This window comes from Streptomyces sp. RP5T, assembly GCF_003933965.1.
Taxonomy (GTDB): Bacteria; Actinomycetota; Actinomycetes; order Streptomycetales; family Streptomycetaceae; genus Streptomyces.
This window is the reverse complement of the sequence record NZ_RSAJ01000009.1, coordinates 1-44,979: the sequence shown is the minus strand read 5'-3', so window position 1 is coordinate 44,979 and position 44,979 is coordinate 1. Positions and strand designations below refer to the sequence as shown.

Annotated in this window: 38 protein-coding genes and 3 pseudogenes; 17 read left to right on the top strand and 24 right to left on the bottom strand. The window is 72.0% G+C overall.

All coding sequences use genetic code 11. From position 1 onward, the window contains the following. Positions 1–76: 76 nt before the first annotated feature. Complete coding sequence (locus tag EHS43_RS02035) at positions 77–733, bottom strand: M15 family metallopeptidase (protein WP_125188809.1); 657 nt, start codon at positions 731–733, stop codon at positions 77–79. A gap of 127 nt (positions 734–860) precedes the next feature. Here EHS43_RS02035 and EHS43_RS02030 point away from each other — a divergent pair, with 127 nt between their 5' ends. Next, entirely contained in the window at positions 861–1,889 is a 1,029-nt protein-coding gene (locus EHS43_RS02030) for an SDR family oxidoreductase (protein WP_125188808.1), read from the top strand. A 27-nt stretch (positions 1,890–1,916) separates the two neighbouring features. Here EHS43_RS02030 and EHS43_RS02025 read toward each other — a convergent pair whose 3' ends face one another. The 4 genes and pseudogenes from EHS43_RS02025 to EHS43_RS02010 all read right to left on the bottom strand — a co-directional run. After that, the gene (locus EHS43_RS02025) at positions 1,917–2,159 is read right to left on the bottom strand and encodes a hypothetical protein (protein ID WP_125188807.1); all 243 of its coding nucleotides are present in this window, start codon (positions 2,157–2,159) and stop codon (positions 1,917–1,919) included. A gap of 61 nt (positions 2,160–2,220) precedes the next feature. Further along, positions 2,221–3,501, bottom strand: coding sequence for an ROK family protein (locus tag EHS43_RS02020; protein WP_125188806.1), 1,281 nt, complete (start codon positions 3,499–3,501; stop codon positions 2,221–2,223). 6 nt (positions 3,502–3,507) lie between these two features. Next, positions 3,508–4,497, bottom strand: coding sequence for a phosphotransferase family protein (locus EHS43_RS02015; protein ID WP_125188805.1), 990 nt, complete (start codon positions 4,495–4,497; stop codon positions 3,508–3,510). 19 nt (positions 4,498–4,516) lie between these two features. Beyond that, positions 4,517–5,012: pseudogene (locus tag EHS43_RS02010) on the bottom strand (reductase); the annotation flags it as partial. On the opposite strand from EHS43_RS02010, the pseudogene EHS43_RS47340 reads away from it, so the two are divergent. Continuing rightward, positions 4,996–5,226 (top strand): annotated as a pseudogene (locus EHS43_RS47340) (diguanylate cyclase); the annotation flags it as partial. The pseudogenes EHS43_RS02010 and EHS43_RS47340 overlap by 17 nt on opposite strands. On the opposite strand, the gene EHS43_RS02000 reads toward EHS43_RS47340, so the two are convergent. Next, a complete protein-coding gene (locus EHS43_RS02000; protein ID WP_125188804.1) occupies positions 5,187–6,086 on the bottom strand; it encodes a DUF3626 domain-containing protein in 900 nt (299 codons plus the stop codon). The pseudogene EHS43_RS47340 and the gene EHS43_RS02000 overlap by 40 nt on opposite strands. 278 nt (positions 6,087–6,364) lie before the next feature. Here EHS43_RS02000 and EHS43_RS01995 point away from each other — a divergent pair, with 278 nt between their 5' ends. The 3 genes from EHS43_RS01995 to EHS43_RS01985 all read left to right on the top strand — a co-directional run bounded on the left by EHS43_RS01995 (position 6,365) and on the right by EHS43_RS01985 (position 10,052). Then, a complete protein-coding gene (locus EHS43_RS01995) occupies positions 6,365–7,648 on the top strand; it encodes an aromatic acid exporter family protein (RefSeq protein WP_125188803.1) in 1,284 nt (427 codons plus the stop codon). 52 nt (positions 7,649–7,700) lie between these two features. Continuing rightward, entirely contained in the window at positions 7,701–8,726 is a 1,026-nt protein-coding gene (locus EHS43_RS01990) for a hypothetical protein (protein WP_125188802.1), read from the top strand. Positions 8,727–8,819: 93 nt separating this feature from the next. After that, positions 8,820–10,052, top strand: a complete 1,233-nt coding sequence (locus tag EHS43_RS01985) for a lactonase family protein (protein WP_125188801.1) — start codon at positions 8,820–8,822, stop codon at positions 10,050–10,052. Here EHS43_RS01985 and EHS43_RS01980 read toward each other — a convergent pair. Next, positions 10,020–10,751 carry a DUF2470 domain-containing protein gene (locus EHS43_RS01980; RefSeq protein ID WP_125188800.1) on the bottom strand — a complete coding sequence of 244 codons (732 nt, stop codon included), beginning with the start codon at positions 10,749–10,751 and terminating at the stop codon, positions 10,020–10,022. The two genes, EHS43_RS01985 and EHS43_RS01980, sit on opposite strands and share 33 nt — an antisense overlap. Positions 10,752–10,840: 89 nt before the next feature. After that, positions 10,841–11,449 carry a TetR/AcrR family transcriptional regulator gene (locus EHS43_RS01975; RefSeq protein WP_125188799.1) on the bottom strand — a complete coding sequence of 203 codons (609 nt, stop codon included), beginning with the start codon at positions 11,447–11,449 and terminating at the stop codon, positions 10,841–10,843. Between the two features lie 107 nt (positions 11,450–11,556). Here EHS43_RS01975 and EHS43_RS01970 point away from each other — a divergent pair. Further along, positions 11,557–13,072 (top strand): annotated as a pseudogene (locus tag EHS43_RS01970) (cytochrome P450). Here the strand turns inward: EHS43_RS01970 and EHS43_RS01965 are convergent. The 10 genes from EHS43_RS01965 to EHS43_RS01920 all read right to left on the bottom strand — a co-directional run bounded on the left by EHS43_RS01965 (position 13,040) and on the right by EHS43_RS01920 (position 23,633). After that, positions 13,040–13,861: a pentapeptide repeat-containing protein gene (locus EHS43_RS01965; RefSeq protein WP_125188798.1), complete on the bottom strand. Its 822-nt coding sequence runs from the start codon at positions 13,859–13,861 to the stop codon at positions 13,040–13,042. The pseudogene EHS43_RS01970 and the gene EHS43_RS01965 sit on opposite strands and share 33 nt — an antisense overlap. Before the next feature lie 41 nt (positions 13,862–13,902). Next, the gene (locus tag EHS43_RS01960; protein ID WP_125188797.1) at positions 13,903–14,505 is read right to left on the bottom strand and encodes an FxLYD domain-containing protein; all 603 of its coding nucleotides are present in this window, start codon (positions 14,503–14,505) and stop codon (positions 13,903–13,905) included. A gap of 121 nt (positions 14,506–14,626) precedes the next feature. After that, positions 14,627–15,928, bottom strand: a complete 1,302-nt coding sequence (locus EHS43_RS01955; RefSeq protein ID WP_125188796.1) for an alpha/beta fold hydrolase — start codon at positions 15,926–15,928, stop codon at positions 14,627–14,629. 103 nt (positions 15,929–16,031) lie between these two features. Then, positions 16,032–17,057: a LacI family DNA-binding transcriptional regulator gene (locus tag EHS43_RS01950; RefSeq protein ID WP_125188795.1), complete on the bottom strand. Its 1,026-nt coding sequence runs from the start codon at positions 17,055–17,057 to the stop codon at positions 16,032–16,034. A gap of 78 nt (positions 17,058–17,135) precedes the next feature. Next, the gene (locus EHS43_RS01945; RefSeq protein ID WP_125188794.1) at positions 17,136–18,560 is read right to left on the bottom strand and encodes a BNR repeat-containing protein; all 1,425 of its coding nucleotides are present in this window, start codon (positions 18,558–18,560) and stop codon (positions 17,136–17,138) included. Positions 18,561–18,602: 42 nt separating this feature from the next. Then, entirely contained in the window at positions 18,603–18,923 is a 321-nt protein-coding gene (locus tag EHS43_RS01940) for an L-rhamnose mutarotase (RefSeq protein ID WP_125188793.1), read from the bottom strand. A gap of 17 nt (positions 18,924–18,940) precedes the next feature. Next, positions 18,941–20,020, bottom strand: coding sequence for a rhamnose ABC transporter substrate-binding protein (gene rhaS, locus EHS43_RS01935; protein ID WP_125188792.1), 1,080 nt, complete (start codon positions 20,018–20,020; stop codon positions 18,941–18,943). 55 nt (positions 20,021–20,075) lie between these two features. After that, the gene (locus EHS43_RS01930; RefSeq protein ID WP_125188791.1) at positions 20,076–21,086 is read right to left on the bottom strand and encodes an ABC transporter permease; all 1,011 of its coding nucleotides are present in this window, start codon (positions 21,084–21,086) and stop codon (positions 20,076–20,078) included. Further along, the gene (locus tag EHS43_RS01925; protein ID WP_125188790.1) at positions 21,079–22,119 is read right to left on the bottom strand and encodes an ABC transporter permease; all 1,041 of its coding nucleotides are present in this window, start codon (positions 22,117–22,119) and stop codon (positions 21,079–21,081) included. Before EHS43_RS01925 ends, EHS43_RS01930 begins: the two co-directional genes overlap by 8 nt. After that, a complete protein-coding gene (locus tag EHS43_RS01920; RefSeq protein ID WP_125188789.1) occupies positions 22,116–23,633 on the bottom strand; it encodes a sugar ABC transporter ATP-binding protein in 1,518 nt (505 codons plus the stop codon). Before EHS43_RS01920 ends, EHS43_RS01925 begins: the two co-directional genes overlap by 4 nt. Before the next feature lie 274 nt (positions 23,634–23,907). Here EHS43_RS01920 and rhaI point away from each other — a divergent pair, with 274 nt between their 5' ends. The 6 genes from rhaI to EHS43_RS01890 all read left to right on the top strand — a co-directional run bounded on the left by rhaI (position 23,908) and on the right by EHS43_RS01890 (position 31,627). Then, the gene (rhaI, locus tag EHS43_RS01915) at positions 23,908–25,068 is read left to right on the top strand and encodes an L-rhamnose isomerase (protein WP_125188788.1); all 1,161 of its coding nucleotides are present in this window, start codon (positions 23,908–23,910) and stop codon (positions 25,066–25,068) included. A gap of 114 nt (positions 25,069–25,182) precedes the next feature. Next, positions 25,183–27,222: a bifunctional aldolase/short-chain dehydrogenase gene (locus EHS43_RS01910; protein ID WP_125188787.1), complete on the top strand. Its 2,040-nt coding sequence runs from the start codon at positions 25,183–25,185 to the stop codon at positions 27,220–27,222. Continuing rightward, positions 27,219–28,670: a rhamnulokinase family protein gene (locus EHS43_RS01905; protein WP_125188786.1), complete on the top strand. Its 1,452-nt coding sequence runs from the start codon at positions 27,219–27,221 to the stop codon at positions 28,668–28,670. Before EHS43_RS01910 ends, EHS43_RS01905 begins: the two co-directional genes overlap by 4 nt. 73 nt (positions 28,671–28,743) lie before the next feature. Next, on the top strand, positions 28,744–29,499 hold the full coding sequence (locus EHS43_RS01900) for a (Fe-S)-binding protein (RefSeq protein ID WP_053848277.1): 756 nt from the start codon (positions 28,744–28,746) through the stop codon (positions 29,497–29,499). Next, complete coding sequence (locus EHS43_RS01895) at positions 29,496–30,974, top strand: LutB/LldF family L-lactate oxidation iron-sulfur protein (RefSeq protein WP_125188785.1); 1,479 nt, start codon at positions 29,496–29,498, stop codon at positions 30,972–30,974. Before EHS43_RS01900 ends, EHS43_RS01895 begins: the two co-directional genes overlap by 4 nt. Next, positions 30,971–31,627 (top strand): LUD domain-containing protein, encoded by a 657-nt coding sequence (locus EHS43_RS01890; RefSeq protein ID WP_125188784.1) that lies wholly within the window; start codon positions 30,971–30,973, stop codon positions 31,625–31,627. Before EHS43_RS01895 ends, EHS43_RS01890 begins: the two co-directional genes overlap by 4 nt. Here EHS43_RS01890 and EHS43_RS01885 read toward each other — a convergent pair. The 3 genes from EHS43_RS01885 to EHS43_RS01875 form a co-directional block, all read right to left on the bottom strand. Beyond that, positions 31,600–34,569, bottom strand: a complete 2,970-nt coding sequence (locus EHS43_RS01885) for an alpha-L-rhamnosidase (RefSeq protein WP_125188783.1) — start codon at positions 34,567–34,569, stop codon at positions 31,600–31,602. The genes EHS43_RS01890 and EHS43_RS01885 overlap by 28 nt on opposite strands. Before the next feature lie 141 nt (positions 34,570–34,710). Further along, positions 34,711–35,304 carry a hypothetical protein gene (locus tag EHS43_RS01880; protein ID WP_125188782.1) on the bottom strand — a complete coding sequence of 198 codons (594 nt, stop codon included), beginning with the start codon at positions 35,302–35,304 and terminating at the stop codon, positions 34,711–34,713. Positions 35,305–35,352: 48 nt separating this feature from the next. Beyond that, positions 35,353–35,997 carry a hypothetical protein gene (locus tag EHS43_RS01875; protein WP_125188781.1) on the bottom strand — a complete coding sequence of 215 codons (645 nt, stop codon included), beginning with the start codon at positions 35,995–35,997 and terminating at the stop codon, positions 35,353–35,355. A gap of 389 nt (positions 35,998–36,386) precedes the next feature. Here EHS43_RS01875 and EHS43_RS01870 point away from each other — a divergent pair, with 389 nt between their 5' ends. The 3 genes from EHS43_RS01870 to EHS43_RS01860 all read left to right on the top strand — a co-directional run bounded on the left by EHS43_RS01870 (position 36,387) and on the right by EHS43_RS01860 (position 39,700). Beyond that, on the top strand, positions 36,387–37,244 hold the full coding sequence (locus EHS43_RS01870) for a MoxR family ATPase (protein ID WP_125188811.1): 858 nt from the start codon (positions 36,387–36,389) through the stop codon (positions 37,242–37,244). Further along, positions 37,241–38,587, top strand: a complete 1,347-nt coding sequence (locus EHS43_RS01865; protein ID WP_125188780.1) for a VWA domain-containing protein — start codon at positions 37,241–37,243, stop codon at positions 38,585–38,587. Before EHS43_RS01870 ends, EHS43_RS01865 begins: the two co-directional genes overlap by 4 nt. Positions 38,588–38,725: 138 nt before the next feature. Continuing rightward, entirely contained in the window at positions 38,726–39,700 is a 975-nt protein-coding gene (locus EHS43_RS01860; protein ID WP_125188779.1) for an NAD(P)-dependent alcohol dehydrogenase, read from the top strand. A 37-nt stretch (positions 39,701–39,737) separates the two neighbouring features. Here the strand turns inward: EHS43_RS01860 and EHS43_RS01855 are convergent, their stop codons facing one another. From EHS43_RS01855 to EHS43_RS01845, 3 genes are all read right to left on the bottom strand, one after another. Beyond that, a complete protein-coding gene (locus EHS43_RS01855) occupies positions 39,738–40,097 on the bottom strand; it encodes a cupin domain-containing protein (RefSeq protein ID WP_125188778.1) in 360 nt (119 codons plus the stop codon). Between the two features lie 150 nt (positions 40,098–40,247). Further along, complete coding sequence (locus EHS43_RS01850) at positions 40,248–41,234, bottom strand: threo-3-hydroxy-L-aspartate ammonia-lyase (protein ID WP_125188777.1); 987 nt, start codon at positions 41,232–41,234, stop codon at positions 40,248–40,250. Next, positions 41,231–41,884: a transcriptional regulator gene (locus EHS43_RS01845; protein WP_125188810.1), complete on the bottom strand. Its 654-nt coding sequence runs from the start codon at positions 41,882–41,884 to the stop codon at positions 41,231–41,233. The genes EHS43_RS01850 and EHS43_RS01845 overlap by 4 nt, the downstream gene beginning before the upstream one ends. Before the next feature lie 136 nt (positions 41,885–42,020). Here EHS43_RS01845 and EHS43_RS01840 point away from each other — a divergent pair, with 136 nt between their 5' ends. Next, positions 42,021–43,187: a sugar MFS transporter gene (locus EHS43_RS01840; RefSeq protein ID WP_125188776.1), complete on the top strand. Its 1,167-nt coding sequence runs from the start codon at positions 42,021–42,023 to the stop codon at positions 43,185–43,187. Between the two features lie 29 nt (positions 43,188–43,216). Continuing rightward, positions 43,217–44,974, top strand: a complete 1,758-nt coding sequence (locus EHS43_RS01835; protein WP_125188775.1) for a beta-galactosidase — start codon at positions 43,217–43,219, stop codon at positions 44,972–44,974. Positions 44,975–44,979: the final 5 nt, after the last annotated feature.

Here is a 44,979-nt window from a genome sequence, read left to right as displayed (position 1 = left end):
CCACCCAGCTCCCCGGCGGCACCGCAACGCGTCTCCGTGCCGTCGGCGGCGGGTGTGGTCCCGGGCGGTGTAGTCGCTACGGAGCCGTGAGTTCCGTAGGGCCGTACAGCGCGGCGGGCGCGTCCGTGTGGAGTGCCCAGTAGCGGTCGCCGTAGGACCAGTGCCACCACTCGGTCGGGTAGTTGACCAGGCCCGCGGCGGTCAGGGCCTCGCCCAGCAGGGCGCGGTTGGCCCTGGCCCGGTCCGTGATGTTGGCGGCGCCCGTGTAGCAGGCGCCCTCGCTCTCCTCCGGGTTGGCGTTCATCGCGGTGCCCAGATCGAGTTCGCGGCCGTCGGCGTCCGCGAGGGTGAGGTCGACGGCCGCGCCGGCGCTGTGCGGGGCTATCGCGGGCGGTGAGACATAGCGGCTGGCCGCGGTGTGCACGCGGTCCGCGGACCAGTCGGGGTGGGCGGCGCCCAGCTCGCCGGCGTACTGCTCGAAGTACTGCCGCTGGAGCGCGGGCGGCCGGTATCCCTCCACGAAGAGCAGACGCAGTCCGTCGGGCAGCAGGGCCTGCGCCCGGATGAGCCGGTCCAGGACACCCCGGCGCAGATGGACCTCGGCGCCCAGGGAGTCCGCGTGCTTGCGGTCGTCGACGAGGAGGTGCCCGCGGACGTCCACGAGCGGTTCCCCGTTCTCCCGGACGGGAACGGCGGCGACACGGACGTCGGACATCAGGATGATCTCACTCATGGGGTGATCATCCCGTGGCCGCGGACCGGCCCGTGCACCGGACCGCACACCGGACGGCGCACCGCGTGCATCCCCGCCGGCCGGGTACTCGGGCGCTCCCCGCCCCAGAGGCCCGAAGGAGCCGAAGGTGAGCACTTCAACCGGCAGCAGGATCGTGGTCACGGGCGCCACCGGCAACGTGGGAACCAGCGTGGTGCGCCTTCTCTCGGAGGATCCGGAGGTCGGCTCCGTACGGGGCCTGGCCCGGCGGATCCCGGACTGGCAGCCCGCCGGGACGGAGTGGTCCGCGGTCGACCTGTCGTCGCAGCGGACCGACCTCACCGAGGAGTTCGCGGGCGCCGACGCGGTCATCCATCTCGCGTGGGCGTTCCAGCCGACGCACGACCCGGCGGTGACCTGGCGCACCAACGTCCTCGGCTCGATCCGGGTGTTCGAGGCGGTGGCGGCGGCCAAGGTGCCGACGCTGGTCCACGCCTCGTCCGTGGGCGCCTACTCCCCCGGCCCCAAGGAACAGGCGGTCGACGAGTCCTGGCCGACCCACGGCTGGCCGGACGCCGCGTACTGCCGGGAGAAGGCGTATCTGGAGCGCGCCCTGGACACCTTCGAGCGCGACCACCCCGGCGTCCGGGTCGTACGGATGCGCCCGGCGTTCCTGTTCAAGCGGGAGTCGGCGAGCGAGCAGCGCCGTATCTTCGGCGGCCGGTTCCTGCCGGGCCAGCTCGCCCGCCCCGACCTGCTGCCCTTCCTGCCCGACATTCCCGGCCTGCGTGTCCAGGCCCTGCACACCGACGACGCCGCCAGGGCGTACGCGCTGGCGGTGCGCTCCGAGGTACGGGGTGCGTTCAATCTGGCGGCCGAGCCGCCGGTCGACGCCGAGCTGCTGGGTGAGCTGCTCGGCGCCCGTCCCGTACGGCTGCCGCGGCCCGCGGCCCGTTCGGCGATCGCGGCCGCGTGGGGCCTGCATCTGCTGCCCGCGTCCCCGCATCTGTTCGACGCGGTGCTGCGGCTGCCCCTGATGGACTGCACGCGCGCGCGTACGGAACTCGGCTGGCGCCCGGAGCGCACGGCGACCGAGGTCCTGGAGGAGTTCCTGCGGGGGATGCAGCAGGGCGCCGGGGCGCGGACGGAGCCGATGCGGGGCCGCAAGGTGGGCTGACCCGGGCTGACCCGGCGGGCCCGCGGGTCAGCCGGAGGACTCCTCTGCGCCGGGGTGCTCGGGGTGCACGGTGTCCGACCGCGGCGCCCCCTGCCGCCCGGTGCCCGCCTCGTCGGTGTCGGGGACGTCCTCCGACTCCTCGGCGCCGGACTCCCCGTCCGGGACGGTGGCGACCTCCCAGGGGTCCTCGCCCTCGCCCGCCTGCTGGTCCGGCAGATCCCGCGGGACGGGGTCACCGTTCTCGCCGGGGCCTTCGTTGCGGTGGTCCACGACGTCCTCCTTCCGTGTTGACGGCGGGAGCGCGAGTACCTCCGCGCAGGTCGGCGAAACGTCAGCGCGGGGCGCGCTCCTCCAGAGCGGTCCGCCAGGCCGGTGCCGGCCCCTCCGGCGCGGGTTCGGGGCGCCGCCCGCCGCGGGCGAAGAAGTCGGCGAGCGGGAGGATGGCCGCGCCGACGGTGACCGCGTCGGGCCCGAGACGGCCGAGGTCGATGGTGACCTTCTCGGCCGGGTACCGCAGCGCGTACGCCGTCGCGTGGCGGCGTACGGCGGGCAGGAACCGCGCGCCGAGCTGGAGCCCGGCCCAGCCGCCGACGATGATCCGCTCGAGCTGGAAGAGGTTGATCAGGTCGGACAGTCCGGCACCGAGGTACTCGGCGGTCTCCTCCAGGACAGCGACGGCGACCGGGTCGGCCGGGGTGTCGTCGGCCGGGTACGCGGCGGCGAGCATGGCGGCCAGCGCGCTCTCCTCGTCGACGCCCTCGGGCGGCCGGCCGCCCGCCTCCCGCCAGCGCTCCAGCAGCGACTCGGCGCCCGCGTAGGCCTCCAGGCAGCCGAGGGCACCGCAGCGGCAGCGGCGCCCCCTGACCCGTACCGTCAGATGCCCCCATTCGACCGCCCGGCCGTGCTCCACCTCGGGCGTCACCAGGCAGGCGCCGACACCGGAGCCGAACAGGACGACGACGGCGCTGCGGGCACCGCGGCCGCCGCCGAACCACATCTCGGCCTGGCCGAGGGTCTTGGCGCCGTTGTCGATGAAGTACCGGACGCCGGCGGGCAGCGGGGAACCGTCGCGCAGCAGGGCCTCCAGCGGGACGCCGTCCCAGCCGATGGTCTGCCCGTGCACGACGGCCCCGCTCCCGGGGGTGTGCGCCACGATGCCGGGGACGCCGATACCGACGCCGAGCAGAGCCCCGGGCTCGATCGCGGCACCGGCGAGCACTTCGGCGATGCCGTCGCGGATGTGCCCGACGACGGCCTCCACGTCGTAGCTGCGCTGGGTCAACGGCCTTTCGGCGCGGGCGAGTTCGGTGAGGGTGAGGTCGAACAGCTCGACGCGCACCCGGGTCTCGCCGACGTCGACGCCGATCATGTGGCCGCTGCCGGGCGCCACCCGCAGCAGGGTGCGGGGGCGTCCGCCGTCGGAGTCGACGCTGCCCGCCTCCTCCAGCAGGCCGTCGGCCACCAGGTCGGCGACGACGTTGCTGACCGAGCCGGAGCTGAGCCCGGTGACGGGGCCGAGTTCGAAGCGGCTGAGGGGTCCGTCGAAGTAGAGGCGCTGCAGCACGGCCGTGCGGTTGGCGCGTCTGAGGTCGCGTACGGTGCGCTTGTTCAAGGGTGTTCAGGCTCCCGTGACCCTGGCGAGGGCCTCGATCTCGTCCAGGGCGGCGACGAGTTGCGGGGCCACCGCCGACTGGACCCAGCGTTCCTTCTCGTCGGAGACCGCCCGGGGGACGGTCTCCGTGAGCATGATCAGGTAGAGGTAGGCACGGTACAGGGCCAGGCGCACCCGGGCCGGGACGTCGAACGCGGCCCGGCCGCCCGCCTCCCGGTAGCCCGCGAGGAACGCCTCGTCCTCCTTGATGTCGCCGAGCAGGGCCAGGGAGACGAAGTCGGCGAGAGGGTCGCCCCAGAACATCCGCTCCCCGTCGATGAGCCCGCCGATCCGTGGCTCCCCGTCGGCCGGGCGGTGCAGCAGGATGTTCCCGTCCCACAGGTCGAAGTGGACCAGTGCGGGTACCGTGACCTCGTCGAGCGCGGGGAAGCCGGCCCCGAGCGTGTCCGCCACCTGCTCGACGGAGCGGGGCAGCCGTGCCCCGTAGTCCCGGGCGTCGTCCAGGACGGCCCCGGTCATGGTGGTGAACGCGGTACGCCAGTCGGGGGCGAGCGGCCCGAGCGCGCCGGAGGGATAGCCGAAGCCCGGCCCGGTCACCGTGTGCAGCCGGGCCACCTGCCGGCCCAGCTCCCTGCGCAGCGGGAGCCGCTCGGCGTCGGTGACGGACCCGTCCCAGGGCTCTCCGGGACAGGCCGTCATCAGCAGGTGCGGTACGGCGGTTCGGGCGCCGACGGCCACCACGTGCGGTGCCGCGACCTCGGCCACGGCGGCCGCCCGGTAGAACTCCGCCTCGGAGACGAGCAGTTCACGCTCGTGGCGCAGGCCGGGCACGGTAGACGCGGGCGGGACCTTGAGGACGTACCGGGTGCCGTCGGTGAGCTGGAGCTCCTCGACGGTGTTGTACGTGCCGCCGGGCAGGGGCCGTACGCGGGCGAGCCGGCCGGGGTCGAGACCCGCGCCCTCCAGCACCTGCCGTGCCCACTCCCAGGAGTCCACCGGCGTTCCGCCCCTTCCGTCACCCCGCGGCGTACACGTCCTCGGTGTAGCGCCCGTCCCGCACCAGCTCGTCGAGCCACCGCTCGGCGGCCGTCTCGTCGGCGTCGGGCGTGTGTTCCCTGAACAGGGTACGGAACGCGTCCCGCACGCCGGGTGCCATTCGTGATCCGTCTCCGCACACGTACACCCGGCCGCCGGCCCGGAGCAGTTCCCAGACCTCGTCGGACTCGGCGGCGATGCCCGAAGTAGCAGAGCGCGGGCGGGAGTTCCTCGCCCCGGCCCAGCGCGGCCACCCGGTCGGCGACCGCCCCGCGGAAGGGCGCGAGGCCGGTGCCCGCCGAGATCATGACGACCGGGCGGGAGTGGTCGACGTGGAAGGCGTCGCGGCAGGGCTGAATCCGGGCCGGCACGGTGTCGCCGGGCAGGACGTCGGCGAGGTGGCCGGCCCCGGTTCCGCGGTGGGTGCCGTTCGCCGAGCGGGCGGGGGCTTCCAACAGGGAGACGATGGACTCGGCGAAGGAGGCTCCCTCGCTGCTGGTGATGCTGCGGGTCGGGGGCGAGCGGGAGCACTCCCCCACGGCCCGGGCCGCGCGGGAGACGGGGCTGACGACGGACGGCGTCACCTGTCACCTGCGGCGGCTGTCGGCGCGGTGGGGCGCGGGCGACCGTACGGAACTGGTCGCGCGGGCCTACGCGCTCGGGGTGCTGACCACCGGCGTCCGGCCCCCGGCCGTCCCACCCGGGCAGGTGGTGCCGTCCGGCGCGCCGAAGCGGGCCAGGGTGTGCCAGACCATCTTCAGGTGCTGGAGCTCGTGGCGTCCCGTCCGGGCGGCGTCGCCGATGACGCGCGGGTCGACCAGTCCGTCCTCGGCGATGCTCGCGCCCAGGTCGGCGTACTCCTGCCCGCGGTAGTGGGCGTGGCGGTGCAGGTCGGTGACGGTGATCCGGTGTCCCGGGTGCCACGCGACGGGGACGGGCAGCCGGTGTGCCGCCGCCTCGACGGGGGTGCCGCGGTAACTCGCGTCCAGAACGAGGGCCTCCACGTCACGGGTCAGGTCGACGCCGCCGTGCACCTGGGCCTCGATGTAGTCGTCGAGGGCGTCCCGCTCGTCCGCCTCCGCGAGGGCGATCAGGGACATGCCGGCGGCGACCCCGAAATGGACCGGCTCGGCGGCACTGTCGGGGTAGCAGAAGGTGGCACGGGCGAGCGTTTCGCCGGTCAGCCGCAGGTACGAGGAGCCGAACCTCGGGGCGGCGCCGCCCACTTGACGGCGGAAGTTCAGCGCGCCGTACACGGGCCGCTCGTGCGCGTCGGCGTCGTCGTAGGCGCCGCCGAAGATGCGGCTCTCCCAGCGCCACCGGTCGCCGCCGGGGTGGGCCGTCAGCCCGCCGTTGCTGGTCCCGGTGACGAACTGCGAGTGGTAGGCGCCGTCCTCGGCCAGTGCTTCGAGGAGGGGCAGGCCGCGGGCGAGGCGGTCCGGGTGGAAGTTCAGCGTGATGCGCACGTCCGGGGCGACGGCGGGCCCCGCGGACACGGCCGCCACATGGTCGAGCGCCGCCCGCGCCCGCGCCGACACGACTGGACTCACCGGCGTCCCCTCCCTCGCGACTCACCGGATGATCACCCATCCAGGCGGGTGCCCGCACCTGATTTGGGCCCACCGCGCACCGGCCGCACCCGCCGACGACGGTGTGAAGCACCCGCGCCTCCCGGGAATCGTCCGAGGTGGCGCCGGGTGTCCGCTGTCACTGCCGGAGGTCCTTGCCGTGGCCGGGCCGCGCCCCACAATGGGGGGCACGCCTGGCGGAGCTTCACATTCCGCAAGGAGTGCGCCGATCGCTGTCGTGGAAGGGGAACACACTGAGGATGCGAGACGTACGTGAGTGGCCGGCGTTCCTGGTGCGGGCCGTGCAGGGGCGCCGGGACCCCGTGGTCGTGCAGACGCTGCGGTCGGCGGCCGCGGCGACGATCGCGTACGTCATCGCGCTGCGGCTCAGCCCCGAGGCCGCCCCGCTCACCGCGCCCCTGACCGCGCTGCTCGTCGTCCAGGTCACCCTCTACTCCACGCTCACCACCGGTGTGCGCCGGGTCAACTCGGTGGTCACCGGTGTCCTGGTCGCCATCGCCTTCAGTCTGCTGGTGGGTCTGACCTGGTGGAGTCTCGGCCTGCTGATCGTGGCGTCCCTGGTGGTGGGACGGCTGGTGCGGGTCGAGGAGTTCGTGCCCGAGGTGGCGATCAGCGCGATGCTGGTGCTCGGGGTGACGACGGTCGGGGACACCGCCTGGGCACGCGTGGTCGAGACGCTGATCGGCGCGGTCGTCGGCCTCGCCTGCAATCTGCTGCTCGCTCCCCCGGTGTGGGTGGACGAGGCGGGCGAGTCGATCGAGGGGCTGGCCCGCAGGCTGCGCAGGCTCATGCTGCGGATGGGTGAGGAGGCCGCCGGCCGTACGCCGGTGGAGCTGGCGACGGCCCGGTTGTACGAGGCCCGCGAACTGGACCACGACATCGTCGAGGTGGACGCGGCCCTGCGGCAGGCCGAGGACAGCCTGAAGCTGAACCCCAGGGTGAAGGAGGGCCTGCTGCACCGGGTGGTGCTGCGCACCGGTCTGGACACGCTGGAGATCTGCACGGTCGTGCTGCGGGTCCTCGCGCGCACCCTCACCGACCTCGCGAAGGAACGCGACCCTCTCGCCGACGATCCGTACTCGATCGAGGAGGACCAGGACCAGGCCCCGGAGCCGCTGTTCGATCCCGAGACCGGCCGGACCGTGGAGCAGTTGCTGTCCGAGATCGGCGACGCCGTGGTCAGTTTCGCGGTGCTGGTCACCACCCACGTCAGTGTGAGCGCCGAGTCCGCGGAGGGCCGGCTCACCGCCGAGCTGCGGCAGGCCTCGGCGACCCGGGACAAGCTGGCCCAGCTGCTGCTGGAGGAGATCCAGCGCGACACCCGCCACTGGCAGCTGCACGGCGCCGTCCTCACCGAGGTCAACCGCATCCTCGACGAGCTGGACACCGAGCACCGCTCGCGCCGGCTGCTGGAGGAGCTGGACCGTGCCTCGCGCGAGCAGCGCGAGCGGATGCCGCACCTGACCCGGCTGCAGGAACGCTGGCGCCGGAACCGTCCGGCACTCTCCCGTCGTTCCAGGTGACACAGACACACCGGACAGGCCACGAGCGGGACACGTACAAGGGGGCGGACCGATGACCGACACGAGCGTGCGGATCGACGGGAACACACTGCGGCTGCCGGGCGGTGCGGCGGTGCGGTTCGTCCGCACCCTGCGGCTGCCCGAGACGGGTACGCATCCGCTGCCGCCGGGGCTCGGCGAGTTCCCGGTCCGCCGCGTCTCGGACTACCCGGACACCGTGCCGGAGCAGTGGCGGGCCCGCGGCGGGGTGATGCTGCCGGTGTATCTGCGGGAGGCGATGTGGCTGAGCTTCGGGGGCACCGTCGAGCCGGTGGCCCTCCAGGTCGGGGTGGGCAAGGTGTGCGCGGTCTCCGGGAAACCCTGGAGCGACCGGCTCGCCCGTGACCCGCAGAACTACGTGGTCCTGCCCCGCCAGCCGTGGCTGGACGGCATCAACTCCGGCAAGGGCACGGTCCGCCAGTTCGTCGCGGTGCCGCTCGGGCTGGGCGCGACCGTCGAGGGGCAGGTCACGGGCGAGGAGGTCTGGGGCGGCGTACAGCTCCAGGCCTTCCCGCTGGTCGCGGAGCGGCTGGCCGAGTGGCGGGAGGCGCAGCGGCGACTGGGCTCGGTGAGCAGGCCCGCCATGGCCTACGGCGCGGCCGCGCCGATGGCGATGGCCGCGCCGGCCGCGCCGGCGGGGGCGCCGCCCCGCAGCGCACCGGCGATGGGGCTGGGCGTCGGCGGTTCCATGCGTCAGGAGGTCTACCGGGACGAGCGGCCGCTGTCCGACTGGGCCGACGCGCCCGGCGGGCGGGTCTTCGTGCACCTGGTGACACCGCCCGAGTGGCGCCGCATCACCGGCGAGGCTCCCCCGCCGTCGCCCGTGGACCGCGCGGCCTACACCAGGGCCGGGCTGCCGTGGTTCGACTACTACGACCAGGACGCCGAGGACCTCGCCCCCGCGGATCCGCTGGAGGGCGTGAAGCCGGTGGGCGACTGGCTCGGGGACGATCACGAGCCCTGGCAGCAGCCCGCGCCCGGCCAGGTCGCGCCGCTGGGGGACGCGCCGGGCAAGCCGGTCGAGGACGGTGACTGGTAGCCGGCGGCGACGGCTCGGGTTGCACCGGCCGGGGGATCCGGGTGAAGGTGGCTGTCCAGGTCCCAGACGATCGATCACCCGGGGTGCGCAGGGATGAGCAGTGCGAGCGGCGGCTGGAGCAGGCGCCGGTTCGTCGGCGTCCTCGCGGGAGCGGGCACGGGGCTCGTCGGCTGCTCGACCTCGTCCGGACCGTCCTCGACGGCGTCCGGATCCGCGTCGGCGCCCGCGGAGACTCCCGGCTCCCCCGGGGCCGCCTCACCGGACCCGGGGCGCGCATCGTCCGCACCGGCTCCGAAGGGGCCCCGCCCCCTGTATCTCGGCACCTACACCTCCGCCGAGGGCGGCGGCACCGGTATCGGCGTCGCCGCCTACGACGCGGCCGACGGCCGGATCACCGGCACCGGCACGATCACCGGCGTCACCAACCCGTCGTACCTCGCGGCGCATCCCGACGGCCGCACGCTGTACGCGGTCGCCGAGCAGGACGCCGGGGCGGTGACCGCCGTACGCCTGTCCGACCGCAAGGTCCTGGGGAGCCGGAGCACCGGCGGGGCGGGGCCCTGTCATCTGTCGGTGCACCCGGGCGGGCGCTGGCTGCTCAGTGCCAACTACGGCTCGGGGAGTGTGGCCGTGCACCCGATCGACTCCTCGGGAGCGCTCGGCGCGCTCAGGGACTCGGTCACGCACTCCGGTCCGGCGCCGGGACCGGGCCAGGACGGCCCGCACGCCCACCAGTTCATGACCAGTCCGGACGGCGGCCATGTGCTCGCCGTCGACCTGGGCACGGACACCGTCTACAGCTACCGCCTGAACGAACGCACCGGCGCCCTCACCGAGGTGGCGCGGGCACAGACCCGGCCGGGTGCCGGGCCGCGCCACCTCACCTTCCATCCCGGGGGCCGGTACGCCTATCTGGCCAACGAGAGCGACAACACGGTGGCGGTCTGCGCCTACGACCGCGCGAGCGGCCGCCTGTCCGTCGGGAGACCGCAGTCCACGGGGACGGGTTCGGGCACGAACTACCCGGCGCAGTTCCTGGTCACCGCGAACGGCGCGTACGCCTATCTCGCCAACCGGGGTCACAACAGCCTCACCCGGTACGCGGTGGAGGCGGGCGGAGCGCGGCTGCGGCTGCTCGACACCGTGCCGGTGGACGGCGACTTCCCGCGGCAGATCGCCTTCTCCCCCGACGGGAGGCTGCTCTTCGCGGCGAATCAGCGCTCCGGCACCGTCAGCGTGTTCCACGTGGACGTCGGCAGCGGTGAACTGCGTCGCGCGGGCAGGCCGTTCGCCTCACCCGTCGCCGTCTGCGCGCTGCCGCTGTAGGGCGCGCGGGCAGGACGCGGCGCTCGCCTGGGTCAGCAGCACGTGCATGCGCTCCGTCAGCCGCGCCACGTCGTCGGCGGGCGCGTGGAAGGGCAGGCGTACGTCGCCGTGGGCGCGGGCGCGCTCGATACGCAGGGTCAGTCCGTGCCGGTCCACGGCGAGGGGCTGGACGCGGACCGCGCCGTGCAGGCTGTCGGGTTCGACGAGCCGCGTCAGCCGCTCGACCGCGTCGGGGTGGCAGTCGGCGAGGTGGGTGAGCAGCCGGGACTCGGCCGTGGCGAGCGGATCGGGCGCAGCGGCGGCGAACTCGTCGAGGTCGACGACCACCGCACCGGACTCCCTGCGCAGCACCACACGCGTGGCCTTGAACTCCAGCCGCCCCTCCGCGTCCCCGGGGACGAACCAGCCGGCGATCCACAGCCGGGCGCGGATCCGGCCGCGCACGGGGACGGGTGCCACGTCGGCGAACTCCAGGACGGCGGACGGCTCGCCCCGTGGCGCGCAGATCGCGGCAGCGACCAGGGTGCTGTCCTCGGGGACGTCCAGCGTCACCCGCCCGTCCTCGGCGACGGTGTGCGCGCCGACGAACTCCGCGCGGCCGCCCTCGGCCGTCACCGCGCAGGACCACGCGGTGGCGAGCACCGACCGGGCGTGTTCCGCCGCGGAAGGCGCGGCCGCCCACGTCTGGCTGTCACCCATCCCGTTCCTCCTTAGGTAAGCCTTGCCTAACCTACCGAAGATCGGCGACTAAGCCAACCAGGGACGTGTGACGGACGCGCGAATTCCGGTCAGGGCCTGAGAACACCGAGCAGCGCCCGTGCGCACAGGTCGCGCACCTGCTCCCGCGACAGGTCCGGGCCCCGCAGCCACTCCAGGCAGACCGCCGTGGTGAACGCCAGCCAGCCGCGCACGGCCAGCCGGAGGTCGGGGCGCTCCTCGGCCGCCGGACCGAACTCCGGGTCCGCGGCCAGCGCCGCCAGGATCTGCCGCTCCTGCGCGGCCAGCGCCCGCTGATAGACCCGGCGCACGGCCTGGTCCCCGGCCGCGTCGGCGCGATGGAAGGCACGGAAGCCGTGCGCGTGGGCGTGGACGTACTCCAGGTAGGTGTCCAGCCCCGCCGTCAGCTGCTCGCGCACCGGGATGCCAGGCACGGCGGCGGTCATGGCCAGCATCCGCTCGCTCTCGCGTTCGACGACCGCCGCGAAGAAGTCCCGCTTCGTCGGGAAGTAGTGGTAGAGCAGCCCTCGCGACACCCCGGCGATCTCGGCGACCTGCTCGATCCACACGTCGTCGTACGGGCTCTCCGAGAACAGCCTCGACCCCACCGACAGGAGCTGCTCCCGGCGCTCCCCGGTGCTGAGCCTGCGGCGCGTGCGCCCGCCCTGCTTCCCGGCCATGCCCGCACTTTACTTGACGTCGGTTCAACAAGGGGACCAGACTGAGGCGCGTTGTTGAACCCACGTACAACGCGTTCGACTGCCGCTGGATCAAGGGAGATCTCGTCATGGCGGAGACGACGGCGGCCACCCGGACCACGGGATTCCGCAGCGCCGAACTGGGCTGGCCGGAACTGGACCGCATACCGCATCCGCCGCGCCGGCTCCCGCTGCTCGGCGACGTGCTGGGCGTCAACCGGGCCACCCCGCTCCAGGACTCCCTGCGCTTCGCCCGCCAGTTGGGACCGATCTACCGGCGCAAGGCGTTCAACAGGGAGTTCGTCTTCACCTGGGGCGCCAACCTGGTGGCGGACCTGGCGGACGAGTCGCGCTTCGCCAAGCACGTGGGCCTCGGCGTGGCCAACCTGCGGCCGGTCGCGGGCGACGGGCTGTTCACCGCCTACAACCACGAGCCGAACTGGCAGCTGGCCCACGACGTGCTCGCCCCGGGCTTCAGCCGGGAGGCGATGGAGTCCTACCACCCGATGATGCTGGCCGTCGCCGGACGGCTCACCGACCACTGGGACCGCGAGCAGGCGGCGGGCCGGTCGGTGGACGTGCCCGGGGACATGACCAAGCTGACCCTGGAGACCATCGCGCGGACCGGGTTCGGCCACGACTTCGGCTCCTTCGAACGGGACCGGCCGCACCCCTTCGTGACGGCGATGGTGGGCACCCTGACCTACGCGCAGCGCCTCAACTCCGTGCCGTTCCCGGCTCTGCTGCGGCGTGCCGCGCGGCGCAACGCGGACGACATCGCCTTTCTGAACCGCATGGTCGACGACCTGGTCCGGGCCCGGCGCGCGACCAGCGGGGACGGTGACCTGCTCGACCGGATGCTGGAGACGGCCCACCCGGAGACCGGTGAGCGGCTGTCCCCGGAGAACGTCCGCCGGCAGGTCATCACCTTCCTGGTGGCCGGGCACGAGACCACGTCCGGCGCGCTCTCCTTCGCCCTGCACTACCTCTCCCGCCACCCCGAGGTCGCGGCACGCGCGCGTGCGGAGGTGGACCGCGTCTGGGGCTCGGCCGAGGTCCCGGCGTACGACCAGGTCGCGAAGCTGCGGTACGTGCGCCGGGTGCTGGACGAGTCGTTGCGGCTGTGGCCGACCGCGCCCGCGTTCGCACGGGAGGCCGTCGAGGACACCGTGCTGGCCGGACGGCACCCGATGCGCCGGGGCGCCTGGACGCTGGTGCTCACACCGATGCTCCAGCGCGACCCCGAGGTGTGGGGCGCCGACGCCGAGCGGTTCGACCCGGACCGCTTCGACCCCAAGGCCGTCCGCTCGCGTCCCCCGCACGTCTTCAAGCCGTTCGGCACCGGGGCGACGGGCCTGCATCGGCCGCCAGTTCGCGCTGCACGAGGCCACGCTGGTGCTCGGTCTGCTGCTGCGCCGCTACGAGCTGCGGGCCGACCCCGCCTACCGGCTCAGCGTGACCGAACGGCTGACGCTGATGCCGGAGGGGCTGCGGCTGCACCTGGACCGGCGGCCCGCCGGCAGCACCGCGACCACTCCGGTGGCCGATCCCGACGAGGCGACGGCTCCCGCGTCACGCTGCCCAGTGCACAGGGCGGCCGACTGACCCCGGCAGACGTGTGCCGACGCTGCCCCGGGCCGCGTTGAGCTGCGGCTGGGTGAGGAAGAACGCTCCGGTCAGGTCCGCGTCCGTCAGATCGGCGTCGCGCAGGTCGGCGCCGATCAGGTCCGCTCCGCGCAGGTCGGCGCCGGTGAGGTCGGCCGCGATCAGGTAGGCGCCGCGCAGACTGGCACCGCGCAGGTCGGCGCCCTTGAGACGGGCGCCCATCAGGTCGGCGCCCCGGCGGTTCTTCTTCTTGTTCCCGCCGCCGATGCCGGCCCGCACCAGCTCACTGGTGCGCAGCAGGAGGACGTTGACCTGCTGATGGTGGGCGGGGACGTCCAGAGCGGCGAGTTCCTCGGCGCTCCCCCGGGTCAGCGCCTCGGTCCGCTCCAGCATGCGGCGCAGGTCGGCGTGGACCGGGCCGGCGGCGGGCAGGGTGAGCGCCTCGGTGAGGTACCAGAGCAGTTCGTGCAGCCGGCGCACGACCGGGAAGACGTCGAACATCCGGCGGGCGTCGGCACGCGGGACGTCACGCCAGTCCCGGCCGCCGAAGGTGACCTGCGAGACCTTCTGCCCGGCGCCGAAGCAGTCGTACACCGTGCAGCCGCTGTAGCCCTCGTCCCGCAGCTTCGCGTGGATGCCGCACCGGTGGTCGTCCCGCAGGTTGGGGCAGGGCTTGCCGGCCGGCTTGTCGCGCGCGAAGTCGGCGGAGGCGGCGAAGGGCAGGGCGACACAGCACAGGCCGAAGCACCGCGCGCAGTCGCCCCTGAGGTCGGTCGTCCGTTCTTGCACCACATCACCCTAACGGCCCCGCCGCGAAGGGTGAGCGCAGGTCAGTAACGTTGCGCCTTCGCCAGCTGGGGCGTCAGCACGGGTTCGGCGGGCTTGCGGCTGACGGCGACGGGCTGGGCCTTCTCCCCCGGCTTCAGGTCCTCGGCGCCGACGTACCGGGTCTCCACCGCCTTGCCCGAGGAGTCGAGGAAGTCGACCTGGACGGCGTACGAGGCCGTCCTGTCGGTCTTGTTGGTGATGGTGACGACCACGGCGAGCAGACCGCCGGTCTCGGAGCGCGGCTTGCCGGTCATGGTGACGTCGGACATCGCGTTGCCCTGCCCGTCGACCTTCGCGAGCTCGGTCTGCGCCGCCTTATTGGCGCGCTCCACCTCGGCGGAGACGGAGGCCTCGAAGGACGAGGCGGCCGCCGAGGCGGACGCGGCCAGCTCCGAGGCCTTCGCCCGCGCGGACGCCTCCGCGGACGCGAGCGCGGAGGCCGCGTTTCCGGAGAAGGAGGCCGTGTCGGGGGCGCTGGGCGTGGACGAGGACGTCGACGAGCCGCCGGAGTCGTCGCAGGCCGTCAGCGTGAGCGCGCTCGCGGCGGCCAGGACCAGGGCGAGAGCGGCGATCCGGGACCGTCCGTGGGGTGACGGTGTGCTCATCTGCTGACGTCCTCTCGGCTCCGGCGTCGACGCGTGATCGAAATGAACCTTATGCCGGAATCAGGGGCGAGGCATGTCGTCGTTCCCGGTCGCCCGGGTCCTCACGACGGGTCTCGTCGCGTCAGACCTCGTCGCGCGCGAGGGCGAGCAGGCGGTCCAGGACGCGGGGGCCGCCCGCGCGGACGCCGTCGTGCTCGAACTCGTCCGTCACCCAGGTGCGCAGACCGCGGATCGCGCGGGCGGTCTCCAGGGAGTGGGCCGTGTCGACGTACATGTCGTCGTGGTAGACGGCGGCGGCGACCGGGACCTCGTTGGCGGCGAGGCGGGCCGGGTCGTACAGGGGCTGCCAGTCGGTGCGGGCGGCGAGGAGCTCGGCGGTCTCGCGCAGCGGGCGCAGGGCGGGGTCGCAGTCGAACATCCAGGGGTGGACGGACTCCCCGGTGAACAGCAGCGGTTCGTCGCCGGCGAGCGACTTGGCCGCGTCGAACTGCGGGAACTCGGCGCGCACCCGTTCGGCCGACCAGGCGGTGGGCCGCTCGTCCTGGCCGTAGATGGCCTCGTGGACGAGGGCGTACAGCGGGTGGGCGGCGTACGAGAGGAGGCCCTGGACCTCTTCCTGGAAGGCGTCGGAGAGTTCGGGTCCCTGCGGGGTCCGGACGAACGCGTGCTCCAGGAGGTAGTGCAGACGGTGACTGCCCTCGCCGCCGCCGAGCAGGATGCCGAGCGACTGGAAGGCCTCGACGGTCAGCCGGTAACCGTTCGGCAGGGTCACGTCGTGGGTGAGGAGGTGGTCGGCGATACGGCGGGCCCGCTCGACGTCCTGCGGGTAGCGGGCGTAGTGCGCGGTGACCTTGCGCTCGATGCGCGGGTAGGCGGCCCGGTAGACGTCGTCGGCGTGGGCGTCGAGGGAGGGCAGACCACCGGTGACGAGGGCGCCGGCGAGGCCCTCGGGGGCGCGGGAGAGGTAGGTCGTCGTGCAGAAGCCGCCGAAGCTCTGGCCGAGGACGGTCCAGGGGCCGCCGCCGGTGACCTGGGCGCGGATCGCCTCGCAGTCGCGGACGATGGAGTCGCCGCGGAAGCGGGCCAGGTAGTCGGCCTGGGCGGCGGGGCCACCGCGCAGCGGGAGGGTCTGGCGGTTGGCCGGGGTGGAGTGGCCGGTGCCGCGCTGGTCGAGCAGGAGGACCCGGAACTCCTTCAGGGCCCGGCCGAACCAGGCTCCCTTGCCGACGAAACGGTTCGCCCCGAAGCCGGGGCCGCCCTGGAGGTAGACCAGCCACGGCAGGTTCTGGCCCGCCTTGTCGCTCGCCACCGCCTCGCGGGCGAAGAGCTCGATGGTCTCCCCGGCCGGGTCGTCGTGGTCGAGGGGGACGGTGAAGCGGCGGTCGGTGAGGACGAGACCGGGCTGGCGGTAGGTCGCGGTCAACAGGGCTCCCGGGACGGACGGATTCTTCAGGGCGCGTCCCAGTTCAGCACATGTTCGTCCGTCGCCGGACCCCCTGGATCATGAAATCTTACTGACTCGCCGGTCAGCGGGCCGCGAGGCTGGAGCGGCGCACCACCAGTTCCGGCTGGAGCACCACCCGGCGGTGCTCGTGGCGCTTGCCGGTGGTCTCGGTCTCCGTCTCCTCCAGGAGCAGTTCGGCGGCCAGGGCGCCCATGGTGACGGCGGGCTGGCGGACCGAGGTGAGCGGGACGGCCGCGGCGGCGGCGAACTCGATGTCGTCGTAGCCGACGATCGCGAGGTCGTCGGGGACCGTGACGCCCGCCGCGTACATGGCCTGCAGCACGCCGAGGGCGAGCAGGTCGTTGGCGCAGAACACGGCGGTCGGGCGGTCCGCGAGGCCGAGCAGACGGGCGCCGGCGTCCCGGCCCGCGGCCACGTCGAGCCGCTCGGTGGGCAGCTCGCGCAGGTTCTCCGGGCCGAGGCCCGCCTCGGCGAGCGCGTTCAGGGCGCCGGTGCGGCGGTCGCGGACCTGGTTGAGTCCGGGCGGGCCGCTGACGTAGGCGATGGAGCGGTGTCCCGCGTCCACGAGGTGGCGCACGGCCAGCGCGCCGCCCGCGACGTCGTCGACGGAGACCGAGCACTCGGTGGTGCCCTCGGCGACCCGGTCGACCAGGACGAAGGGGATGCCGTGGCGGCGGAAGGAGTCGATGTTGCGGCCGGAGGCGTCGGTCGGGGTGAGCAGGACGCCGCGCACCCGCTGCTCGGCGAAGAGGGACAGGTACTCCGCCTCCTCGCTCGCGCTCTGGGCGCTGTTGCAGACCATCACGCCGAGGCCGTCCTCGCGGGCGGCCCGCTCGGCGCCGCGCGCGACGTCGACGAAGAAGGGGTTGCCCATGTCGAGCACGAGCAGCCCCATGATCCGGCTGCGTCCCGCGCGCAGTTGGCGGGCGGACTCGCTGCGGACGTAGCCGAGCCGGTCTATCGCGGACAGGACGCGCGCCCGGGTCTCGGTGGCGACGGAGTCCGGACGGTTGATGACGTTGGAGACCGTGCCGACGGAGACTCCGGCGGCGCGGGCGACGTCCTTGATACCCACCGACTGGGCCATCGGGCAGGGACCTCCAGGGAAGAAGGGGCGGCGGGGGGCCTTCACACTACCCGCAGGCCGCCCCCACATCGGATGCGGTCAGGCGGGCAGCGCGAAGTCCACGACGTGGAGCGCAGAGGGGGTCGTACCGCTCGACTTCTCCTGGTACATGAAGGACAGCACGTTGTCCTGGGCGACCCGGGTCTCGTCGATCACGACCTCGCCGAAGGCGTTGAGGCCGCTGCCGTCGAAGAGGACCTTCCAGTCGGTGTACCCGGAGGCCTTGGAGGCGGCGGCGATCCGTCCGAACGGGTAGACGGCGTAGGCGTTGTCGTACTTGTCCAGGAGCAGCTTGGTGCGCTGGCTGGAGCCGAGCACGACCGGGATCTCGGTCTTCTGCCAGGTGCCCGAGGAGTTCTTGCGGACGTGGAAGGCGCGGCCGTTGGCGGTGCGGTCGGCGACGTAGTTCGTGGTGCACTGGCCGAAGCGGCCGGGGACGTACGAGACGATCGCGTGCGGCAGGCCCGCGGAGTCGGTGAACTGGCTCTCCTGGTTCATCAGGGAGTGGTCCGGGTTCAGCGCGTCGATCACCAGGCCGGAGTCGGTGACGGCGACCTTGTCGGAGCCGCCCGTGGTGCCCACGACGGCGCCGGCGTTGTTGCGCCAGGTGCGGCCGCGGTCGTCGGAGTAGACGTAGCCGGTGTCGTGGTTGGTGATGCCGCCGCTGTTGCACATCACGGCGCCGTTCTGCTCGCGCCAGGTGAAGAAGGAGTGCAGCCGGCCGTTCCGGTCGTAGTCGATGCCGTGCAGGTACATGTTGCGGGCCGTCGAGGAGCCGTGCTCACTGGTGTAGGTGCCCGTGGAACTGGACCACTCCCCGAGGTTGGTCCAGCTCGAACCGTCGTACTCCGCGAGGGCGTTGCGGCCGTTGCCGGATATCCCGGCCCGGTAGCTGAGCTGGAGCTTGCCGTCGGGGGTGGAGACGAACTGGGGGTAGGTGAACTGCGAGGTGAGCGCGAGGCCGTCCAGGGTGGACTGGGGTGCGCCGAAGCGGGCGGAGGTCCAGCTCAGCCCGGACGGGTTGTCCATGAGCCCCGCGACCGACTTGACGTAGGTGAAGCCGTCGCTGTGCGAGTCCATGTTGAGGTGGAGGCGGCCGTCCGTCTTGGAGACGCCCATGGAGATGACGTTGTGGGAGTCGCTCGCCTTGAGGGTGTGCCCGACCTGGACGGTGGACCAGGTGCCGGCGCCGAGGACGCGGCGGCCGACGACGGCGTTCTTGTCGGCGGTGTACCAGACGGCGTACTGGTAGCCCTTGTAGGTCAGCAGGCCGTTCTTCTGGAACGAGTTGTTGTTGACCAGGCCGTCGTAGGAGACGAAGAAGACGGCCTGGGTGTCGAGCGTGGTGGTCCCGGTGCGGGTGACGGAGGGGCCGGGGTCGGCGGCGCGGGCGGTGCCGCCGGTGAGCGCGGAGGTGGACATGGCGGACACGATGGCACCTGCGAGCAGTGTGCGTCTTCTCATGGAGCGGCTCCTGCGGTCCGGGTGAGGCCTGGTGGGGAGGGGTCAGGCGAGGTGGAACACCTCGGTGAGCGGTTTCATCGCCTCGTCGGGGCGGGCTCCGTCGAGGGACTCGAAGAACTCGCCCATCTCGGCCTGCCAGCGTGCGTTGACCTCGGTGGCTTCCATCCCTGCCTTGGCGGCCTCGAAGTCCTCGGTCTCCAGGTAGCCGACGAGCAGGCCGTCGTCGCGCAGGAAGAGCGAGTAGTTGTGCCAGCCGGTGGCGGAGAGCGCTTCTCGCATCTCCGGCCACACGGCGGCGTGGCGTTCGCGGTACTCGGTGAGCCTGTCCTGACGGACCTTGAGGAGGAAACAGACGCGCTGCATGAAGTACCGCTCCGCAACTAGAAGTTGAACTGGTCGATGTTCTTGGCGGTGAACACGGTCGGCTTGCCGAGGTTGATCACGCCGTCCTTGCCGATGGTGTACGTCGTGCCGCCGGCCTTGAAGGTCTCGCCCTCCTTGCCGGTGATCTGACCGGAGGACAGGGCAACGGCGGTCTGCGCGGCCAGGGCGCCGAGCTTCGCCGGGTCCCACAGCTCGAAGCCCTCGACGGTGCCGTTCTTGACGTACTTGCGCATGTCGTTGGGGGTGCCGAGGCCGGTCAGCTTGACCTTGCCCTTGTACTTGGAGCCGGAGAGGTACTGGGCGGCGGCCTTGATGCCGACGGTGGTCGGGGAGATGATCCCCTTCAGGTTCGGGTACTCCTGGAGCAGGCCCTGGGTCTGCTGGAAGGACTGCTGGGCGTCGTCGTTGCCGTACGCGACCTTGACGAGCTTGATGTTCTTGTACTTGTCCTGCTTCAGCTCGTCCTTCATGAAGTCGATCCAGGTGTTCTGGTTCGTTGCCGTCTGGGCGGCGGACAGGATCGCGATCTCGCCCTTGTAGCCGATCTGCTCGGCGAGCAGCTGCACCTCGGTGCGGCCCAGGTCCTCGGCGGAGGCCTGCGAGACGAAGGCGTTGCGGCACTCCGGCTTGGTGTCGGAGTCGTAGGTGACGACCTTGATGTCGTTGCTCATGGCCTGCTTGAGGGCGGTGCACAGGGCGCCCGGGTCCTGCGCGGACACGGCCATCGCGTTCACCTGCTGCTGGGTGAGCGTGTTGACGTAGGAGACCTGCCCGGCGGTGTCGGTGGCGCTGGAGGGGCCGACCTCCTTGTACTTGCTGCCCAGTTCGGTCAGCGCCTGCTCGCCGCCCTTGTCCGCGGAGGTGAAGTACGGGTTGTTGACCTGCTTGGGCAGGAACCCGACGGTCAGGCCCTTCTTGGTGGCCGCGTTCGGGTCGGCCTTGGCGGTGGAGGCGGCCGAGGCGCCCTCGTCCTGCACGTCCTTCTTGGTGGTGCCGCCGCAGGCGGTGAGAGCCAGGGCGAGGGAGGTGCCGGCGGCGAGGGCCGCGCAGGTACGGCGGAGGGATGACTTACGCATGACGGATCTTCCTTACGAGGGTGAGCGGATACGAGGTTTCCTGGGTCGCCCGGGCCTAGCCGGCCGGGGTGGGCGCCTTGGACGCCGGTGTCGAGGCGGCTCGGCGGCCGGCCCTCGCAACCGAGATCTGCCGTGCGACCCGCGGGCCGAGCACGGAGAGGACCAGCAGAACGCCGGTGACGACGATCTGGGACTGTGCGGAGACGTCCTGGAGGCTCATCACGTTCTGCAGCGTGCCGAGGAGGAAGACTCCCGCGATCGCGCCGCCGAGCGTGCCCTTGCCGCCGTCGAAGTCGATGCCGCCCAGCAACACGGCTGCCACGACGGAGAGTTCGAGTCCCGTGGCATTGTCGTAGCGGGCGCTGGCGTAGTGCAGGGCCCAGAAGATGCCGGTGAGGGAGGCCATCAGGCCCGTCACCGTGAACAGGACGAGCTTCTGGCGCTTGACGCGGACGCCGGCGAACCGCGCCGCCTCCTCGCTCGCGCCGGTCGCGAACACCGACCTCCCGAACGGCGTGGCGTGCAGGACGACCACGGCGATCACGAGCAGGACGAGGAAGGGGATGAACGCCCGCGGGACGAAGGTGTCCCCGATCCGCCCGGCCGCGAAGTCCAGGTACTGGGTCGGGAAGTCGGTCACCGCGTCGGAGCCGAGCACGATCTGTGCGATGCCCCGGTAGGCGGCGAGGGTGCCGATGGTGACGGCGAGGGAGGGCAGGCCGAGCCGTGTGACGAGCAGGCCGTTGATCAGCCCGCACACCACGCCGAGCACCAGGCAGATCGGGATGATCATCTCGATCGTCAGGCCCTGGTTCCACAGGGCGCCCATCACCGCGCCGGACAGGCCGGCGGTGGAGGCGACCGAGAGGTCGATCTCGCCGGAGACCACGAGCATGGTCATGGGCAGGGCGATCAGCGCGATCGGCAGGGTGTTGCCGATCAGGAACGACAGGTTCAGCGCGTTGCCGAAGCCGTCGACGGTGCCGAAGGACAGCAGCAGGACCACGATCAGGAGTGCGCCGACCACCGTGTCCCAGCGGATCGCACGCATGAGGGAGTCAGGCATGGCGGGCGTTCCTCTTCTTCAGGGCGGAGGCCACGCGCAGCGCGACGACCCGGTCGACCGCGATGGCGAGGATGAGCAGGATGCCGTTGATGGCGAGCACCCACACCGAGCTGACGCCGAGGGCGGGCAGCACGCTGTTGATGGAGGTCAGCAGCAGGGCGCCGAGGGCCGCGCCGTAGACGCTGCCGGAGCCGCCGGTGAAGACGACACCGCCGACCACGACCGCGCTGACGACGGTCAGTTCGTAGCCGGTGCCGGTGCCCGAGTCGACGTTGCCGAAGCGGGCCAGGTACATCGCGCCGGCAAGCCCCGCGAGGCCGCCGCAGAAGGTGTACGCGGCCAGGATCCGCTTGCGCACCGGGATGCCGGCGAGCCGTGCGGCCTCGGGGTTGGAGCCGAGCGCGTACAGCTCGCGTCCGCTGCCGAAGTGCTTGAGGTAGTAGGCGGTGGCGACGAGGACCGCCAGCGCGATCATGGCCAGCCAGGGCACCGCGGAGATTCCGCCGGATCCGAAGTTCACGAAGCTGTCGGGGAGGTCGGCCGCGGTGATCTGCCGGGAGCCGACCCAGATGGAGTCGATGCCGCGGATGATGTACAGCGTGCCCAGGGTGACCACCAGCGCGGGCACCTGGCCGAGGCTGACGAGCAGGCCGTTGAGCAGGCCGAAGCCGACGCCCATCAAGACCGCGAGCACGATCGCCACGACGGGGTTGCCGCCGCCCTGGAGGTAGGTTCCGGCGGCGAAGGCGCTGATGCCGAGGGTGGAGCCGACCGAGAGGTCGACGTTCCTCGTGATCACGACCAGCGACTGGCCGGTGGCGACCAGCACCAGGATCGTGGCGTTCAGCAGCAGGTCCTTGATGCCCTGCTCGGTGAGGAAGTCGCTGTTCCCGATCTGGGTGACGACGATCATCACCAGGAAGACGACCAGGATGGCGAGCTCGCGCATCTTGAAGACGCGGTCGACGAGCCGGGTGGCACCGGCCTTGGGCACCTCGGCGGGAGGAGCCTGCTGAGGGGTGGTGACCGTCATGCGGCGGCCCTCCCGGTGGCTGCGGCCATCACGGTTTCCTCGGTGGCGTCGGAGCGCGGGATCTCGGCGGTCAGGCGGCCCTCGTGCATCACGAGCACGCGGTCGGCCATGCCGAGGATCTCGGGCAGGTCGGAGGAGATCATCAAGATGGCCACCCCGTCGGCGGCCAGCTCGCTGAGCAGCCGGTGCACCTCGGCCTTGGTGCCGACGTCGATGCCGCGGGTCGGCTCGTCGACGATGAGCACCTTGGGGCCGGTGGCCAGCCACTTGGCGAGGACGACCTTCTGCTGGTTGCCGCCCGACAGCGTGTTGACGGTGTCGGCGATCCGGGCGTACTTCACCTGGAGCTTGACGGCCCAGTCGAGGGACCGGCTGCGTTCGGCGCCGCGGTCCATCAGGCCCGCCTTGACGGTCGTGCGCAGGCCGGTGAGACCGATGTTGCGCTCGATAGACATGTCCATCACGAGGCCCTGGGCGCGCCGGTCCTCGGGGACCAGGGCGAGGCCCGCGGCCATCGCGGTGGAGGGGGCGCCGTTGACCAGCGCCCGGCCGTCCACGGAGACCTCGCCCGCGTCCCAGCGGTCGATGCCGAACACGGCCCGGGCGACCTCGGTACGGCCCGCTCCGACGAGTCCCGCCAGACCGACGATCTCGCCTCGCCTGACCTCGAACGAGACGTCGGTGAAGACGCCTTCCCGCGTCAGCCGGCTCACCGTGAGCGCGACCTCTCCGGGACGCACGTCCTGCTTGGGGTAGAGCTCTTCGAGGTCACGGCCGACCATGCGGCGGACCAGGTCGTCCTCGGTCATGCCCTCGATGGGCTCGCTGGAGATCCAGGCGCCGTCGCGCAGGGTGGTGACCGTCCGGCAGATCTGGAAGATCTCCTCCAGCCGGTGCGAGATGAACAGCACCGCGGCACCCTGCTCGCGCAGCGCCTTGACGACGCCGAAGAGGCGGGCCACCTCGCTGCCGGTCAGGGCCGCCGTGGGCTCGTCCATGATCAGGACGCGGGCCTCGAAGGACAGCGCCTTGGCGATCTCGACGATCTGCTGGTCGGCGATGGACAGGCCGCGCGCCGGTCGGTCGGGGTCGAGCTCGACGCCGAGACGCTGCATCAGGGCGAGGGTCGCGGAGTGGGTGGCCTTGTGGTCGATCCGGCCGAGAGCGCGCCGGGGCTGGCGGCCCATGAAGATGTTCTCGGCGATCGACAGGTCGGGAAAGAGCGTGGGCTCCTGGTAGATCACGGCGATACCGGCGTCGCGTGCGTCGCCGGGACCGTGGAAGACGACCGGCTCGCCGTCGAGCAGTACCTGGCCGGTGTCCGGCCGGTGCACTCCCGCGAGGGTCTTGATGAGGGTGGACTTGCCCGCGCCGTTCTCGCCGGCGAGGGCGTGCACCTCCCCGGGATACAGCTCCAGGGAGACGTCCCGCAGGGCGCGAACCGCGCCGAAGGACTTGGAGATGTCCCTGAGCGCGAGAACCGGGGCCGGACCCGTGGTGGACGGGTGGGTCATTGGAGGCTCCTCGACGACGCCGGCGGGACGGCCCTCACGGCGTCGTGAAAGGTTTCAACTTGGTTGCCGGGACGTTAGGCATGGAGCGCATGTCACGTCAATGGGTTCGTGTCGAAAAACTTTCGATGAACTCAGGTCACAGCCGGGTCACGAGCAACAGCCTTGGCCGCAGGGGTTGACACCCCCGCGAGGTCCCCATACTTTCGCGTCTTGAATCGTTTCACAGTGAAGCAGTTCGGAAGCCCTCAAGACCCGACGTCACAGGAGCCCTCAAGTGACCGAGCTCGCCGCGGTGAAGGCCGCTCTCAAGACCCAGGCCGTCGAGACGCCGTCGTGGGCGTACGGGAACTCGGGAACCCGCTTCAAGGTGTTCGCCCAGCAGGGCGTACCGCGTACCCCGCAGGAGAAACTGGAGGACGCGGCGCAGGTCCACGCGTTCACCGGGGTGGCCCCGACCGTCGCCCTGCACATCCCGTGGGACAAGGTCGAGGACTACGCCGCGCTGGCGAAGTTCGCCGAGGAGCGGGGCGTGAGGCTGGGCGCCATCAACTCCAACACCTTCCAGGACGACGACTACAAGCTGGGCAGCATCTGCCATCCGGACGCCTCGGTGCGGCGCAAGGCGCTCGACCATCTGCTGGAGTGCGTCGACATCATGGACGCGACCGGCTCCCAGGACCTGAAGCTGTGGTTCGCCGACGGTACGAACTATCCCGGTCAGGACGATCTGCGGGCCCGCCAGGACCGGCTGGCCGAGGGCCTCTCCGAGGTGTACGACCGGCTGGGTGACGGGCAGCGGATGCTGCTGGAGTACAAGTTCTTCGAGCCGGCGTTCTACTCCACGGACGTGCCGGACTGGGGCACGGCGTACGCGCACTGCCTGAAGCTCGGGCCCAAGGCGCAGGTCGTCGTGGACACCGGTCACCACGCGCCCGGCACCAACATCGAGTTCATCGTCGCCACGCTGCTGCGCGAGGGGAAGCTCGGCGGGTTCGACTTCAACTCGCGCTTCTACGCCGACGACGACCTCATGGTGGGGGCGGCCGACCCCTTCCAGCTGTTCAGGATCATGTACGAGGTCATCCGCGGCGGCGGCTTCACGCCCGACGTCGCCTTCATGCTCGACCAGTGCCACAACATCGAGGCGAAGATCCCGGCGATCATCCGTTCCGTCATGAACGTCCAGGAGGCGACCGCGAAGGCGCTGCTGGTCGACCGGGACGCTCTTGCCGTGGCCCAGCGCGAGGGGGATGTGCTGGAGGCGAACGCCGTGCTGATGGACGCGTACAACACCGATGTGCGGCCGCTGCTCGCCGAGGTGCGCGAGGAGACGGGGCTCGACGCGAACCCCATCGCCGCGTACAAGCGGTCCGGGTGGGCCGAGAAGATCGTGGCCTCGCGGGTTGGTGGGGAGCAGGCCGGTTGGGGGGCGTGAGCGTCTGCCTCGTTCTGAAGTCTGCGGGCTGCCGGCCGTCCGTGGCCGGTCGCGCAGTTCCCCGCGCCCCTAAAAGCGAGATCCCGCCCTTTCTCACGTAAGGAACCGAAAGTCATGGCACCCCACCCCGAAGCCGCCGCCCTCCTCGCCCGTTCCCGTCGGCTCGGCTCCGATCCCCGTAACACCAACTACGCCGGGGGCAACGCCTCCGCCAAGGGCACCGACACCGATCCCGTCACCGGGGGTGACGTGGAGCTGATGTGGGTCAAGGGGTCCGGGGGCGACCTCGGGACGCTGACCGAGGCCGGGCTCGCCGTGCTGCGGCTCGACCGGATGCGGGCGCTCGTCGACGTCTACCCGGGGGTGGAGCGCGAGGACGAGATGGTCGCCGCGTTCGACTACTGCCTGCACGGCAAGGGGGGCGCGGCTCCTTCCATCGACACCGCGATGCACGGACTGGTGGAGGCCGCGCACGTCGACCACCTGCACCCGGACTCCGGGATCGCGCTCGCCTGTGCCGCCGACGGGGAGAAGCTGACCGCCGAGTGCTTCGGGGACACCGTCGCCTGGGTGCCGTGGCGGCGGCCCGGCTTCCAGCTGGGACTGGACATCGCCGCCATCAAGGCGGCCAACCCGCAGGCGATCGGGGTCGTCCTCGGCGGGCACGGCATCACCGCCTGGGGCGACACGGCCGAGGAGTGCGAGAAGAACTCGCTGCACATCATCCGCACCGCCGAGAAGTTCCTGGAGGAACGCGGCAAGGCCGAGCCCTTCGGACCCGTCGTCGAGGGGTACGGCGCACTCGGCGAGGCCGAGCGGAAGGAGCGCGCGGCCGCCCTCGCGCCGTACGTCCGCGCGATCGCGTCCCAGGACAAGCCGCAGGTCGGGCACTTCAACGATACCGAGCCCGTGCTGGACTTCCTGGCCCGCGCCGAGCACCCGCGCCTCGCCGCCCTCGGCACCTCCTGCCCCGACCACTTCCTGCGGACCAAGGTGCGGCCCCTCGTCCTGGACCTGCCGCCGACGGCTCCGCTGGAGGAGGCCGTCGCGCGGCTCGGCGAACTGCACACGGAGTACCGCGACGAGTACGCCGCCTACTACCGGCGGCACGCCCTGCCCGACTCCCCCGCGATGCGCGGCGCCGACCCGGCGATCGTGCTCATCCCGGGTGTCGGCATGTTCTCCTTCGGCAAGGACAAGCAGACCGCCCGGGTCGCCGGGGAGTTCTACGTCAACGCGATCAACGTGATGCGGGGCGCCGAGGCCGTCTCGTCGTACGCGCCGATCGAGGAGTCCGAGAAGTTCCGCATCGAGTACTGGGCCCTTGAGGAGGCCAAGCTCCAGCGGATGCCGAAGCCCAAGCCGCTCGCGACGCGGGTCGCGCTCGTGACCGGGGCCGGCAGCGGGATCGGGAAGGCCATCGCGCAGCGGCTGGTCGCCGAGGGCGCGTGTGTCGTCGTCGCCGACCTCGACGGCGAGAACGCGGCCGCGGTCGCGAAGGAGCTGGGCGGGTCGGACAAGGCCGTCGCCGTGACGGTGGACGTCACCGACGAGCAGCAGATCGCCTCGGCCTTCAAGGCCGCCCTGCTCGCCTTCGGCGGGGTGGACCTCGTCGTCAACAACGCCGGCATCTCCATCTCCAAGCCGCTCCTGGAGACCTCCGCCAAGGACTGGGACCTCCAGCACGACATCATGGCGCGCGGTTCCTTCCTGGTGTCCCGTGAGGCGGCGCGGGTCATGATCGCTCAGAAGCTGGGCGGCGACATCGTCTACATCGCCTCCAAGAACGCCGTGTTCGCGGGCCCCAACAACATCGCCTACTCCGCCACCAAGGCCGACCAGGCCCACCAGGTGCGGCTGCTCGCCGCCGAGCTGGGCGAGCACGGCGTCCGCGTCAACGGCGTCAACCCGGACGGCGTGGTGCGCGGTTCGGGCATCTTCGCCGGCGGCTGGGGCGCCCAGCGGGCGGCCGTGTACGGCGTGGAGGAGGAGAAGCTGGGCGAGTTCTACGCCCAGCGGACCATCCTCAAGCGCGAGGTGCTCCCCGAGCACGTGGCGAACGCCGTGTTCGCGCTGACCGGCGGGGAGCTGACGCACACCACCGGGCTGCACGTCCCGGTCGACGCCGGCGTCGCGGCCGCCTTCCTGCGATGAGCGCGTCCGTGAAGTCGTACGCCGCGGTCGACCTCGGCGCGTCCAGCGGACGTGTCATGGTCGGCCGTGTCGGCCCGGACAGCCTGGAGCTGTCCGAGGCGCACCGGTTCGTGAACCGGCCGGTGCGGATTCCCGAGGGCCTGCGCTGGGACGTCCTCGCGCTGTACGGCGGTGTCCTGGACGGGCTGCGGGCGGCCGGTGCCCACCGCGGTGGAGGACTCGACTCCGTCGGCATCGACAGCTGGGCCGTGGACTACGGCCTGCTGGACGCCGACGGGGCCCTGCTGGGCAACCCGGTGCACTACCGGGACTCCCGGACCGAGGGGATCGCGCAGAAGGTGTGGGCGACCGTGCCCGCGTCCGAGCTCTACGCGGCGACCGGGCTGCAGTACGCGCCCTTCAACACCCTGTACCAGCTGGTGGCCGAGGAACGCACGGGCGCTCGGCGGCTGTTGCTGATCCCCGATCTGCTCACCTACTGGCTGACCGGCGAGCAGGGCACCGAGCTGACCAACGCCTCGACGACCCAGCTGATCGATCCCCGGACCCGCGGCTGGTCGTACGACACCGCGGAGCGGCTGGGCATCGACCTGGGGTTGTTCGCGCCGCTGAGGCAGCCCGGTGACGCGGCCGGTGTGCTGCGGCCCGAGGTGCTGGAGGAGACCGGGCTCACCGGGCCCGTGCCGGTGACGGCCGTGGGCTCGCACGACACCGCCTCCGCGGTGGCCGCCGTGCCCGCGTCCGGCGAGCGGTTCGCCTACATCTGCACCGGCACCTGGTCCCTGGCGGGCCTGGAGCTGGCCGCGCCGGTGCTGACGGAGGAGAGCCGGGCCGCCAACTTCACCAACGAACTGGGGCTCGACGGCACGGTCCGGTACCTGCGGAACATCATGGGGCTGTGGCTGCTCCAGGAGTGCGTACGGGCCTGGGGCGACCCGGATCTGGGCGAACTGCTGCGGGAGGCGGCCGAGGTGCCGGCGCTGCGGTCGGTGGTGGACGCCGGGGACGCGGGCTTCCTCGCGCCGGGCCGGATGCCGGAGCGGATCGCCGAGGCGTGCCGCGCCTCGGGGCAGCCGGTGCCCGTCTCGCCCGCCGAGGTCACCCGCTGCATCCTCGACTCGCTGGCCCTCGCCCACCGCAAGGCCGTCGAGGAGGCGCAGCGGCTGGCCGACCACCCGGTGGACGTCGTGCACGTCGTCGGCGGCGGGACCCGCAACGCCCTGCTCTGCCAGCTCACCGCCGACGCCTGCGGGCTGCCGGTGGTGGCGGGGCCGACCGAGGCGGCCGCGCTCGGGAACGTCCTGGTCCAGGCGCGGGCCCACGGGCTCGTCGGCGACCTCGCGGGCGGCCGTGACCTGCTCACCCGGACCCAGCCGCTGACACGCTACGAGCCCCGGGGCGACCCCGGGCACTGGCGCGCGGCGCAGGCCCGTCTCACCGGGGACTGACCCGGGTCTCCCCCGGGGCCTCGCGTCCCGGCTACGCTGCACTGATCCGATGACCGAACCACAAGGAGCCGCGATGCGTGTCGCTCTGTTCCTGACCTGCGTCAACGACACGCTGTATCCGGACACCGGGCGCGCTGTGGTGAAACTGCTGACCAGGCTGGGCGTGGACGTCGATTTCCCGATGTCCCAGACCTGCTGCGGGCAGGCGCACTACAACACCGGCTACCGGCATGAGGCGGAACCACTCGCCCGGCATTTCTCCGATGTATTCCGGGATTACGAGGCGATCGTGACGCCGTCCGGATCGTGCGGGGCGATGGTGCGGGAGCTGTATCCGCGGATGGGTGAGCGGGCCCGGGCCGAGGGGCGCGGGGAAAGCCTCGCGGCCACGCTGGCGCCGGTGGTGCCCAAGACGTACGAGCTGACGGAGTTCCTGGTGGACGTGCTGGGGGTGACGGACGTCGGGGCGTATTACCCGCACACGGTGACGTACCACCCGACCTGTCACGGACTGCGCGGCCTCGGGCTCGGTGACCGGCCGCGGCGGCTGCTCCAGGCCGTCAAGGGGCTTGAGCTGAAGGAGCTTCCGGGGGCCGACGAGTGCTGCGGGTTCGGTGGCACCTTCGCGCTGAAGAACTCCGATGTCTCGGCGGCGATGGGCGCGGACAAGGTGCGCAACGCCGAGTCGACGGGTGCCGAGGTGCTGTGCGCGGCCGACAACTCCTGTCTGATGCACATCGGTGGCACGATGGGCCGGCTGGAGTCGGGCATGCGGCCGGTGCACATCGCGGAGATCCTGGCGAGCACGGAAGAGGAGCCGGCGGTATGAGCGGGACGTATCTGGGCATGCCGGCCTTTCCCGAGGCCGCGCACGAGGCGGTCAACAACCAGACGCTGCGCGGCAATCTGCGCCACGCCACGCACACCATCCGCGCGAAGCGGGCGGCGGCCGTCGCCGAGGTCTCCGACTGGGCGGAGCTGCGCGAGGCGGGCAAGCGGATCAAGGACCACACGCTGCGTCATCTCGACCGCTACCTGGTGCAGTTGGAGGAGTCCGTGGTGGCGGCGGGCGGCACCGTCCACTGGGCCGCCGACGCCGACGAGGCCAACGACATCGTGACCCGGCTCGTGAAGATGACCGGGGAGTCGGAGGTCGTCAAGGTCAAGTCGATGGCCACGCAGGAGATCGGACTCAACGAGGCGCTGGAGGCCGCGGGCATCCGGGCCTACGAGACCGATCTCGCCGAGCTGATCGTGCAGTTGGGCAAGGACCGGCCCTCGCACATCCTCGTCCCCGCCATCCACCGCAACCGCGGCGAGATCCGGGACATCTTCGAGCGGGAGATGAGCGAGTGGGGCCGCCCGGCCCCCGAGGGCCTCACCGACACGCCCGCCGAACTGGCGGAGGCGGCCCGGCTGCACCTGCGGGAGAAGTTCCTGCGCGCCAAGGTCGGAATCTCCGGCGCCAACTTCATGGTCGCCGACACCGGCACCCTGGTGGTCGTGGAGTCCGAGGGCAACGGACGGATGTGCCTGACCCTGCCCGAGACGCTGATCTCGGTCGTCGGCATCGAGAAGATCGTGCCGACCTGGCAGGACCTGGAGGTCTTCCTCCAGACGCTGCCCCGCTCCTCGACGGCCGAGCGCATGAACCCGTACACCTCGACCTGGACCGGCACCACCGACGAGGACGGCCCGCAGAACTTCCATCTGGTGCTGCTCGACAACGGCCGCTCCGACACCCTCGCCGACGAGGTCGGCCGCCAGGCCCTGCGCTGCATCCGCTGCTCGGCCTGCCTCAACGTCTGCCCGGTCTACGAACGAGCCGGCGGGCACGCCTACGGCTCGGTCTACCCGGGACCGATCGGCGCGATCCTCAGCCCCCAACTGCGGGGCACGGCAAGCGAGATCGACGCCTCGCTGCCGTACGCCTCCTCGCTGTGCGGGGCCTGCTACGAGGTCTGCCCGGTCGCCATCGACATCCCCGAGGTGCTGGTGCATCTGCGGGAGCGGGTCGTGGAGGGCGGGCCCGTGGTCCGCGAGGGCAACAAGGTGGTGCTCAAGCCCGCCAAGGGGCACGCGGCCGAGCGGGCGGCCATGCGGGCGGCCCGCTGGGCGTTCGCACACCCCGGTGTGTTGCGCGCCGGCCAGCGGGCGGCCTCACGGACCCGGCGTCTGCATCCGCGGACCCTGCCGGGCCCCGGCAGGGCGTGGAGCGGCACCCGGGATCTGCCCGCCGTGCCGGCGGAGCCCTTCCGTGACTGGTGGCAGCGCACCAACGGCGGCAAGGAGTCGGGCAAGTGAGCAGCAGGGAACGGATCCTGGGCCGGGTGCGGCGCGCGCTGGCCGACGCGCCGGCCGCGGACACCCCCGTCGAGCGGGCCTATCTGCGGGAGCACGGCGACCGGAGCGTCGCGGAGACCGTGGAGCTGCTGGCCGAGAACCTCGCCGACTACCGGGCGATCGTGCACCGCTGCACGGCGGCCGACCTGCCGGCGACGCTCGCCGGAATGCTGGCGGCCCGCGGCGCGAGGACGGTCCTCGTGCCGCCCGGTCTCGCACCGGCCTGGCTCGCGGAGGCCGGCGCCGAGCAGATCCCGGACCGGGCCGGGAGCACCCCGCACGAACTGGACCGGATCGACAGCGTGGTCACGGCGTGTGCGGTGGCCGTCGCGGAGACCGGCACCCTCGTGCTGGACGGCGGCCCGGACCAGGGCCGCCGCCGCATCACCCTGGTCCCGGACCACCACATCTGTGTCGTCCGCGTCCCGGACCAGGTGGTCTCCTCCGTGCCGCAGGCCCTCGAACGGCTCGACCCGCTGCGCCCGTTGACCTGGATCTCCGGTCCCTCGGCGACCAGTGACATCGAGCTGGACCGCGTCGAGGGGGTGCACGGTCCGCGCACCCTGGAAGTGGTGCTGGTGGACTCTCAGGCGAGCGAGGACGTCACCTCGTAGTGTCCCGAGGGGAGTTCGTAGGAGGCGATGCCGTCCTCGAAGCCCAGGTACGCCACCTCCCGGACCTGTGAGAGGGGGGTGCCGTCCTCGCGCACGGAGTCGGGGTCGGCCGTCGGGACGCGCAGGGTCGCGGTGCTGTTGGCGGGGACCGCGACCCGGTGCGTGAACGCGCTGTCCCGGACCGTCCACGCGCTGAGGATCTCGCCGTACGGCGACCGGTGCGAGCCGGTGACCCGGGTGATCCTGCCGGTCGGGTCGAGGCGGGGCCGCAGGAAGAAGTGCTTGAAGCCGGGATAGGCCGGGTCCGTGGCGATGCCGGCCATGCTCTCGTACATCCACTCCATGATCGCGCCGTAGGCGTAGTGGTTGAAGGAGTTCATCGCGACCGGGCCGAAGCCGTCCTCCCTGGCGTACGAGTTCCAGCGCTCCCAGATGGTGGTCGCGCCGTTCCTCACCGAGTACAGCCAGGACGGCATCGCGTCCTGGTGCAGCAGCTCGTAGGCCAGGTCGACCCGCCCGTGCTCGGTGAGGACGGGAGCCAGGACGTTCACCCCGAGGAAGCCCACGGAGAGGGTGTTCTCGGCGTACCCGACGCGGGTGCTGCCGGGGTGGGCGGCCTTGTAGTCGGCGGAGTTGCCGATGTTCTGGACGAGGAGGTCGACGATCGCGCGCCGCTGGGCCCCGGTGTCGTACAGGCCGAGCTTGAGGACCCAGAGCAGCGCGGTCTGGCTGTCGTCCTCGGTCCGGGTGGGGCTGCCTCCCGGGGTCCAGGGCGGCGGGGAGCCGAGGCTGGAGCGGACCGTGAGCCGGCCGTCTTCGGTGCTCAGGTACTTGGTGACGAACGCCCGCTTGATCCGGGAGAAGAGGTCGTCGTAGGCGCGGGCCTCGGCGGTGCGGCCGGTGGCGCGGGCCATCTCGGCCATGAGCCGGGCGCTGTAGGCGTAGTAGGCGTCGCTGACGAGCTGGGTGCTGGTGACCTGGAAGGCCAGCCAGTCGCCGAAGATCGCTCCCTGCCCGGCGCCGGTGTCGCCGGTGCGCGCCCGGATCCAGTCCATGTAGGCCGTCATCGCGTCCCAGCTGCGGTCGACGATGGTGGTGTCGCCGCTCATCTGCCACACCGTCCAGGGGACGACGACCCCGCAGTCCGCCCAGCCGCTCGCCGGGTCCGGGTCGTTGTAGCGGGCGCCGGGGGCGATCCAGGTGAACTGGGCGCCGTCCGCGCCGTAGGTGCGCTGGGAGTCGATCAGGGTGTCCTGGAAGTGGCTCAGGAAGGTGACCGCGTCTGCGTTGTAGAGCCCGGTGCGGGCGAAGACCTGGGTGTCGCCGGTCCAGCCGCAGCGTTCGTCGCGCTGCGGGCAGTCGGTGGGCACCCAGAGGTAGTTGCCGCGCTGGCCCCAACGGACGTTGCTGATCAGCTGGTTGATGTCGGGGTCGTCGGTGGTGACGTGGCCGATGTCGTGGAGGGCGGAGGTGGCGGCCTTGCCGGTCAGGGCGGTGAGGGTGACCGGCTGCGAGGTGGTGACGGAGATGTGGCGGAAGCCGTAGAAGGTCAGGGAGTCCTGGTGGGTCTCGCCCTGCGGGTCGCCCTTGAGGACGTACGCGCTGGTGGCCTCGGCGGTGCGGAGGTTGGCCCGGTAGACGGAGCCCTCGGGCCCGTCCGCGCCCGCGCTGGTGTCGTTGAGCATCTCCCCCGGCCTGAAGGCGACTTCGGCTCCGGCTGGGCCCCGCAGGGTGTAGCGCAGGACGCCGACCATGTTCTGGCCGAGGTCGTACACGGCGGTCTCGCCGGGGTGCAGGGTGAGGGAGGCGGTGGCGGCCTCGGCGGGGTCGGTGACCGTGCGGGCGGGGTCGGCGACGGGATCCTCGCCGCCGGTGCGGACCGTGATCGACTGCGGCCCGCGGTCCCACTCGGGCATCAGCCGGGCCGACTCGCCGGGGTGGGCGACCAGGCGGGAGCCGGGGAACCGGGTGGTGAAGTCGTGCTCCTCGACCGCGGACCAGGTGGCGGTGTCGAAGCCGTTGGCGGTCCAGCCGGGCAGTTCCCGGCGGGCGTCGTAGGTCTGGCCGTCGTAGATGTCGTCGGCGCGGTACGGGCCGGTGTCCGTGGCCCGCCAGTCGTCGCCGGGCGCGGTCACGACGGTCTGGGTCGAGCCGTCCTCGTAGCGGATCAGGAGCTTGGCCTTGAGGGCGAGGCGGTTGCCGGTCTCGGAGTAGTAGACGCTGTTCTCGGAGACGCGGCCGTTGTACCAGCCGTTGCCCAGGACGGCGGCGAGGGTGACCTGCTGCTGCTCGGCCAGCAGGTCCGTCACGTCGTAGGTGAAGTAGTTGACGGTGGTGTCGTAGTTGGTCCAGCCCGGGGTGAGGAGTTCGTAGGTGGTGCCGCCGTCCTGGGGCACGGCGACCCGGTGCCCGTTGACGTGGGCCTCGTACACGCCGAGCGCGGAGACGTAGAGGCGGGCCGCCCCCACCCGGCCGGGCCGGAGGGCGGTCTGCCTCCTCAGGAGCGGCGCGCCCGCGCTGTTCGGTTCCTTGCCCGCCATGCAGATCCACCGCGCGCCGTCCCAGCCGGTCACCCCGTCGGAGCTGAGCAGGCCGGTCTCGAAGCGGGCGGCCGGGGCGTCGGGAAGCCTGCGCCCGTGCTCGTCCCAGACCTGGACCGTCCAGTGGTAGCGCGTCGAGGCGCGCAGCTCGGGGCCCGTGTAGCGCACGGCCACCGAGTCCGGCGCCTCGGTCCGGCCGCTGTCCCAGACGTCCGCACGGCCCTCGGCCAGATGGTCGGGGCCGGACGCCACCAGGATGCGGTACGCCGTCTGACGCCGGCCGCGGACCCGGGACGCGGTGCGCCAGCCGAATCGCGGGCGGGCCGCGTCCACGCCGAGCGGATCGGTGCGGTGCTCGACCGTCAGCCCCTCGACGGTGGTGCGGTGGACTCCGTCGGTCATGCCGTGATCCCTTCGACCGCTCGGACTTGTATCGATTCAGCCGAGTCGGCGCTTGAAGCTAGTGGCAGACGGGGTGCGTGTCCACCGTCCGCGCCGCACGGTGAAACCGTTCAGGGCCCGGGGTCCTGGCTCACCGTCACGTCAGCTGTAGACGATCGGGCAGCCGCGCCGCAGGGAGTGCTGCGCGGCACGCAGGTACAGGGCCACGTAGAACGCGGCGTCGAGGTCCTCGGCCCAGGGGCCGGGCCGTGCGGCCGCGACCCGCTTCGCCTCGCCGTCCAGGAACCACATGGTGAGGTCCAGGTTGTCGCAGGCCACGGGTATCTCGTCGAGGGGCAGCCGCACGGCCTCGGCCAGCCGTCGCGCGCAGTCGAGGATCTTCGGGGCTCCGGCGATCACCGTCGTGTCCGAGTAGGAGGACTCGACGGGCAGTTCGACCTCGGTGTCGAGTGCCACCGGCACCAGCACCGACCAGTCGAGGAGGGACTCCGGCTCGGAGGGCGCCAGCCGGTCCTGTGCGAGCCGCACGAAGCCGTCCATCGGCGGCACCAGTTTCTCCTCGAACAACGTCCCCGACCCGCGGACCAACTCCGTCTCCTCGGGCACGGACTCGTACGGCGGCAGCCCGCGACGGCGCAGTTCCTCGTTCAGCCCCGAGGCGACGGCCCCGCGGCCCTCCTCCTCGTCCTCGTCGAACCACTCCTGCGCGCCCACGCTCACCAGGTAGATCCCCATGTGCCGAAAGGTACAGCGCGCCACTGACAACGCCCCGCACTCCTCCGCTCAGGGAGCGGTCAGCAGCAGCGTGGGCAGCGTGCCCTCCAGGATGCGCTCGCGGGGCAGGGTGAGGCCGAAGTGCCGCTGGAGCACCTCCAGGCAGGCCCGGTGCACGGCCCGGTGCTCCAGGTCCTCGTCGGGGAGTCCTGCGGCGGTGAGCCGCTCCCGGACGGCGGCGACCACCTCCGGATCGCCCTCGGGACTGCCCTGCCCCCAACTCCCGTCCAGGTGAAGGTTGAACGCGCACATCAGGTTCTCGTCGTGGCGGTAGGCGAACTGCGGGGGCACCGGCTTGCCGTTCTCCTCCTCGTACTCCAGGTGGTGAACGTGCAGGCCGCCGCGGTCCACCGGCCTGCTGCCGGTACCGAACTCGCCCTGCCAGCCGCCGTACTTGATGACGTACGACCACTCGTCGAGTTCGCCGTGGCGCAGGGCGATGCCGTCCATGACCTCTCCGTACAGGCCTTCCAGCAGGTCCTGCACCTGTCGGCCGGTGAGTTCCCCGATGGCGCGGGGGCGGTTGGGCCGGTGAGCGGTCTCGGCGACGCGTCTGGCGAGCGACTCCGATTCGAGGTCGGGGGCGATCACCACGCTGTAGCCGCCCCAGGCGATGGACTGCGGTTCGGCGAGCCAGGCTATTCCGTCGGTCATGGCGGTCAACCCTGCCGTATCCGCCGGAGGGTGTCACGGAGAACCCCCCGTGGAGAGGGGTTCTGCGCCCGGTGTTCCCCGGCCCGCGCCTCCGTGGCTGCTTCAACGAGGCACACGGTGCTGACGAGGTTCCGGAGCAGTACAACCTGCGCACGCGGGCGGACTGTGCTGCGGCACGGTGGCGGCGCCGGCCGGGATCGTCCCGTTCACCGTGTCCGCACCGGCTCGGTGCCGCCCCGCCAGGGGCTCGACATCCGGCCGACGGTGGCGGTGATCGCGGCGAGCCTGGCCACGGCCTTCCGTGCCCGCTCCCACTACGTGACAGAACCGGTGAACAAGCGCTTAGATAGTTCGCGGAACGAGTCCGTGCCGCCCAGGAGGCCCCGTTGCTGTTCACATCCGTCGACGACGTCTCCGCACGCCTCGCCGAGACCGGCTACCTCGCCTCGCCCGCCGTCGCAACCACCGTCTTCCTCGCCGACCGCCTCGGCAAGCCGCTCCTGGTCGAGGGCCCCGCCGGGGTCGGCAAGACCGAGCTGGCCAAGGCGGTGGCCGAGGTCGCCGGCGCGCGGCTGGTCAGGCTCCAGTGCTACGAGGGCGTGGACGAGTCCCGGGCGCTGTACGAGTGGAACCACGCCAAGCAGCTCCTGCGCATCAGCGCGGGGCGCGACGAGACCTGGGACGAGGCCCGCACGGACATCTTCAGCGAGGAGTTCCTGCTCTCCCGGCCCCTGCTGACGGCGATCCGGGGCGACGAGCCCAAGGTGCTGCTGATCGACGAGACCGACAAGGCGGACGTCGAGGTCGAGGGACTGCTCCTGGAGGTGCTCAGCGACTTCCAGGTCACGGTCCCCGAGCTGGGCACGATCAGCGCCTCCCGCCGCCCCTTCGTCGTCCTGACCTCCAACGCCAGCCGTGAGCTGTCCGAGGCCCTGCGCCGCCGCTGCCTGTTCCTGCACATCGGGTTCCCCGAGGAGGAACTGGAGCGGCGGATCGTACGGCTGAAGGTGCCGGGCCTCGACGAGACGCTGGCGAAGTCCGTGGTGCGGGTCGTGGGGGCGCTCCGGGCCATGGACCTGCGCAAGGTGCCCTCGGTCGCGGAGACCATCGACTGGGCCCGCACGCTCCTCGCGCTCGGCGCGGACCACCTCGACGAGACGGTCGTACGGGACAGCCTGGGCGTGCTCCTCAAGCACCAGGACGACATCCTCAAGGCTGGGGCCAAGCTCGACCTGGACGCGGTGTGAGCACCGCCGAGCGGCTCACCTCCCTGGTCGGCGCCCTGCGTGCACACGGTGTGCGGATCGGAACGGGTGAGACGGTGGACGCGGCGCAGGCGGTCGAGGCGCTCGGGTTCGCCGACCGGGAACGGCTGCGGGAGGGCCTGGCCGCGACGTTGCTGCACAGCACGGCCCAACGACCGGTCTTCGACCCGGTGTTCGACCTGTATTTTCCGCGGGGCGTCGGCGCACCCGAGACCGGCCCCGCGGACCGGGAGGAGCTCCGTGAGTGGCTCGCCCGGGCCCTGGCCGCGAACGACGAGACACTGATGGCCCGCCTCGCGGCGGAGGCCGTCGACGGGTTCGGCGGGTACGGCAACTCCCCCTCCTCGGACGGCTGGTCGTCGTACCAGACCCTCGACCGGCTGCGCCCGCAGACCCTGCTCGCGCGCGTCCGGGACGACGTGCGGGGCCGGCAGGGCATGTCCGGGTTCACCGACCGGCTGCTGGAGGACGAGGTCCGGCGGCGCATCGAGGCGTTTCGCGCGCTGGTGGCGGCGGAGGCCCGGCGCCGGGTCGCGGAGCGCCGGGACCGGGACGTGATCGCCCGGCGGGCGGTGGCCCCGACGACCGACCGGGTCGACTTCCTGTTCGCCGGAAAGGACCGGCTGGCCGAACTGCGGCGTACGGTGCAGCCGTTGGCCCGCAAGCTCGCCACCCGGCTCGCGGCCCGCCGCCGCCGTGCCGCACGGGGCAGCATCGACCTGCGGCGGACCCTGCGCGGTTCGCTGTCGACGGGCGGGGTGCCGATGAAACCGGTGCTGCGCAGGCGCCGGCCGGCCCGGCCCGAACTGGTGCTGCTGTGCGATGTGTCGGGCTCGGTGTCGGGGTTCTCGGACTTCACCATGCTGCTGGTGCAGGCGCTGCACGACCAGTTCAGCAAGGTGCGGGTGTTCGCCTTCGTCAACCGCCTCGACGAGGTCACTCCGCTCCTGCGGCACGGGGCGGCCGATCCGGAGGGGCTCGGCGCCCGCATCCGCGCGGAGGCCACGCTCACGGGGTGGCACGGCAGCAGCGACTACGGCGTGGCGCTGGGCGAGTTCGTGTCGTCGTACGGGGACGCGCTGAGCCCGCGCACCACGGTCTTCGTCCTCGGTGACGCCCGTACCAACATGAGCGACCCGAACCTGCCCGCCGTCCGCGAGATCACCGAACGGGCGCGCCGCGTCTACTGGTTGAACCCGGAGGCGCGGGCGCAGTGGGGCACGGGCGACTCGGCCGCTCATGAGTACGCCGAGTCGGTGGAGATGCACGAGTGCCGCAATGTCCGCCAGCTCAGCGCCCTGGTGGGGCGACTGCTGCCCATCTGACCGCCCGCGGGGCCCACTGTCGCCGGGTCCAGGTCGTGGAACCGATTGGTTTACCTACGTCCGGCAGCGTGAACCGATCGGTTTCCGATGGCAGCGCGCGGTCTGTTCCCTACGCTCCGAACCGACGGAGGGGGACCCATGAAGGCAGTCGTGCAGGACCGGTACGGCTCGGTGGACACACTGGAGCTGAGGGAGGTGGAACGGCCCGTGCCGGCCGCCGACGAGGTACTCGTGCGGGTGCACGCGGCCTCGGTCAACGCCTACGACTGGCACTGTCTCCGCGGCGACCCGAAGATCGCCCGGCTGTCGTTCGGGCTGCGCGCGCCGAAGGTGCGGATCCGGGGCCGGGACTTCGCGGGCCGTGTCGAGGCCGTCGGCGCCGAGGTCAAGGGCCTGCACCCCGGGGACGAGGTGTACGGCGAGGCGGACGGGACCTTCGCGGAGTTCGTGTGCGCCAAGGACAGCGCGACGGACTTGAAGCCCGCCGGGTTCTCCTTCGAGCAGGCCGCCGCGATGCCGCTGGCCGCGAACACCGCGCTCATCGGGCTGCGGGACGTCGCCGGGGTCAGGGCCGGGCAGTCCGTCCTGGTGAACGGTGCCTCGGGCGGTGTGGGGACCTTCGCCGTGCAACTCGCGAAGGCGTACGGCGCCGAGGTGACCGGCGTGTGCGGCCCGCGCAACGTCGAGCTCGTCGGGTCGCTCGGGGCGGACCGGATCGTCGACTACACCCGGGAGGACTTCACCCGCGACGGGCGACGCTACGACGTGGTGCTGGACCTGGTGGGCAATCGTTCACTGGGCGAGCTGCGGCGTGCGGCGGCCCCCACCGGGGCCGTCGTGCTGTCCGGCGGGGGCGTGTTCGAGGGCGGCAGCATCCTCGGCCCCGTGCGGCTCACGCTGCGCGGGATGCTCCTCTCCCCCTTCGTCCGTCAACGGCTGCTCCAGCTCATGGCGACGGCACGCAAGGAGAACCTCGCGGCCCTGCGCGAGCTGGCCGAGGCAGGCAGGATCGCCCCGGCCGTCGAGCGGACGTATCCGCTCGACCGGGCGGCCGAGGCCATCCGGCATCTGGAGGTGGAGCACGCACGCGCGAAGATCGTCGTCACCCTGTAGGAGGTGACGGCGCGGAACCGGTGTGAACGGGTGTGCCTCACTTGCCCTTCGCGTAGTCCTTCGCCATGCCACCCGCGAAGTCGTAGACCACGCACTGCTCGTCACCGACGACCCAGGCGTCGTGCCCGGGGGCCAGCACGAAGACGTCACCGGGGCCCACCTCGCCCTCGCCGCCGTCGTCCATGGCGATGCGCATCCGGCCCTCGACCACATAGCCGTTGTGGTGGACCTCGCAGCTCTTGGTGCCCGCGATGGGTGCCACGGACTCGGACCAGCGCCAGCCCGGTTCGAAGGTGCCCACGGCGAAGTCCAGCCCGCTCATGTGGACCGCTTCGAGGTGGCCCCGCGGGAAATCGCGGCGCTCGTCCGGCTTGTCGAGCGTCTTCACCTCAAACATGACGGCTCTCCCTTCCGGCCGCGTTGTGGGCGGCCGGGGCCGGTCTCCGTCTCCCGCCCTTCCTGGGCGGCACCGGCGGGGGCCGAGCCCCATCACTCCATGGTCCGCCCGTCCAGCCGGGCCTGCCATTCGGGTGACGGCGAGGCGCCGTCAGTCCTGTCGGTCCCCGCCCGCGCAGAGCCGCGCGAAGCGGTCCGCGTCGACATTGCCACCGGAGACGATCACCCCGACCCGGCCCGGGAGGCCGCTGACCCGCCCGCTGAGCAGGGCGGCCAGCGGAGTCGCGCCGCTCGGTTCGACGACGATCCTCAGTCGCTCGAAGGCGAACCGCATGGCCGCGCGGATCTCGTCGTCGGAGACCAGCGCGATCTCGTCGACCAGCCGCAGGTTCACCGAGAAGGTCAGCTCACCGGGCGTGTCCACAGCCTGTCCGTCGGCGATGGTCTGCGGAACCGGGATGCTGACGCGCCGCCCCGCCTCCAGGGACCGCTTGGTGTCGTCGCCGGCCTCCGGTTCCACCCCGATCATGCGGATGCCCCGGTGCAGGCCCTTGGCCGCGGTCGCACTCCCCGCCATCAGGCCGCCACCGCCGACCGGCGCTAGCAGTGCCCCCAACTCGCCGGTTTCCTCCAGGAGTTCGAGGGCGGCCGTGCCCTGTCCCGCCATCACGTGCGGGTGTTCGTACGGCGGGATGAGCGTGAGGCCCCGCTCGGCGGCCAGGTCCTTGGCGATGGCCTCCCGGTCACCGGTGTAGCGGTCGTACGTGACGATCTCGGCGCCGTAGCCCTCGGTGGCCGCCCGCTTGGAGGCGGGGGCGTCCTCGGGCATGACGATCACCGCGGTGGTGCCGAGTTCGCGGGCGGCCAGGGCGACGGCCTGGGCGTGGTTCCCGGAGGAGTAGGCGGCGATGCCACGGGCCAGCTGGTCCGGACCCAACCGGGAGGCCGCGTTGTAGGCGCCGCGGAACTTGAAGGCACCGACCCGCTGGAAGTTCTCGCACTTGAGGAAGACCTCGGCGCCGACCCTGGCATCGAGGGTGCGGGAGCGCAGCACCGGTGTGCGGTGGGCGACGCCCCGGAGCCGGGCGGCCGCGTCCTGGACGTCGTCCAGGGTGACCGGTGGGATGGTGGTCGTCACGAGTGGCCTCCTGTGTTCGCCTGTTTCCGGGACTGGGACAGATAGCTGTAGGCGGAGGCGCGGGAGATGCCGAGCCGTCCGGCCACCTGCTCGATCGCCCGGCGGACCGCGAACACGCCCCGTTCGTCCAGGCTGCGGAACAGGTCGAGGCGCCCGGCGCGGTCGAGCAGCGCCCACGACTGGTGGCGGTGCGCGTCGAGCATGACGTCGACGACGGAGTCGATGTCGTCGCCGAAGGTGGTGACGGGGGGTTCCCCGGGGGCGGTGCCGATCCCGGCCAGGGCCCCAAGCAGGGCGTGCACCTCGCTCGCCGCGGTGACGTCGACATTGACGCACAACGCGCCGAAGACCGCGCCCGAGGAGTCCCGGAGGAGCATCGTCGACGACTTGACGAGCTTGCCGGTGTCGGTCCGGGTGACGTAGTTCAGCTCGTCGGCCGCCTCGTCGCCCCGGGCCACCATGCGCAGGCCGATCTCACTCATCGCCCCGCCCACCGTGCGCCCGGTCACCGAGCCGGCGATGGCCACCACCGAGTTCTCGGGCCGCCGGTAGTCGTGCAGCACCACCTCGCACACCGGTCCGAAGGTCGCCGCGATCCCGTCGACGACCGACGTGAGCGCGGCGATGATCGCGTCCCGCTCGGCCTCCATCACGTCCTCCTGCTTCTTCGCCACGACTCCTAGACTAACAATCCAGCGACTGGACCACCAGTCCAATTCATCGATCCGTTCCCTCGCACCTCCACGGATCTTGACGGCCGGGATGTTACCGGTAACATCAGTCTCCATGTCCTCGACACTGGCGCCCGCGCGCACCCCGGTCTTCAGTCCGGCCGCAGTGGTCGCCTCCTGCGTCGGTTTCGTGCTCATCGGCGCGCTCCAGGCGCTGTACGGTCCGGCGATCCCCGCCTTCCGGGAGGAGTTCGGGCTGTCGCCCTCCGGGGCCGGACTCGGGCTGAGCGCCCACTTCGTGGGTGGCGTGGCCGGTGTCCTGCTGTTCGACCGGCTCTTCGGCAAGGTCGGCAACCGGCGGATCCTGGGCGCCTCGTACCTGCTGATGGCGCTCGGCGCGGCGGGCTTCGCGCTCGCCCCGGACTGGCCCCCCGCCCTGGCCGCGGCGCTGCTCGCCGGTCTCGGCTTCGGCGGCATCGACTACGGACTGAACCAGCTCTTCGCGGTCGGCTTCGGCCACCGTTCGACCGCCATGCTGAACATCCTCAACGCGCACTTCGGTGTGGGCGCGATCCTCGGTCCGGCCCTGATCGGCGTGGTGGGGGCCGGGCACTATCCGGCGGTCTTCCTCGGTTTCGCGCTCGTCAACCTGCCGTTGCTGCTCTGTCTGAAGGGCGTACGGGACCGGCCGCCGCAGCCGTCCGGCACGGTCACCGACGCGCCCGGGGTTCTCGGCCGCAGCCTGGCCTCCGTGCTCTGCGTGTTCGTCGCGCTCTACGTCCTGCACGTGGGCATCGAGGCGGGCGTCGGAGGCTGGGAGCCCACGCATCTGGAGACCGTGGGGTACGGCGCCGGGGTGGCCGCGACCGCGACCTCCGTCTACTGGCTGATGATGACGGTGGGCCGTTTCCTGGTCGCCCCGCTCGCGCTGCGGTTCTCGGCGCAGGCCATCATCACCGTGTCCTGCGCGGGCATGACGCTCTGTCTGCTCCTCGCTTCGACAGGGGAGTTGGCGCCCTACGCCTACGCGGGCGTCGGTCTGTTCATCGCGCCGATCTTCCCCACCGGTCTGCCCTGGCTGCACCGGGCCGCCCCCGGCGCCCGGCGGGCCGGTGCCCTGGTCATCGCCGCGTCCATGATCGGCGGTGTGGCGGCGGGACCGGCACTGGGCAAGGCCATCGAGTGGTCCGGGATCCGTGCCGTCCCCCTCCTGCTGAGCGCCGTGTCGGCCGTGTGCCTGGCCGCGACCGTCTGGCTTGCCCGCAGCACCCGAACCCCCTGAATTCCCGCTGACTGGAAGGGATGCCCCGCATGCCCGCTCTGACGACGTCCAACGACGGTTTCCTCCTGCACGGCGAGCCGTTCCGGATCATCTCCGGAGCCATGCACTACTTCCGTATCCACCCCGACCAGTGGACCGACCGGCTGCGCAAGGCCCGGCTGATGGGCCTCAACACCATCGAGACCTATCTGCCGTGGAACCTCCACGAGCCGGAGCCGGGCCGGCTCGTCCTGGACGGCTTCCTCGACCTGCCCCGCTGGCTGCGTCTGGCCCAGGACGAGGGCCTACACGTCCTGTTGCGCCCGGGGCCGTTCATCTGTGCCGAGTGGGACGACGGCGGTCTGCCCGCCTGGCTGCTCGCGGACCCCGACACAAGGCTGCGCAGCAGCGACCCGCGGTTCACGGCGGCGTTCGACGGCTACCTGGACCAACTGCTGCCCGCGCTGCGCCCGTTCATGGCCGCGCACGGCGGTCCGGTGATCGCCGTGCAGGTGGAGAACGAGTACGGGGCGTACGGCGACGACACCGCGTATCTCAAGCACGTCCACCAGGCGCTGCGCGACCGCGGTGTCGAGGAGTTGCTGTACACCTGCGACCAGGCGAACGCCGAACACCTGGCGGCCGGCACCCTGCCGGGCACGCTCGCCACGGTCACCTTCGGCAGCCGGGTCGAGGAGAACCTGGCCGCCCTGCGCGCCCACCAGCCCCAAGGCCCGCTGATGTGCTCGGAGTTCTGGGTCGGCTGGTTCGACCACTGGGGCGGTCCGCACCACGTACGCTCCGCCGCCGACGCCGCGGCCGACCTGGACCGCCTGCTGTCGGCCGGCGCCTCGGTCAACATCTACATGTTCCACGGCGGCACCAACTTCGGCTTCACCAACGGCGCCAACCACAAGCACGCCTACGAACCCACCGTCACGTCCTACGACTACGACGCCCCGCTCACCGAGAGCGGCGACCCGGGACCGAAGTACCACGCGTTCCGTGAGGTGATCGCCCGTCACACGCACGTGCCGGAGCAGCCGTCGCCCTCGCCCGCGCCCAAACTCCCGCCCAGGGACGTCGACCTGGACCACCGGGCCCCACTGCTGCCGTACGTCGGGGCACTGTCGCCGACGCGCACCGGCACCCCGGTGACGATGAACGAGCTGGGGGTGCACACCGGTTACGTGCTCTACCGCACCGCGCTTCCAGGCTCCGGCGACGGCCTGCTGCACTTCCCGGGCGGGGTCGGGGACCGCGCCCAGGTCTTCGTGGACGGCGCCCCGGCCGGCGTACTGGAGCGCGAGCGGCACGACGAGACCCTCGCGGTACGCGTGCCACGGGCCGGTTCCGTCCTTGAGGTCCTGGTGGAGAACATGGGCGGGGTCAACTACGGGCCGCGCATCGGGGCGCCCAAGGGGCTGCTCGGGCCGGTGTCGTTCCAGGGTGCCGAACTGAGCGGCTGGGAGTGCCGGCCGGTGCCGCTGGACGACCTGGCCGCCGTGCCGTTCGAGCCGTCGGGGGCGTCCACGGACGCGGTGCCCGCCTTCCACCGGGGCACCTTCGAGGTGGCGAGCCCGGCGGACACCTTCCTCTCGCTGCCAGGCTGGACCAAGGGGCAGGCCTGGGTCAACGGCTTCCACCTGGGCCGCTACTGGAACCGGGGTCCGCAGCACACCCTGTACGTCCCCGCCCCCGTCCTGCGCGCCGGCGCCAACGAACGGGTCCTGCTGGTGCTGCACGCCACCACCGGCACGCGCGCCCGGCTCACCGACACGCCCGACCTCGGACCGGAGACCGACTGATGTCC

Excerpts from the sequence above, each read along its gene's own strand:
- EHS43_RS02035 (WP_125188809.1), bottom strand. The coding sequence starts at position 733 with ATGAGTGAGATCATCCTGATGTCCGACGTCCGTGTCGCCGCCGTTCCC.
- EHS43_RS01995 (WP_125188803.1), top strand. The coding sequence starts at position 6,365 with ATGCGAGACGTACGTGAGTGGCCGGCGTTCCTGGTGCGGGCCGTGCAG.
- EHS43_RS01990 (WP_125188802.1), top strand. The coding sequence starts at position 7,701 with ATGACCGACACGAGCGTGCGGATCGACGGGAACACACTGCGGCTGCCG.
- EHS43_RS01985 (WP_125188801.1), top strand. The coding sequence starts at position 8,820 with ATGAGCAGTGCGAGCGGCGGCTGGAGCAGGCGCCGGTTCGTCGGCGTC.
- EHS43_RS01980 (WP_125188800.1), bottom strand. The coding sequence starts at position 10,751 with ATGGGTGACAGCCAGACGTGGGCGGCCGCGCCTTCCGCGGCGGAACAC.
- EHS43_RS01975 (WP_125188799.1), bottom strand. The coding sequence starts at position 11,449 with ATGGCCGGGAAGCAGGGCGGGCGCACGCGCCGCAGGCTCAGCACCGGG.
- EHS43_RS01960 (WP_125188797.1), bottom strand. The coding sequence starts at position 14,505 with ATGAGCACACCGTCACCCCACGGACGGTCCCGGATCGCCGCTCTCGCC.
- EHS43_RS01950 (WP_125188795.1), bottom strand. The coding sequence starts at position 17,057 with ATGGCCCAGTCGGTGGGTATCAAGGACGTCGCCCGCGCCGCCGGAGTC.
- EHS43_RS01945 (WP_125188794.1), bottom strand. The coding sequence starts at position 18,560 with ATGAGAAGACGCACACTGCTCGCAGGTGCCATCGTGTCCGCCATGTCC.
- EHS43_RS01940 (WP_125188793.1), bottom strand. The coding sequence starts at position 18,923 with ATGCAGCGCGTCTGTTTCCTCCTCAAGGTCCGTCAGGACAGGCTCACC.
- rhaS (WP_125188792.1), bottom strand. The coding sequence starts at position 20,020 with ATGCGTAAGTCATCCCTCCGCCGTACCTGCGCGGCCCTCGCCGCCGGC.
- EHS43_RS01930 (WP_125188791.1), bottom strand. The coding sequence starts at position 21,086 with ATGCCTGACTCCCTCATGCGTGCGATCCGCTGGGACACGGTGGTCGGC.
- EHS43_RS01925 (WP_125188790.1), bottom strand. The coding sequence starts at position 22,119 with ATGACGGTCACCACCCCTCAGCAGGCTCCTCCCGCCGAGGTGCCCAAG.
- EHS43_RS01920 (WP_125188789.1), bottom strand. The coding sequence starts at position 23,633 with ATGACCCACCCGTCCACCACGGGTCCGGCCCCGGTTCTCGCGCTCAGG.
- EHS43_RS01910 (WP_125188787.1), top strand. The coding sequence starts at position 25,183 with ATGGCACCCCACCCCGAAGCCGCCGCCCTCCTCGCCCGTTCCCGTCGG.
- EHS43_RS01905 (WP_125188786.1), top strand. The coding sequence starts at position 27,219 with ATGAGCGCGTCCGTGAAGTCGTACGCCGCGGTCGACCTCGGCGCGTCC.
- EHS43_RS01900 (WP_053848277.1), top strand. The coding sequence starts at position 28,744 with ATGCGTGTCGCTCTGTTCCTGACCTGCGTCAACGACACGCTGTATCCG.
- EHS43_RS01895 (WP_125188785.1), top strand. The coding sequence starts at position 29,496 with ATGAGCGGGACGTATCTGGGCATGCCGGCCTTTCCCGAGGCCGCGCAC.
- EHS43_RS01885 (WP_125188783.1), bottom strand. The coding sequence starts at position 34,569 with ATGACCGACGGAGTCCACCGCACCACCGTCGAGGGGCTGACGGTCGAG.
- EHS43_RS01880 (WP_125188782.1), bottom strand. The coding sequence starts at position 35,304 with ATGGGGATCTACCTGGTGAGCGTGGGCGCGCAGGAGTGGTTCGACGAG.
- EHS43_RS01875 (WP_125188781.1), bottom strand. The coding sequence starts at position 35,997 with ATGACCGACGGAATAGCCTGGCTCGCCGAACCGCAGTCCATCGCCTGG.
- EHS43_RS01860 (WP_125188779.1), top strand. The coding sequence starts at position 38,726 with ATGAAGGCAGTCGTGCAGGACCGGTACGGCTCGGTGGACACACTGGAG.
- EHS43_RS01855 (WP_125188778.1), bottom strand. The coding sequence starts at position 40,097 with ATGTTTGAGGTGAAGACGCTCGACAAGCCGGACGAGCGCCGCGATTTC.
- EHS43_RS01845 (WP_125188810.1), bottom strand. The coding sequence starts at position 41,884 with ATGGAGGCCGAGCGGGACGCGATCATCGCCGCGCTCACGTCGGTCGTC.
- EHS43_RS01840 (WP_125188776.1), top strand. The coding sequence starts at position 42,021 with ATGTCCTCGACACTGGCGCCCGCGCGCACCCCGGTCTTCAGTCCGGCC.
- EHS43_RS01835 (WP_125188775.1), top strand. The coding sequence starts at position 43,217 with ATGCCCGCTCTGACGACGTCCAACGACGGTTTCCTCCTGCACGGCGAG.